Source organism: Shewanella sp. GD04112 (genome assembly GCF_029835735.1).
Taxonomy (GTDB): Bacteria; Pseudomonadota; Gammaproteobacteria; order Enterobacterales; family Shewanellaceae; genus Shewanella.
In genome coordinates this window covers 3572558-3630228 of sequence record NZ_JAOEAL010000001.1, presented here as the reverse complement: position 1 = coordinate 3630228, position 57671 = coordinate 3572558, and the positions used below count along the sequence as shown (strand labels likewise).

Sequence of the window (57671 nt, the reverse complement as noted above, 5' to 3'; positions counted from 1 at the left end):
CGATTAAAACCTAATTCATCGGCCACCTTAGCGTATTGTAGGCTGTCGCGCAGCGTGTCTCCGATGCTGGCGCCATGGCGAACCGGGGCGAGCTCTAAGAGTGAAAAGGGAATATCCGCTAGGGGAGATTTAGTCACAGCCTGCGATGGGGCGGCAGATGTTGAAGTCGATGATGTAGCCATAAATGAAGCGCCTCTTTGCGTGAGTCAGCTCTGTGGCAACGCCTTTATTTGTCTCCCACGGATGATGTGGGCGCTAAAGCGATTGCTCTGTCAGTGCAGATGGAGTCTTACCCTAGGATATGGTGACGTATCCATGATAAACAAGCTCAAGGCTTGAACTTAACACCGTCCTAAAATTGGAACCGAACATCTTAGTTTTGCAAATAGGGGTGAAAGCCTTATCCCAAGCCAATGCATGAAAAATCAGCACAGAAAGTTCAGATTGTTTGGTGATGAGCAGTAACCTAAAGGTATAAAAAAACTGCCGCAAGCGGGGCTTGTCGGCAGTTTTTATCGCTCACATATCACTTATGTGAATGAAGGATTATTGCTCGGCTTTCACATCACGTAGTGATGCCGCCGCGTTATCTTCAATGCTGTTATGGGCGTGATGACTTTCTGTCAAACGGCGCATTAGCGGTAATACGGCTAAGGCGATAAAAGTACAGACCACGGCCGCAATACCTAATTTATTGAATAGATTGGTATAGACGGGCAGAGTTTGCAGTGGATCGACTAAGTCCTGTGGCACGCTGGCAAAGTTAGCCACAACGCCGCCCAAGTACTGGGAAATCCCCGATGCCACGAAATACGCGCCCATCATAAAGCCGCCCATACGAGCCGGTACGTAGCGGGCGATCATGGCTAAACCAAGACCACTGACCAGTAATTCACCCAAAGAGTAAGAAGCGTAACCCCAAATCATTACCCAAGAAGAGGTTTTACCCTCAACGGCAAATTGACCTGCAAATCCGTAGATAAAGAAGCCAATCGCGACAACCGCAAAACCTAAGGCAAACTTAGCGGCAATCGAAAAGTCTTTATTATTACGACCTGCCCATGAATAACTCCAAGCCAAAACAGGGCTTAACACCATGATCCAGATTGGGTTCAGTGCTTGGAACTGTGCAGGAGACCAAGTCCATAAATGGGTACCAAAGACTTGGAAATCCCAATCGACGTTACGCAGCGCAAACAGGGCCAGAGAGGTCGACATTTGTTGATAGAAGATAAAGAAGAATACGGTCTGCACTGTGAGGATTAGCGCTGCGATAAGGCCGGCCCGCTCACTTGGCTCACTGGTACGAATTAAGTGGAAGAAAATCCCTAATACCGCCACACCCGCGGCATACACGAATACTCGGGCAACATCTTCATATTCAAGAATAATGGCTGAAGCAACAACGGAAAGCGCCGCTAATACTAAAACAATAGCCAAGTTCTTCTTGTTGACTGGGCGGGTATCAGGCTCTGAGCCATAGTTGGCGAGGCTCTTGTGCATCAGGGCATAGTTGCCTAAGCCGACGATTAAGCCCACACAGCACACGGCAAAGGCGGCATGCCAGCCAAATTCGTTACCGTATTGCGCGTTAACATAATCCTTAATCCAAGGCGTTAACAGCATAGAGAAGGTCGAACCTACGTTTACCGCCATGTAGTAGATGGTGAAGGCGCTATCGATTTTAGAATCGTCACCTTCGTAAATCTTACGGACTAAGTTACCCGCATTGGGTTTAAATAGGCCGTTACCGACCACAATCACCCCAAGTGCTGAGAACATAAACCAAGTGTTTTCGGTCGGCACTGTCATCAATGCATAACCTACCGACAAAATCCCCGCACCGAGCAGCATAGTGCGTTTGGTACCGAGAATTTTATCCCCAACCCAACCACCGATGGCCGGCGACACGTAAATCAGTGCCGCACAGGCACTCCAAACTAAGTTTGCTCGGGAGTCATCAAAGCCAAGACGCTGCACCATAAAGTACACGATCAGCGCCTGCATGCCGTAATAACCAAAACGTTCCCATAATTCGATAAGTGACACAGTCATAAACGAATGTGTCTTGCTTACCTGATTGGTACCAAGAGTCATAAAGCTTGCTTCCGTTATTGTTGTTTTGTGTTAGAGGCCAAGAGTATAAGGCGATAGTCTGTGCAAACCAATGCCACAACGCTACAGAATAGACTTTGTTACAAATGAAATGGTCATTTTTAATCTGGAATTAATTTTTGTAAAAAAATAGTGCTCAACTCGCGGCGCTTATTGTGAGTTGAGTCATGTCAGAGCATGTTGTTTCACGATAAATATCAAACTCTCAGCTAACCGAAATAATTCTACGATTTGCCGAAAAGGAGTCAGTTAAAAGTTTTACTTACGCTTAACAATTCACTATCTTAAAGGCTGGTAATCTCGTGACTGAGTGCTATTTTTTAAACTGAGAAGCAAAAATAAAAATGAACTAGATCAAAATAATTAGGCTCTTGACCTTCTATCTTTTGGAGTTTACTCGATGAAGCATTTGTCCATCAGTACTAAGTTGTTGTGGATCACTTCCGCCTTATTCCTCTCAATTGTCGCCATTCTCTCCATCAGCCTCTGGTGGACCCTTTCGGACCAAAACACAGAGCTGTCTAATCAGGTACAAGAGACACTACAAACGGAAACCCGTGACAAACTCGAAGCCCGTGCGGGCGAATATGGCGAGATGGTGGCGGGCTTTATCAATGAAGCCTATCGGATCCCGTTTTCCTTTTCCGGCATGTTGGAGAGCACGGCGGAAGATCTGCCATTAAAGCGTGACCGTTTAGAGCTGGCCGTGGCGGCGGTATTAAAGAAAAACAACCAGATATCCTCCATGTATGCGCAGTTTGAGCCTAATGGTTACGACGGACTCGACAGCGAATTTTTAAATGTTGAGGTTAGCCACAGCGTCGCATCATCGGGGGCATTGGAGGTGTATTACACTCGCAACGATGATGGTACGGTCGAACATCATCAAGTTGATGATTCAGCTGAGAAATATGTGACGACCTTAAACGAGTTTGGGATCCGAGAAGCCGAATGGTACCTCTGTGCCAAGGAAACCCTAAAACCTTGTTTAATGGAGCCTTATCTCTATGAGATCAGCCCTGGTAATACGGCTTTGATGACATCTTTAACCGTCCCAGTGGTGAAACATAAACAGTTCATCGGGGTGGTGGGCGTCGATGTGAACTTGCCGGTGTTTCAAGCGCTGATTGATAAGCTCTCCAAGAGTCTCTATGGCGGTCAAGCTAAAGTGACCCTACTCAGTACCCGTGGTTTAGTGGTCGCCGCGAGCCATTACAGCAAAAAAGCGCGTCCTCTGAGCGAATCTATTGACCCTAAACTTGCTTCACAGATAGTCGCGTTACATAAAAATGGCGGTTATATGGCAAGCGATGATGAGATTATCGTGGCCTATCCGATAAAAATCCCACTGGCGAAAGCGGAATGGTCATTGGCCATCGAAGTCCCTAAAGCCCAAGCCTTTAAGAGCTCCATTGAGTTGAACGACAAAATGGATGAAATGGCCACATCCCTTGGCAGCATCTTGTTGATGGTCGGTTTAGCCGTGTCCATTCTCGCCGTGGTTACCATCAGCATAGTGATCCGCAGCATTATTGCGCCGCTGAGGATGATCCAAGGCCGTGTGGAACACTTGGCCAGTGCCGATGGTGATTTAACCCAATCCATTGTGGTCGATGCCCATGCAGAACTGATTGCACTGGGTAAAGGCTTTAACTCCTTTATCCATAAGTTGAAAGACTTGATCAGCGAGTTAAAAACGCTCGCGGGACGCACTCAGGAGGAAAGTCTCTCCTCGGCGCAAATTGCGGAGTTGACCCGCGATAGTGTCCATCGCCAGTATGGCGAAATCGAGAGCGTGGTAACCGCGGTCAATGAGATGAGTGCCACGGCGCTTGAAGTGGCGAAAGCCTCTGAACAAACGGCTGCGGAAACTGAAGCCATGTCCCGTAATGTACGTCTCAGCGAAGAGAGCCTGACTAAGGCCATGGAATACGTAACCACAATGTCGCAGGAGTCGATGCAGGCGAAAGTGGCCGTGAGCAAAGTGGCTGAAAGTAGCACTAATATCAGCCGTATTCTCGAGGTGATTAGTTCAATTGCCGCGCAAACCAACTTGCTGGCGTTGAACGCTGCAATTGAGGCGGCGCGGGCCGGTGAACAAGGACGGGGTTTTGCCGTAGTGGCCGATGAGGTGAGGGCGCTTGCTTCTAAAACCCAAAGTTCGACCGATGATATCAGCGTATTAATCGATGCCCTGCAGCAAGAAGTAAATAGTGCCTCAGGTATTATCGATAAAGGTGCTGAGCGTGCGCAAATGGCCGTGTCGCAAACCGAGCAAGCGCTCACCTCGCTTAACTCTATGGTCAGTCAAATAGAGGAAATCTCTTCTCAGGTGACGCATATTGCCGCTGCAGCGGAGGAGCAAAGCGCGGTAACTGAAGAAGTTAACCGTAATATCACAGGGATTTCCGATTCGGCCTCGGAGCTGGCGCGCCTTGCGGGTGAAGCGCAGCAAAGCAGTGTGGTCCTCGCCGAACTGGTGAAACAGCAGCATCAACAATTAGGTAAGTTAAAGACCTAAATCGAGTATCCTTGCACAGCTTGCACAAGGGAAAGTCACCAAGGCGCTTAAGTGAATTTCACTCAGCGCCTTTGTTTTTGGTCTTATTTTAGCAATAGCCTAAAAGGGCAAATCGAAATCACGTTTGAATGGTTATTGGAAATGAAGTGGGTGGGGATGAGTGAATATCGACAGATGACAGACACAAAAAAGCCCATTATCAAATGGGCTTTTTTGTTGAATTGGGTGGTGGCCCCTCACGGACTTGAACCGTGGACCTAACGATTATGAGTCGTGTGCTCTAACCAACTGAGCTAAGGGGCCGACTAAAGGCAATCGTCATTACCTAAAGCGAGTGGCAGTATACTAAGCTTGTTTGCGCTTGTCACCCGTGTTTTTTGATGAAATTCACCGAATTGATTCAAGTGGTTATCTGTTAATCAACTGTGGTTTTTGCTTCTGGACTTCATATCGTCTGAATGGAGAAGTAATTTTTAACCATCTGATTTTGAAAGAGAGCTTAGCAATAGCTATTCAGGGGGAATTTTAGGGGATGTTAATGGGGGCAATAAAAAGCCCCGCTAGGCGGGGCTTAGAATCGATGCTTCGCTTTACTATTCGTCTAAGAACGACTTTAAGATTTCCGAACGTGAAGGGTGGCGCAGTTTACGCAGGGCTTTCGCCTCGATTTGACGGATACGCTCACGGGTTACGTCAAATTGTTTACCCACTTCTTCCAACGTGTGGTCGGTATTCATGTCGATACCAAAACGCATACGCAGTACTTTCGCTTCACGGGCCGTTAAGCCTGCTAATACCTCATGGGTGGCGCTCTTCAGGCTTTCGCTGGTGGCGCTGTCCAGTGGTAATTCGAGGGTGGTATCCTCGATAAAATCACCTAAATGCGAATCTTCATCGTCACCGATAGGGGTTTCCATGGAGATAGGTTCTTTAGCGATTTTCAGTACCTTACGGATCTTATCTTCCGGCATCATCATACGCTCTGCCAGTTCTTCAGGTGAGGGCTCACGACCCATTTCCTGCAGCATTTGACGAGAGATACGGTTCAGCTTGTTGATGGTTTCGATCATATGTACTGGAATACGGATCGTACGGGCTTGGTCCGCGATTGAGCGGGTGATTGCCTGACGGATCCACCAAGTTGCATAGGTCGAGAACTTGTAACCACGACGGTATTCGAACTTATCAACGGCCTTCATCAGACCGATGTTACCTTCTTGGATAAGATCCAAGAATTGCAGACCACGGTTGGTGTATTTCTTCGCGATAGAAATTACCAGACGTAAGTTTGCCTCAACCATTTCTTTCTTCGCACGGCGAGCCTTGGCTTCACCGATTGACATACGACGGTTGATGTCTTTAATGGCGGCAATCACTAAGCCGGTTTCTTCTTCGATGGCGGCCAGCTTGCTACGGCAACGCTGTACGTCTTCTTCAACCATTCTTAAGCCTTCGGCATAAGGCTTGTTTGAGTTCTTTTCTGCATCGAACCAATCGAGATTGGTTTCGTTACCAGTGAAGAATTTAACAAAGTTCTTCTTCGGCATTTTGGCCTGTTCGACACAGAGCTTCATCAGTAGACGCTCTTGAACGCGTACGCGGTCCATCATAGAGCGCATGCTTTTCACTAAGCGGTCGAATTGCTTAGGTACGAGGCGGAACTCTTTGAAAATTTCGCCGATTTCAAACAGTGCTTGAATCGATTCTGGGTGTTCACGACCTTTGGCATCGATGATCTTAAGCGCGTTTTCGTAGGCGGTTCTTAATTGGCTAAAGCGTTCACGCGCTTCTTCAGGATCGGGACCCTTGTTGCCATCATCATCGCCTTCGCCATCACCGTCTTCGTCTTCGTCGTCTTCATCGTCATCTTCATCATCGAGATCTTCTTCCGATAATTCAGAACCGATATGAGTCGCGGTTGGACCTAAGTCTTCTTCGTCCGGGTTAACAAATCCAGAGATAATATCAGACAGGCGCAGTTCGTCGGCTTCGTACTGGTCGTACTGCTCAAGGATCATGGCGATCGCTTGTGGGTATTCGGCGACAGAGCTTTGAACTGTGTTGATGCCTTCTTCGATGCGTTTGGCGATAACGATTTCGCCTTCACGGGTCAGCAGTTCAACGGTACCCATTTCGCGCATGTACATACGCACTGGGTCTGTGGTGCGGCCTAGCTCACTTTCTACTGTGGCAAGGGCGGCTGCGGCTTCTTCCGCTGCATCTTCGTCTGTGTTGTCTTCCGACATCATCATGTCATCGGCATCTGGTGCTTCTTCGAACACCCGAATACCCATGTCATTTATCATCTGGATAATATCTTCGATCTGGTCAGAATCGACCATGTCTGCAGGTAAGTGATCGTTCACTTCTGCATAGGTTAAGTAACCTTGCTCTTTACCTTTGGCAAGCAACAGCTTGAGTTGCGACTGCGGAGTATGATCCATAGATATCATCCAAGTTGGGAAACTGTTACAACGACGGACAGTTAGCCTGTGCTAAGTGCCGCGCAAATCGTCAATTATAGCCATGTGCACTTACCTGTGCTAGTCACTGGGATACTGATTGAGGACATTTTTGCCTCAGTTTAGTCCTTTCATGACTGAGATCAGCTTCTGCAGCTGGATCTTCTCTTCCTTAGTATGGGTCTGTTTTAGACTCAATTCCTGATATCGTTGCTCAATATATTGATTGTTCAACCAAACCAGGGTCTGTTTAAACTTTTCGAGCAGGTTTTCATCCGCCACTTGATGGTCCCATTGGGCTAATTTATGCAGCGTCCCGCTGTGGGGGCTGTCTCTGAATTGCTCAAGTAGTTGTGCGCTGTTTAACCTATGCTCTCGTGTTAATTCCAACAGCAATGGCAGCAAGTCGATGCCTGGCATTTGCAGATGGTTTAATGCCGGTTGTGGGGATAATCCCACGCCCAGCTCGGGATGCTGTACTAACAAGGCGATGGCAAGTCGCAATGGCGTACCGCGTCCTTTGAGTCCCGTTGATGCTGTGGGCTTAGTTTGTTTGACACTAAAACCCAGTTTTTTCTTCATATCGTCTGAGCTGTTCATGCCTAACTTGTGAGCTAAGTTCTCAAGCAGTAGGTTTTGCAGCACAGTATCTTGAATTTTTTCAATTAGGCCAAAGGCTTGTTTGGCTAAGTTACCTTTATCGGTACCAAATTTTGTCGCTAATGTATCAAACAAAAATTCGGGCAGCGTGATGGCACTTTCCATCATTTGCTCGAAGGCGTCTTTACCAATCTTACGAACCATTGAATCCGGATCTTCAGATTGGGGTAAAAACATAAAACGCACTTTGTCCCCAGGTTTGAGTAGGGGTAAAGCGGTTTCTAAGGCGCGCCAGGCGGCCTCATTACCGGCTCTATCGCCGTCATAACAACAAATCACTTCCTTAGCACTACGCAGCAACAATTGGAATTGTTCAGCCGTCGTCGAGGTGCCAAGGGAGGCGACCGCGTAATCCACGCCATATTGGGCGAGGGCAACCACATCCATATAGCCTTCGACAATCAGTACTTTATCGGGATCGCGATGACGTTGTTTTAGCTCGTATAGGCCGTAGAGTTCATTGCCCTTATGAAATATGGGCGTTTCTGGCGAATTCAAGTACTTGGGGGTGCCATCTCCCAATACTCTGCCACCAAATCCAATCACACGACCACGGCGGTCGCGAATAGGAAACATCAGGCGGTCACGGAATCTGTCGTATCTTTTACCGCTATCATTACTGATTAGCATGCCTGCGGTCAGGAGTTTATCCTGTGCATCTTGACTGTGTCGGTAGCGGCTTAATAAGCCATCCCAACCGTCGGGCGCAAAACCAATCCCAAAATGCTCAACAATATCATCGGATAATCCGCGATAGGCGAGGTAGTCGATGACTTTTTGCTTGTCTTGGTGTTGTCTTAACTGAGTTTGAAAAAAGCGGCTCGCTTCTTCCATTAATTGGTATAGATCACGGCTTAGGCCATCGTCTTGGCGTTTACCCGTGCCTTGTTCCCTTGGGACTTCTAAGCCCAGTTGTCCGGCAAGATCTTCTATGGCATCGACAAAGTCGAGTCTGTCGTACTCCATCACAAAATCGATGGCGTTGCCGTGGGCACCGCAGCCAAAACAATGATAAAACTGTTTATCGCGGCTAACGGTAAACGAAGGTGATTTTTCGCTATGAAAAGGACAACAGGCCGAGTAGTTTTTACCCGCCTTTTTCAAGGGCACCTTGCGGTCGATAAGTTCGACAATGTCGGTGCGAGCGATTAGCTCATTGATAAAATCACGAGGTATTGCCATTGAGTGCTTAAAATCTCGCCTTGCGCGAATTTAAACAAACAAGCCGCGCATAGGCACGGCTTGTTCATACATTGAAACGCTAATTATTGCAATTTTGCACGGATCATAGCGCCGATAGCGCCCATGTCTGCACGTCCTTGAACTTTAGGTTTTAATGCTCCCATTACTTTGCCCATATCCGCCATGGAGGATGCGCCTATTTCAGCAATAGCGGCATCGATGAACGCGGCAATTTCCGCCTCAGAGAGGGGAGTCGGCAGGAAAGTTTCAATAACTTGAATCTCTTCTGCTTCTGCTGCGGCCAACTCGCTACGACCCGCTGCTTCATATTGAGCAATCGAATCGCGACGTTGTTTCACCATTTTGGTTAAGACAGCTATAACCTGCTCATCATTCAGGCTTTCGCGGGTATCCACTTCAATCTGTTTGATGGCTGCAAGTGCCATACGAATAGTACTCAATCTCGCCTTCTCTTTGGCGATCATGGCCTGTTTCATATGGTCTTTTAGCTGATCAATTAGGCTCATAAGAGATTAGTATAAACGTACGCGACGTGCGTTTTCGCGAGAAAGCTTTTTAGCTAAACGTTTAACTGCAGCTGCTTTAGCGCGCTTACGTGCAGTAGTTGGCTTCTCGTAGAATTCACGAGCACGCACGTCAGCTAAAATACCAGCTTTTTCACAAGAGCGCTTGAAACGACGCAGAGCTACGTCGAATGGTTCGTTTTCACGTACTTTAATAATTGGCATACGCCATCACCCCTTAGGTGTAGGTTGTGTGGTTCAATTGCTTGAACCAAGTGTATTTAAAATGGTGCGGAATTTTATACCGAGACAACTAGGCTTGTAAAGCCCTAATCCTGTGTGGCGGGTTTGGCCACAGGAATATGATGATCGGCGGCTGGAGTAATTGCCATCATACAGGTAGAATTAGCGCCCTTTGGTAATTTGGATATGAGGCACCATGCGGGTTCTAGGTATTGAGACATCTTGTGACGAGACAGGTATTGCCGTCTATGACGATAAGCTAGGGTTACTTTCCCATGCTTTATATAGTCAGGTTAAGTTGCATGCGGATTATGGTGGGGTTGTGCCTGAACTGGCTTCCCGCGACCATGTGCGCAAAATTGTCCCGCTGATCCGCCAAGCGCTGAAAAATGCCAATACCGAAATTGCCGATTTAGATGGGATTGCCTACACCAAAGGCCCAGGCCTTATTGGTGCTTTATTAGTGGGCGCTTGTGTTGGCCGCTCACTTGCCTTTGCTTGGAACAAACCCGCCATCGGTGTGCACCATATGGAAGGGCATCTGTTGGCGCCAATGCTGGAAGACGATGCGCCAGAGTTTCCCTTTGTGGCACTGTTAGTGTCTGGTGGCCACTCCATGTTAGTAAAGGTCGATGGTATCGGCCTTTATGAAGTCTTAGGTGAGTCGGTGGATGACGCCGCTGGTGAAGCCTTCGATAAAACCGCTAAGTTAATGGGGCTGGATTATCCCGGTGGTCCACGGCTTGCGAAACTGGCCGCTAAAGGTGAGCCAGCAGGTTATCAATTTCCTCGGCCAATGACCGACAGACCCGGACTCGATTTTAGTTTCTCAGGGCTTAAAACCTTTACCGCCAATACCATTGCCGCTGAGCCCGATGATGAGCAAACCCGCGCGAACATCGCCCGCGCCTTTGAAGAAGCGGTCGTCGATACGCTCGCGATTAAATGTCGCCGCGCGTTAAAACAAACCGGCTATAACCGTTTAGTGATAGCCGGTGGTGTGAGCGCCAACACGCGCTTACGGGAAACCTTGGCCGAGATGATGACCTCTATCGGTGGCCGAGTTTATTATCCACGTGGTGAATTCTGTACTGACAATGGTGCCATGATTGCCTTTGCTGGCCTGCAGCGTTTAAAGGCGGGGCAACAGGAAGACTTAGCGGTCAAAGGGCAACCGAGATGGCCGCTCGATACCTTACCGCCAGTTGCGTAGGTTATCGCGAGCCAAATAAGAACAATAAAAAAACAGCGCATAATGCGCTGTTTTTTTTATGGTTCTCTTGGATTGGTCACTCGCATATTGTTTCTCGAATGAGCTATCAAGTCATTTCTCGGCGTGAGTATTTTTAGTATAGCTATGGTGTTGAGTAACTAGAGTGTTACATAACTAAGGTGCTTTAGGACGCTTTTTACGTGACACCTTAGACTCTTCACCTTTCAGTAACCGCTGAATATTTTCTTTATGGCGGATGATAATCAGGGTTGAGAGCATAGCGACGGGGATCGTAAATCTGTCATCCAGCCACCAAGTATAAAGTGGTGCCAGTAGGGCGGTGATAATAGCAGCGAGGGAAGAGTAGCGGCTGATCAGGACTAAGACGACCCAAGATGCCATCAAGCAGATGGCCAAGTCATCACCAATCGGCGCCATGGCACCAAAAGCGGTCGCCACACCTTTGCCACCTTTAAAACCAAAAAATATCGGATAGATATGGCCAAGACAGGCGGCGATTGCGATCAAACCGAGGGAAATGGCATCGATTCCCATTAAATAGGCAAGATAGGTGGGTAAGGCGCCCTTAAGCATATCGAAAAATAACACCATGGCAGCCGAGCTTGCGCCGCCAATGCGCAGCACGTTGGTGGCTCCGGGGTTGCCTGAGCCTTGCGATCTGGGGTCGGGTAGGCCTCTCATCCTACACACTAGCACAGCACTTGAGACAGAACCGGCTAAATAGGCGGCCACAATCATCAAAAGTGTCAGTGTTAATTGACTCACATTGGTTTCCTTACACGTCTTAAGGTATTATCGCGCCACAATTAAACAGCCTCTTGGCAAGCATTCAGTCATAAGCGATAGCGATAACGCGACTTATCAAGTTGCGATAGTTTCTGAACGAACAAATCCATTTGGGCGTTATCCTACTTCGGATTGGTCCGAGTAGAAAGTAAATTAGTCGTTCCATCGAACGGCGGATTATACAGACTCTATCGCGTTTAGCTTATCAGACCTCATTGGCATGAGTTAGTAGGAATTAGTATGGATAAAGTGCTTATTCGACAATTACGTATTGATACTGTGATTGGCGTCTATGAATGGGAAAAGAAAATCCAGCAGAGCCTGTTTTTGGATCTCGACATGGCTTGGGACAATAAGGCCGCGGCGGCAACTGACGACTATCAATACGCGCTCTGCTATGAAACGGTGTCAAACCGCCTGACTCAGCTCGTCACCGAAAAGCCCATCGAGTTAATCGAAACCGTGGCCGAACGAGTGGCCGAATGTGTGCTCAATGAGTTTAAGGTCAATTGGGTGAAAGTCGTGGTGATGAAACCCGGCGCCGTGCCTTCGGCCTCTGCCGTTGGGGTTGAGATTGAACGCTCACGCTAATTGGTTCTCTAGATTCGGGTTTTAGCTTAGTTAGGCAGACGGTTCGGACATGGGTATGGCACGTATATACATTAGTTTAGGCAGTAATATAGAACCTTCTCGCTATCTGAAGGCGGGCTTGCAGTCATTACGAGAGCACTTTGGTCCACTGCAGCTTTCTTCTATGTATGAGAGTGAAGCCGTAGGGTTTGATGGCACTAACTTTTTAAATATGGTGGCCTGTGCACAAACGAGCCTGAATATTGCTGAGGTAGTTGCGCAGTTTAAGCAAATCGAGCAAAATCACGGCCGGTTGGTGGGGGCCAAAAAGTTTAGTCCAAGAACCTTAGATATTGACCTATTGCTTTACGATGATGTCGTTTGTCAGATCCCTGTGGTACTGCCCCGCGCCGAAATTGTCACTAATGCTTTTGTGCTTTGGCCTTTAGCGGAAATCGCCCCCGATTTGGTTCACCCATTGCAGCAGAAAACCTATGCCGTAATGTGGGATGAATATGATAAAGCGTCGCAAAAGCTGTGGCCAGTAGCCTTTGAATGGCCTCATGGGCTCACTTTTTAATTGATTGATAGGATTGTCATGGATACGTTTCAGGTAATTATTTTAGCGTTAATTCAAGGATTAACAGAGTTCCTCCCCATTTCTAGTTCGGCGCACCTTATCCTACCCGCACAGCTTTTAGGCTGGGAAGACCAAGGCTTATCCTTCGACGTTGCCGTGAACACGGGTTCATTATTCGCCGTGGTGATTTATTTTCGCAATGAACTCTGGGCCATGTTCAAGGCCTGGATTGCTAGCATGGTGAAAGGTCAGCATTCCGATGACAGTAAGTTAGCCTGGTGGATCATTCTTGCCACTTTACCTGCAGTGTTTTTTGGCTTTATGGCCAAAGACTTTATCGAAACCCATCTGCGCAGCGCTGGTGTTATCGCCGTGACGACTGTGGTCTTTGGTTTACTGCTTTGGTGGGCGGATAAGATGTCACGCCGTGACTTAACGGTTTATCAAACGGGTTGGCGCAAGGCGCTATTAATTGGTTTTGCTCAGGCGCTAGCGTTAATTCCTGGTACTTCACGCTCGGGCGCGACGATGACTGCCGCGCTGATGTTAGGTCTTAGCCGTGATGCCGCAGCGCGTTTCTCGTTTTTGATGTCTGTGCCTGTCAGTTTGGGCGCGGCTATTCTAGTGGGTAAAGATTTGGCTGAAAGCCCGCTTCCCATTGATTATCAAGCACTGACACTTGGCACTGTGATTTCATTTGTAGCCGCTTATCTGTGTATTCACTATTTCTTAAAAATCATCAGCCGTATGGGTATGACGCCATTTGTGATTTACCGCCTCATCCTCGGTGCTGTGTTATGTGGATTTATCTTCCTATAATACAGAGGCGTCATGGCTAAAAATCGGGTCTAGTACCCGATTTTTGTGTTTTTAGGCGCGGATTTTCGTTAACGGAGTAAGTTATGGGCCTTCAATTTCAATGTCCTACCTGTGGTTCGGCACTGATGCAGCATCAGGCATCCCAAGGTTTTTACTGTGCGAACAAGCACCATTTTGATAAAAGCGAAGCGGGTTATTGGATTTTTACTAAACCAGCACGGCAAAAGCCAACTGGCGACTCTCGTCAGCAAGTGCGGGCAAAGCGCTTCTTGCTTGAGTCGGGGATTTTTTCACCTTTAGTTGAAAAAATGGCGGCGATCATCGCCCCTCATCTGAAAGCGGATGATTGCCTATTGGACTATGAGTGCGCTGACGGCTTCTATTTGCGAGCTTTAGCTTCTGTACTACCTAAACTCACAAACGAGCTAAACGTCCAGTACAGTGGCGTAGCGGACGCAGAAAATACTATTTTTGCTGCGGCCAAAGCGCAAACCCCTGCCGCGCTGTGCTTAAGCACCTCAAAAGTGCTGCCTTTTGCCGACAATTGCATTGACCTTATTACCGTGGTCGATAAGCCGTTGAAGGGGAAGGAATGCGTTCGAGTCCTTAAAGACCAGGGCTTGATGTTACTGGTGATCCCGGGGGCGCGGCATTTGTGGCAAATTAGGGAGTGTATTTATCCGGAACTGACTGAAAAAATGCCCCAAATTAACTTACCTTCGGGTTTAATTGTCAAAGAACAGCAGCAATTGCAATTTAGTTTGTCCGTTACGGGTGAACAAGCGCTGGTCTTGCTGGATATGACACCCTATGCGTGGCGAGCCTCTGAACAAGTTAAACACCTTATTCGGACGAAAGCCTTCGATACGCTGGAAATTGATTTTGTTTTGGTCTTAGCGCAAAAGTCTTTAATTGAGTCCTAATAGGCCAAAACACCTAATTGAATAGGATGTTTTTTAATCTATTCATTGGTTTAGGGAATGCGTTTCTGGGTGCTTGAATAGGGTGAATTGCGCAAGTCTATGATACTAATCGAGCTTTTTATGTTGTTTTAATGTAAATGCGAAACGGCGTCCCTTAAACTTTATCTTTATTACACTTTTGTCTCTCACAATTATTACCCGTTTATTGCCTTTGTTTCCCTAATGGCCTCAGTTTGTCGCGTTGCAGTTTCTTTAAAATGCCGACGATAACACTGGGGCAAAAATAAAGTTTTAAGCAAAAAGATTCGTGGAGATTAAGAAAACTTAAAATCTCAGTTTATGGATGAGATTAAAAATCAAATCCACTTAAAACAAATGAGCGATGAACTTCGGTTTTGGACTGGCATTGCCGTTAAGCCGAATGAGTTTTAAAGAGATGATGAGTGTAAAGGGCTAAAGAGCCGAGAAAGTGTAGGTTTAAATTGGAGATGACTTTTAAAGATAAGATGGGTGCTTGGATTAACTAAGGCCATAAAAAAAGGCTTGGATGGATGTGCTATTCGCTTTCATCTTTCTCAAGCCTTTTATGCTAACCTGCTGAATTACAGGTTAATTACTTATCATTACTTCTTGTAACGAGAAGCAACGTTGTCTAGACGGTCGTTAGCGCGCTTAGCTTCTGCTTGTGCGTCCATAGCTGCTGCTTTAGCATCTTTAACGTCTGCAGACAGTTTGCTTTGCTCTGATTTCAGAGAGCTAACATCAGCTGACAATTGATCAACTTTGTTGCCCAGAGTTGCAACGCTTTCTTCCAGAGCAGTAGTGTTTGCACAACCACCTAGTAGGGCAGTCATTGCTAAACCAGCAATCATCAGTACTTTTTTGTTCATTGTAAAAAATCCCTTAAAATAGGTTGGATTTGAATGTTTCGTCACTTTGGAATCGAAACTGCCTAATTATGACATAGCTATTTTAATTTGCTACGAATATTAATGCGTTTAACCACTATAGACATATAAATTTTTTTTAAAAGCGTTTTTTCGCGGTTATATCGGCCTTTTTCATCGAAAAATGGCACTGTATTTACCAGAAAGTGTGGTCGCATTTACAAAAATATTACAATTTTATGGCGTTTGTTTGGCTTGGGATTGCTGCCAGTTGAGTTTCACTCGCTCAACAACCTCTATCCGCTTCGAATTGAGCGCCTGTTTTATCTGTACACCTTGAAAACCTGCCGCAATAATAGCCTTCACATCGACCGTATTGGCGGCTAAAAAACAAGCAGAAAGATAATCGCCTTGTGGATAGGCGTGATGCTCGAATCCGGTTCGGCCACGCATATCGGCGAGACAGGCTAATAGAAGTTGCTCCAGCCGTTCTGGTTTACGCCAAAAATCGGCTTTATCGAAGAGTTTGATGATAGTTTCGCTCCTTAACTCAAAAGCTTGGTGCACATTCTGATGTTGGTCGCTCACCAAGAGCGCCAGATCGCGATACTCGTTGGGGATCCGCAAGCGTTCACACAGACTTTTAATGACGGGTAAGCCTTTTTGTCCATGACCATGGTGTTTAGGCCAATGCTCTTTAGGGCTTAATGCTTTACCCAAGTCATGCACTAGGGCGGCAAAACGCACGGCTTTTTCCTCTGTCAGAGCGGTGGCTTGAGCTAACACCAACATAGTGTGCAAACCCGTATCTATCTCTGGGTGCCATTTTTCAGGTTGTGGCACACCAAAAAGCGCCTCAATCTCAGGGAAAAGAATATTCAAGGCGCCACATTGGCGTAGCACCTCGAAAAAGACTTCTGGGTGAGGGCTGCCAAGACTCTTATCGACTTCTTGCCAGACGCGCTCTGGGGTAAGGGCGGTTAACTCCTCGGTTTGGCTCATGTGCTGCATTAATGCCATGGTTTCATCGGCAATCTCGAAACCTAAGTCATGAAAACGTGCGGCAAAGCGGGCAACCCTTAATACTCGCAGCGGATCTTCGGCAAAGGCGACCGACACATGTCGCAGCTTACGCGCGTTGATATCGGCGATGCCATGGTAAGGATCGTACAAGTTACCCGCCTCATCTTGGGCGATGGCATTAATGGTTAAATCGCGTCTCAGCAGGTCTTGCTCTAGGGTGACATCCGGACTGGCGTAACAGCTGAAACCGCCATAGCCGAGGCCGACTTTGCGCTCTGTGCGTGCTAATGCATATTCTTGTTGGGTTTTAGGGTGCAAAAAGACTGGGAAGTCTTTACCTACCTGGCGATAACCTAACTGCTGCATTTGCTCCGGAGTCGCGCCGACAACCATAAAATCTTTATCTTTTATAGGGAGATTGAGCAGGCTGTCTCGTACAGCTCCGCCCACTAAATAAATTTTCACAGGAATATTTTAGCTAGTGTGTCATAAAGCTAGCTTAACATGATGAGGCGATGGCGAGTCGAATTTGGGTGCAGATATTTATTGGGATGTCACATCCATGTTGCGGATGTTTTGACAATATCATTGGGACGTTTTAACGTGGGGCGTTATTTTTAGCTTAGGATGATTGGTGGTATGTACAAGGCCTTTTATGGACTCAGTGATAACCCTTTTTCGATTGCACCCAATCCCCATTATTTATTTTTGAGTGACAGGCACAGAGAGGCCTTAGCCCATTTGACCTATGGACTGGGTGAAACTGGGGGCTTTGTGTTGTTGACGGGGGAGGTCGGCACGGGGAAGACGACAGTATCTCGTTGTTTACTTGGGCAATTGCCTGATAATACCGACACTGCATTTATTTTAAATCCTTCGCTGACGGAGCTGGAGTTACTCGCCACGCTCTGTGATGAATTGAAGATTAGCTATGGTGAAAACCCAACCCTTAAACAACTCACTGACCATCTGAGTCGTTTTTTACTGGCTAATCATGAGAAAGGCCGCAATACCGTACTCATCATCGATGAGGCACAGCATCTGCGTGCCGAAGTATTAGAGCAATTAAGGCTGCTCACCAATCTCGAGACCGACACCAAAAAACTGCTGCAGGTGATCTTAATTGGTCAGCCAGAGCTGCAATTGCTGCTTAAACGTCAAGAGCTTAGACAGTTAGCCCAGCGTATTACTGCCCGTTATCATCTATTGCCTCTGAATGAAGATGAAATCGCACTCTATGTGTTGCACCGTTTACAGGTGGCAGGTCGTTTCGAACCGCTTTTTACTCGCAAAGCAATTAAAGTGCTGCACAAATACAGTGGCGGTATTCCGCGGTTAATTAACTTATTGTGTGAACGTGCCTTGATGGCGGGTTACGCACAATCTAAGGTGCCAATAGATCACCATATGGTGAGACAAGCGGCGGCTGAAGTATTAGGCGAAGAAGAACCACAACAAAATAAACTCTTGTGGCCGAGCGCTATTGCGGCGGCATTGGTTGTGGCTTTCGGCGTGTCTTATTGGTTATTTACCGAAAGTCCAGCGGTTGCCAATGTGGCCAATTCGCCTGTGACACAAGTGAGCCAAACGACACCTGCCGCAACTCAAGCAGCAACTCAAGCTAATAGTATTCAGCCGGAGCAAACACTGGCTGCAACCCAGAGTGCGACAGTGGCTAGCGAGCCGCAAACGCTTGCGGCGCCGGATCCGAGTGTGCGGGTGTTGCAGGAGGCCATCAAACAAAGCCGCAGTATCGATACCGCCTTTGCAGGCCTCTTTAATGTGTGGGGGAAAGTCCCCTTTAAAGGCCTAACCGCGTGCCAGTCGGCGCTGGAGCAGGGGCTTTCCTGCTATCAACAGCAGGGCAATTGGATGTCGCTCACACGGCTCAATTATCCCGCGGTTGTGTATTTAGTGGATGATAACCAACAAGATTTTTATGGCGCTGTGGTAGCCGTTGATGCTGATCAGCTATTGATGCAGTTGGGCGAGCAGCAGCTTTGGGTCGATAGAGCCTGGTTCAATCAACATTTTAGTGGCACCTTTGAAATTCTCTGGCAGGCGCCTAACTTGCCTATGCTGGAAATCAGTCAGAAGTCGAGTCCTGGGCAATTACAATGGCTTGAAAACGCCCTTGCCCATGTGGCTAACCGACCTTCGCGCCGGGTGTCTCAATTCGATCTGAAATTAGAGAACGATCTGAAAGCTTTCCAAAGCCAACATGGTTTAAAGGCCGACGGGATTGCAGGTAATCAAACCTTAGTGAGACTGAATTTGTATTTAAGTGAGCAGGGACCGCGCCTTACCGATAATGGAGCGCAGAGTTAATGTCCATTTTACTCGATGCGGTAACCCGTAATAAGCAGCAACAAACTTCACCCTTACCCGATGCGGTATTAACGCCGAGGGCAAGTTATCCTACGGCGCGTAAATCTGCATTCCCCGTGGCCAAATTATCCTTGCTCGCCGTTGCGGTGGCGCTTGGTGTAGGTGTGGCGTGGGGTGTGGCGAATTGGCAACAGCAAAATGCGATGTCGATAGTAAATGCGGCGCCTAGCAGTATCAATCCAAGCATGGCTGATAGAAAGGCTGAATACACGCCACAGACAGCCTCCACCGTGCAGCCATCTGCCGAAGGTGTTCGCGCCTCATCAGGTGCAGTTACTAGCGCTGCGCTGCAAACTGTTGGATCAGAGCAAACCTATGCTGAATCGTCAGGGTTTCGATTAGCGGGTAAAGTGGCACTGCCAAGGGAGCAGGTATTAAATGAAGCGCCTGCAAACGTTCAGCCTTATCTGAGCTCTAACATAAGTTCAACTCAGGCTGCCACTGCATCCGCTTCTGCGAGTGCGGATCCTAGCTATGATGACTATCTGGCGACGTCTGCCGCCTTAGATGAAACGACCCGAACGCAGCAATCCTCTGCCGAAAACGTTGCGCCACAGGATACGAGCGAATCAGAGCCTATTATGTTGGGCGCTAATGCGAATCGTCAGGGCTTAGCGACACTCGAGGCACTGCGTGAGCAAGTCAATGCGGCGGCGGCCGATGTGGGCTTAGAGACGGCGCAGAGCCGCAAAGAGGATGAGTTAGTCGCGAATTTTCAGGATGCGCTCAAGGATGTGGAATATGTGAAAGCGGCTAAGACGCCGGTAACTGAGCCCAAGCTTGATCCTATACCTAAGGTCGAAAACGACGATATTCCTAAATATGGGCAACTGCCTGCAGGGTTACAGCTACAAGTGCCTGAATTTAATATTGTTGCCCACGTTTATTCGACGGATGCGAGTCAGCGTTGGTTGAATGTCGATGGTGCAGAGTTACAGGAAGGCGACCAGATTGGGGGCAAGTTAAAGATTATTGCGATTCGTCCGCGGGATGTGGTGCTCGAAATCCAAGGCAAGCAGTTTAGGGTGCCAGCGATTTAACTTGTTATATTACAAACAAAAAAGGCGCCGATGGGCGCCTTTTTTATCGCTTAAAATCAAAACTTAAGCGAAGAAGTTGTAAGCCAAGAATAAGGTCAGGGCGTAACCCACGCTATAGCATAGGAACAGGGCTGGCACATATTTCAGGTAGCTTACGAAAGTCAGCTCTTTTACTTTGCTCATGGCGACGATACCCGCAGCCGAACCAATCACTAACAACGAACCACCCACGCCCACACTGTAGGTTAAGCCTAACCATTCAGGGGTGTTGAGCACTGGCTCTGCTTTAAGCAGCGCAGCCGTCAATGGCACGTTATCGATAAGGGCTGAACCCATACCTGTAACGAAGTTAGAGATGTTTGGATTAAACAGGCTGTAAGCTTCGGTCAGCATATCTAAGGTGCCGATTTCTTTAAGCATACCAACCAGCAGTAAAATCCCTAGGAAGAACAACAGAGTGTCGTATTCGACTTGACGAATATATTCGAGGATCTTGATTTCTTCTTTATCACTGCGGGTGGTGTGGCCGATAAGGAACATAATCGACAGACCAGTTAGGAAGGTCAGTACCGGTGGAATACCGAAGAGAATGTTCAGCAGCATGGTCATCAGAATCGTGCAGAAGAACACTAAGGCAATTAGCAGATCCACGGTTTGATAGCTGTGCTTAATCGGGGTGGTGGACACCACGCCTTCTGCCTTCAATGAGAACAGCGTCGCCAGTAAAATCACACTCACGGCAGATGGGATAAACAGCATCAACAGTTCGGAGATGTGTACGTGGCCGCCTAAGAAGATCATCAGGGTGGTAACGTCACCGGTGATCAGAGCCACACCGCCAGAGTTCACGGCGAAAATAATCAACACCGCCATTCTGCGGCGCATTTGCTTTTCGAGCTTAAAGGTTGTTAATAAGCCTAAAGACACTAAGGTCGCGGTGACGTTATCACAGAAAGCCGACAGGATAAGTGCGAATAAGGCCACTTGGATCATTAACAAGCGTACAGAAACCTTCTGCGGGAATAGCTTCTGCACCATAATTTGGATCATACCTTTGGCGTTTAGATAGGCCACAAAGGTCATTGTCGACATCAAAAACAGCCACAGGGTGGCAATTTCGAGCAAGTTTTCATTGAGTTGATGGGCAACCAATTTCTCATGGTTGGCGTCTCCGGCAGCCATAAACAGTGCTACCCAGGAAATACAGCCAAAGAATAAGGTGGTTTTTGCTTTATTGAGGTGGGTGACTTCTTCGAAAATAATACTGAGCAATGCGAGCACCGCCAGTATGATCAGAAAGGTATATAACATAACTGCAATTCCAACTGCTGTTTTAATGTCGTGGCAAGCCAAAGGCGAGCTATTGAATGGCATTATCAAGGCTAAATTAAGCTTGCCGTGTTAATGCGTGCGGATCAGAACATAATGGGGTGAATAACGCAACTGTTAGCTGTAACTCGGTTTTGCGTCATTTTGTGATATTGGTCTCAGTGAAAATGGTTAGATTTTAGCGTTAAACACTATTTAGTTTTTAATGTGTAGTTTTTTATCTTGTTTAGTTGAGATTGCCAAAGGACTGTAAAGTAAGATCTACGATTAAAGTCTAAGCAGTTATTTTGTCGATCCCGCAATTAATTTTTCTTTATGAAGGAAATATTGCACGAAAATGCAGTCACAGAGGCGAAGGATCGGATTTTGTGCTGTTTACGGTGCTGAGTGCGGGATTCTTTAACTGTGTCACAAAAATGACCAAGTCAAAATATTGACTGGATAGAAAGTGAGCTGTATCTTGTGCCACTTTAGTAGTTAAGACACTGGATGTTGTATCTTAAGGATAACGCAAAATGACATTTGTGCTCCGCAGTCTGATGTTATTAGGCTCATTAGTGTGGTTAACATATAGTGGCAAGCAGCTGATCGCATTAGGAATATTACATAATCCTAGCCTGATGGTTGACCATATCACTTTGACTTTACAGGTCTTAGTCGCGGCGGTGGTATTTAAATCCGCTTTAGGCTCGAAACGATCCGATAGCTATTGATGGAGTCAAGGCTCACGCAATAGCCTGTTCAAACGCCAAGCAATAAAAAGGGACGCAAATGCGTCCCTTAGTGTTTTAAGCTCTCGCTTACATTGCCGCTTTCATACGACCTAATACGCGGTCCGCCGCTTCTAGCGTGAGGCGCAGTTCTTCTTCGCCATGGGCCATCGACAGGAAGCCTGCTTCATAGGCGCTCGGTGCTAAGTAAACCCCTTCATCTAACATGCCGTGATAGAAAGTGCGGAAGTGTTCAATATTGCACTTAGTCACTTGATCGAAGCGCGTGATCTGCTCTTGCTCTGTAAAGAAGAAGCCGAACATGCCACCGACATAGTTGATGGCCATTGGAATACCGTGTTTGTCGGCCGCAGCTTTAAAGCCTTCGGCGATACGTTTGGTTTTCGCGCTTAGTGCTTCGTACAGACCTTCTTCACACAGGGCTTCCATTTGTGCGAGACCCGCTGACATCGCAATTGGGTTACCTGACAGGGTACCGGCTTGGTACACAGGACCCGTTGGAGCGATAAACTGCATTACTTCTTTACGACCGCCAAATGCACCCACAGGCATGCCGCCGCCGATGACTTTACCCAGTGTGGTTAAGTCAGGAGTAACGCCATAGTGGCCTTGAGCACCGCTTCTTGATACACGGAAACCAGTCATCACTTCGTCGATGATGAGCAGCGCACCAAACTCATCACACATAGCACGCAGACCTTCGAGGAAGCCTGGGATAGGTGGGATACAGTTCATGTTGCCTGCGACAGGCTCGATGATGATACAAGAGATTTCAGTCGGATATTGCTCGAACAGGCTACGAACTGAATCGAGATCGTTATACACAGCGGTTAAGGTGTGCTTTGCGAAATCTTCAGGAATACCTGGAGAGCTTGGTTGGCCTAAGGTCAAAGCACCAGAACCTGCTTTAACTAATAGGCAGTCTGCGTGACCGTGGTAGCAGCCTTCAAACTTTAAGATCTTGTCACGATTGGTAAAACCGCGAGCTAAACGAATCGCACTCATGGTGGCTTCAGTGCCTGAACTCACCATACGTACTTGTTCTATAGAAGGTACCATGGCGATGACTTTCTCAGCCATTTGTACTTCAAGCTCGGTTGGTGCACCGAAAGATAAGCCGTTTTCAACAGCTGCTAATACGGCTTCACGGATCTTCGGATGGTTGTGGCCTAAAATCATCGGGCCCCAAGAGCCTACATAGTCGATATAAGCTTTACCATCGGCATCGTAAATATAAGCGCCATCAGCTTTTTCAATAAACAGCGGCGAACCACCTACACCGTTAAATGCACGAACCGGAGAGTTAACACCGCCGGGGATGGTTTTTTTAGCCTGTTCAAATAGCGCTTCGGAACGGGTCATGTTAAGTCCTTAAAGTAAGTAGCCGATTAGCGATCGGCTTTACGTGAATACCAATTAACGGGACACTCATATTTTTCGAGTTGCGAGTCAACCCCGAGTGTCAATGCAAACAGTGCCATACGAATTAGCAGTCCATTGTCCGCCTGTCTGAAGATAGCGAGATTAGGATGGCTGTTCAAATCATTATCTAACTCATTAGCTTGCGCACGCGAATCCCGTGGCAGCGGGTGCATGATCACAGTGTTAGATTTGCAATGTTGGGTGTAAATACTGCGATTTAAACGGAATTTTCCGCGGTATTTGTTCGCTTCTTCCTGGGATGGGAAGCGCTCTTCTTGAATGCGGGTCAGATAAAGAATGTCGGCTTTATCTAAGTGGCCTTCAAGCTGGTCTGTTATTTTGATGCTATGGCCAGCATTTTCAATGTCGGAGATCACATAGTCAGGCATTGCTAATTCAGTTGGCGAAATCAGTGTGAAGCTGATGTTCTTATACATGCACAACAGGCGCGACAGGGAATGCACGGTACGACCAAATTTTAAGTCGCCGACCATGGCGATATGCATGCCATCGATACCGCGGCCAGCATGGCCTAACTCTTTTTGGATGGTGAACAAATCGAGCAGGGCTTGAGTCGGATGCTCGTTCGAACCATCACCACCGTTGATTACAGGCACGCGGCTACCTTCAGCAAACTCTTTCACCGAATAAGAGTCGGGGTGGCGCATCGCAATCACATCGGAATAGGTCGAGAGTACACGTGCGGTATCGTACAGTGACTCGCCCTTAGATAAGGACGAAGAGGCCATGCCTGTGGTTTCACGCACATGGCCGCCGAGTAAGTTAAAGGCACAGCCAAAACTCACGCGGGTACGGGTACTAGGCTCGAAAAACAGGTTACCTAAAATGGCGCCTTCGAGCACCTTAGTGCGCTTCTCACGAAGTGCATAGGGCATCATACGATGGGCAACATTAAAAATAGTTTGGATTGAATCAAGATCTAACTGGTTTACGGAGAGGATATGAGATCCTTCGAACTGGTTCATCAGCCTGTTTTCCAATTGCTAGGGGGCGTTAAAGTGCAATGTCGCGCTTTGTGCCCTGGTGTATATGTAGGGTGGCTGAGGCGCGATTGTAACAGATGCACAGGGGCAGCGAAATAGTCGCTGCGCCCTCGTATAGATTTTTTAGGCAGCTAATACAGGATTTTGTGAATCAAAGCCCATCTTCGCAGGGATTAGACTTGGCCGGAGCGAATTTCTTGCTGTAGGTTCGACCAACTGACCACCCCCACCACATTGTCTGGGGTATCTTGATAGATAAACACCTCACCGCTGCGTTTGGGCGACAACAAGTTATACACCTCATCGAGGGTTTTAGTGTCACTCAACCCCTGCATCGGATGGCGCGAGAGGGTGATGTTGTCATCGTAGGATTGCATCTCGAGGCTGAGCATTTCGATCACCCCATCGGCGTTACGCACTAACACAGGGCGACCTTCGGCGCGTTTTAACACTTCGAGCAGCAGCTCGTCGTTGTTGTTGACGATAACAAAACGCTTATCCATCAGGGCGCGCACGCCTTTTTTCTGTAGCGCCAAATTCACTGGGGCGACTTTATAACCTAGACCCATAATCTCTAGCTGCTTGAAGAAAATAGAGTTGGTTTTAAACCCTTGATAGGCAATCAAGAAGGCGGGAATGGTCACAAACATTGCCGGCAGAATGATACTGGCATCGTTGGTCATCTCAAGCAGCGCCACCAGGGCGGCGAGCGGCGCACTGAGGCAAACGCCCATCATCGCCGTCATGCCGATAACCGTATAGAGGCCAACGTAAGGCGCAATCGAAGGGAATAGAATGGCGCTAACTAAGGCTAAGATTGCACCTATTAAGGCGCCGATACCATAGAGTGGACCAATCAAACCACCTGGGATCCCAAGTCCGATTGCCGCTATGGTGGCGATAATCTTGGCCGCCAGCAGGGCGATTAACAGCAATAAACTGGGGTGCTCGCTAATGGCTTCACTGATGGCCAAATCCCCAGTGCCGAGGGCTTGGGGCAAGATTAAGCCAATCAGCGTAGTGATACTGCCCGCCAGTAATAATCGATAAATCAGTGGCCAGTTTTGCCCAGTGGCGGTGACTTTAAGGAGTGCGTAATTGAAGAAGGCTGCGGCGCAGCCCAGTGCAATGCCGCCCAAGGCTAAAATGGGATAGTGGTCTAATGGAATATGGATTACTTGAATACGATCAAACTCGTGCACATTACCAAAAACCAGCTGGCTGGAAACCGCCCCACAAATGGCGGACAGCATTATGGGGAAGAAGTAATGCACCTTGTACTCGCGCACTATCACTTCGAGTACAAATATTACTGCCGCTAGCGGGGCGTTAAAGGTTGCGGCTATCCCTGCGGCAATCCCGCTGGCGCACATAATCCGCACGCTATTATCGGGAAGATTAAATTTTTCGGCTAAAACACTGGCACTCACGGCGCCGAGGTGAATGGCAGGGCCTTCGCGCCCTACCGAGAAATTAGTACCTAAGGCAAACAGCGCCTGAAAAAATTGTCCCGCAGCAGATTGCAGTGGAATTTTGCCATAGTGCAATTTAACCCTATGTAATACATAGGCAATCCCCATGCGCTTGTAACGTTTGGAGCCGAGTTTGGCGACAATCCAGATCAACAAGGCGCCAAAAAGTGGCAACAGGGCTCGCCAGTCGGCGATGTTACCCGTAGAATCCAGCGTCTCGATTTGGGTGTAATGGTTCGCCCACAGGAGCAAGAGTCGAAACAACAGGATCACGCAGGAGGCGAAGATGGCGAATAGCAAGGCCAGTAAGCACAACTGCGCACTGATCTTGGCTTGGGATAAATGATCACGCAGCTCGTTAGTTAAATACTTTTTAGCTGTGCTGATGGCGTCTTGAATCGCGGCTTTATTTATCGTTAATTGCACTGCATTGGCCTGAGTTGTATTGTATCGAACTCGTTCTTGAGTTGATTGTATTTTATATAAGGGGCTGTTACCTAATGCCAAATTATCATCGTTGGCTAGATCGGCTGCAAGTCATGGATCTAAAGTATCGTCCATCGACCAAGTATTTATTGTCCTTAGTCTTAGTGGCATTTCTGTTAGGCGCTTGGGTAAGCTTTATTGTGCTCAACAGTGATGAGCCTGTCGTAAAGCATATTGGCGGCGGTAAACTGCAACGTGTCACCGCGGAACTTGAGGCGCAAACCCAGGAACTTGCGACACGTAATTTAGAATTATCTGTCGAGCGTGAAGCCAATGCGCAAATGCAGGATATGTTTGCGCAGCAGATGAAAAAACAAAAAGAGTTAGAGCGCGAATTAGCCTTTTATCGCAGTATCATGTCGCCGGATGACAATGCCGAAGGGGTGGCTATTCACGGTTTAGAAATGACGCCGGGCGCCTTAGCGGATGAATACAATTTAAAACTGATTTTAACTCAGCTGCAAAAACGTAAGCAGGCGATTCAAGGTCGTACCGAAATCACCCTCATTGGGGTGCAAGACGGAAAATCCGTTGAGTTAAGTGTGAACAAACTCACGGGTTCTAAGCTCGAGTTTGATTTTCGCTATTTTCAGGTCATAGATACCAAAGTGAGTGTGCCTGCAGGGTTTAATGTGGTGCAGGTCAAAGTCAAAGTGGTGGTGCCTTCGAGCCGCTGGACCAAAAATTCGCAGACAGAGCATGTCTATAGTGTCCCTGAGTTATTACAGGGTGAAAAAGAACCGCGGGTAATACTTGAACAAAATAGTCAGGTAACGGATAATTTGCCCCAGAAAACTGATGTAAGAGGTAGTAATGACTGATCAAGCTGATGCAGCAATGCCTATCAAATTTACCGATGCGGCAGCCGCTAAGGTAAAGGGCTTGTTGGAAGAAGAGCAAAATCCTGCACTTAAACTGCGTGTGTACGTGACGGGTGGTGGTTGTTCTGGATTTCAGTACGGCTTTACCTTTGATGAAAAGGTCAACGAAGGCGACTTCACCGTTGAGAAGCAAGGCGTCCAATTGGTCGTCGATCCCATGAGCTTACAATACCTCGTTGGCGGTGAAGTGGATTACACTTCTGGCCTCGAAGGTTCGCGTTTCTTTGTGAAGAACCCGAATGCGACAACGACTTGTGGTTGTGGTGCAAGTTTCTCCGTTTAAGTTTGTTCTACGCATGTAGTGAACTGATATAGAAGATAAAAAAGCCGTCGAGATGACGGCTTTTTTGTTGGTCTTTCCACTGTTGCAAGTATTGGAAAAGCAAGGCGTAATCGCCTTGCTTTGGAGTTAATTCATAATATTCAGATTAAGCTTGGGTTTAAACCAAGCTTTCACTTTCTTATCGAATGCCACCCACACCTGCAATAAAGATAAAACGATCAACACGATAAAAATCACGTAATCGGGCAGCTTTTCTTGCCACTCGCCAAGGTGCACAGTGGTTGGCCCAGCCACGAGATTGTCAGGATCATAAAGGATCACAGGTAACATGCTGACTAGCGCCAACTGCACTAAGGTGTAACCCCTTAACATAATCAGCCCAGCTTTTTGGCGACCGATAATCCCGAGCACCATCAATAGGGTTAACAGGCAGAAAAGCACCCCTTGTTTGGCAATTAAGCCGCTTACAGATGCTGCAACATAGAGTAGCAGCAAGGCAATTAAGCGTTTAGGTAAACGGGCTTTTGCCAAGGGCGGCGTAGCCTGAGTTGCCAAAGAGGATTCTTGCTCGCTCAGCGACATTGCAGTTTGCCCTTATTGATTAGTGGCTTTGTTTAGTGACTAAACGTTGATCTAATTCATAGGGTGGAATGACCACTCCTAAGTCATCCTGTACTGGGAATACGGCAACAAACAGATCGTCGTCTTCCATGCCAGGAACCCATCTTTCATGCCATTCATCATAGGGAATCGCTAAGGTTTGGCAGTCACTCCAGTCATCGACGGCCCAAGATTCAGCCGCTTCTTCGGTTGGCCACATTGGGATGCAATCTTCATCTTCAGTGGTCAGCATGACGCAACCATCTTGGTCCTGTAGCGTCCATAACACTTTGTGTTGTTTAACTTGTTCAACGAGGTAATCGTAACGACCTTCTGGAGTCATGCCAGCGGCTTCTGCAAAGGTTTTAACAGTCTTGCTCATGAAAATATCTCTTATGCGTGAATAGGGCGAAGCCTGTTGTGCTACTCATGTATAGCGTCAGCACAGCAAAACTCACCAGTTGGCAAGATGGTAACATTAGAGCGGGGTTTGAAAAAGCACAACAGCGCCGCGAGGGCGCTGTTGCTAGCGGGGGAATTACTTAGCAGCGTTGAAATAACGGTAAATCACGCCGGCGAGAATGGCACCAAGGATAGGAGCGACCCAAAAAATCCACAGTTGCGAAACGGCCCAATCGCCGACAAACAGCGCAGGGCCTGTACTGCGTGCCGGATTGACCGAGGTGTTTGACACGGGAATACTGATCAAGTGGATAAGAGTTAAACACAGACCAATCGCAATGGGCGCAAAGCCTTTAGGTGCTCGCTCATCGGTCGCCCCTAAAATCACCAATAGAAAGAACAAGGTCATCATGATTTCGCAGATCAACACCGACATCATGCTGTAACCGCCGGGCGAATGTTCGCCAAAGCCGTTAGAAGCAAAGCCCGCCGCGAGACTAAAACCTTCTTGCCCTGAGGCGATTGCGTACAATACGCCAGCACCGACAATACCGCCCGCCACTTGGGCAATGATATAAGGTAGCAGTTCCGATGCCGGAAAACGTCCGCCAGCCCAGAGTCCAAAGGATACGGCGGGGTTTAAGTGGCAACCTGAAATATGACCAATGGCGAACGCCATCGTCAGAACCGTTAAACCAAAGGCTAACGCCACCCCAAGTAAGCCTATCCCAACTTCTGGAAAGGCCGCCGCCAGCACTGCGCTGCCGCAGCCGCCGAGAACGAGCCACAGAGTGCCCAAAAATTCTGCCGCCATTTTTTGTGACATATTCATTGATTGATTTCCTATTCAGTCGATTTATGCCGATATACGCTTCGCGTTCTTTGCATAAACCTTTGTTTATCTTGCTGGTTAAGTCGAGCTAGATAAATAACCATTCCCTTAATTGATATGTTTGCGCGCCCAGAGTGTGCAGGCTTTGTACGGCCCTGACAGTGAGTCTGTTGTGTATTTACTGCTTAGTTAACAATCACTTTAGCGAGTTTAGATGACACAACTGTGATCAAGCATAGATGGATTTTTACATTGTGCATTTTTGATACGTGGCTTAATGCGCCAATGAGCGGGTTATTTTGGGTACATTCGTCATTTTTGTTGGTTATTTACCAAGGCCGTATTGATGAAAATCAGTTGGTATGGGGGATTTTTTTGCGATGTTTTTTGAGGATTCAATAGTCGGTTTATTCTCTTTTTATGCAGCTAATATTCTGAAAATAAAAGAATAGATATTTAATAGATATAAAACGGGCAAAGAAACGAGTGGCATATCGTTGCCGCCCTTCACTCTGCAAAGTACAACGTTTTGGTTGCTGAAATGTTAATTGTGTTTTCTTGCTGTTGCTGGTTGGCAAGCCTACGGGTTTGACGATACATCGCAGCGATAAATGCACTTTTGGCGAGAACAAGTAACAGCTCCAAATAACAACAAGAATGGCTTGCGCTGTAAAAGTGAAGGTGGGAAGGATGAAGAAGAAATTATTGACCTTGGCAATCCAAGCTTCGATGTTTGGCATTGCTCCTTCGGTAGCATGGGCTGCCGATACGATTGAAGTGAATGCGGTGAATGAAAGCGCTAATCGGGTTGAAGTCGAGGTAGCGGATAAACAAGAAAGCATCGAAAAAGTGACAGTCACGGGCTCGCGGATTAAGCGTGACAGCTTTTCACTTAGCACTCCACTGCAGGGCTTAGATGCGAAAGATATCGCCGATAGCGGTATTGGATCATTGGCTGATATTCTAGTTGACCAAATTCCTGCATTAGCAGAAGGCGTTAGCAGTACAAATAGCCAATCGAGCGTGCAAAATACGGGTCTTTCAACCATTGATTTACGTAACCTAGGTACAGACCGCACTCTAACCTTGATCGATGGACGCCGCGTAGTATCAAACAGTTATAGCGGTAACTATGTCAGCTTAAGCACCATTCCTGCCGCTATGGTCGATAAGGTCGAAATCATTACCGGCGGGGCGTCGGCTGTTTATGGTTCCGATGCGATTGCAGGGGTGGTGAACATTATCACTCAACAGAACAAGACGGGCTTTGAGATTAACGCCCGTGGCGGCGAAACCACCGAAGGTGGTGGTCGTGAAACCACTGTCGATGTAGGTTATGGCACTGATTTTAATGGCGATAAAGGTTATATCTTCGCCAGTGCGACTTATGATAAACAACATGGCTTATTTGCGACCGACAGGGAAAGAGCTCTGTATGAGTCAAGTTTTGCCTACGATGAAAAGCAAATGTGTAATGCCATGAACACTGTCGATGGCGACCAGTGTATGCGCGATATTACCCGAGACGATTGGCGCGAACGCAGTAATGACATCGTCGGTGGCCGCTTTAAATCAAACTCTTGGTGGTACGATGGCACTGAGCTTAAAACCGATTTTAAAGAAGAGCGTGATGGTTATAACGGTTACACCACAGGTTTATTAAAGGTCCCTGAGGATACCTTGGCCGCGGCGGTCAAAATGAACTATGACCTGAGTGATGATGTGCGCGCGAATGTGCAAGTACAGTTTAGCCGCAATAACGCGTTTCGTCGTACCGATGCCGAAGGCCAAGACTATAACGACACTGAACTCTATATCGACCCTGTAACGGGTCTTCCCGGTACTATTGCTGCGGGCAGTATTTCACCAAACAATCCTTATGTGCCAGCCGAAATTGCTGCAACAGCAGGCAAGAGCATCACTTGGGATCGTCGCTTCCAAGAAGTTGGGCCCGTTGAGAGCGATAACGAGCGTACTACTTTGCGTACTTGGGCGGGATTGCAGGGCAACTTATTTGAAACTTGGACCTGGGATGCCTCACTGGGTTACGGTAAGTTTGAACAGCGTCAGCGCCGCAGCAATGAGATCAGTATTCGTCGTCTGCAATATGCTCTGGATGCTGAATACGCCGCCGATGGTGTGACTATCCAATGTGCCAGTGAAGAGGCAAGGGCCGAGGGCTGTGTTCCCGTCAATATCTTTGGTGAAGGTTCAATCAGTAAGGAAGGGGCGGACTATATCCGTGCCAATCCTTATATCAACACGGATATTACACAATTTAATGCTCTAGGATTTATCTCAGGTGAATTGTTTGAATTGCCCGCGGGTGGCGTGCAATCGGCATTCGGGGTCGAATATCGCCGTGATACTCAAGCCGTCGATACCGATAAAGCGATGCGTGGCGATGCGATAACGTTTAACGATGTGCCGCCCTTTGAAGGGGATGTGACCGTATGGGAAGCCTTTGGTGAAGCGAATCTTCCTTTGTTAAGGGATGAGGCTTTTGCTAATAGGCTCGACCTAGACTTGTCATTACGTCTTGCCGATTACAGCCAGAAAAACATCGACTTAATGTCGAGCTATCGTGCGGGTATCCTGTGGGAGCCGATTGCCAACTATGCCCTACGTGCTAACTACTCTCGTTCGCAACGTGCGCCGAATATTACTGAACTGATTTCTCCACCCCGTGGAGATTACGACAGTATTCGCGATATTTGTGATGGGGTAACAGCAACCTCTACAGGGGCGGGACATGATAGTTGTCGCCAAGACCCTGGTATTGCAGCCGCAATTGCGACTAACGGTATCTTTGAAGATGCGGGCGGTTCTAAATATTCGCCGAACGCCGGTAATGAAAACCTCACCGAGGAAACCGCGGATACCTATACCTTAGGCTTTACCATGGCGCCAGCCTTCCTCGAAGGCTTTAATCTGGCGGTCGATTATTACGATATCAAAGTTACCGATGCCATTGGTTCACTAAACAACGAGGATATTCTGGCCGAATGTTATAACTCGAGTAATCCCTATGGCGCCGATAACGAGTACTGTCAGGTCATCAGCCGCGATACTGAAGGGCAAATCACCCAGGTTATCCAACAGGAACAGAACCTAAATGACATTGTCACCCGTGGTGTTGATATCGCCATGGCCTACGAGTGGCAATTAGACGGTTACGGTGAACTCAGCTTAAAAACGAATTGGACCCATGTGTTGGAATTTAGCACTAGCTACTACGGCGCCGATGGTTTAGTTGAAGATGACTACGTGGGTGAGCTTGCCAGCGGGATTTTTGAGGACAGAGGTGCAATCTCATTAACCTGGAGCAATGATGATTGGCGTGTACGTTGGAGCGCTAAGTATAAGAGTGCCATGGTCGATAGCCACGATAGAGTTGAAGAGTGGAACGTGCTGAAAGCCGAAAACCAAGCCAAACTCGATGCTGGCGATGCCACTGCGGTAGCCAATCCAGAAACGCCCGCATTCTTATTCTACAGCTCGTATATCACCCACGATTTGTCGGTGTCTTACACTATGGACGTGAGTCAGGCTGAATTACGTTTATACGGCGGTGTGCGTAATATTTTCGACAATCAGGGTCCTTGGGTGGCCGATACTGGTGATTTAGTCGAAACGGGTAATGGTAACTACAGCAGCGCCTATGGCGGTGGTGTTGGTCGCTATGCCTACCTAGGTGCAGAGCTTAAGTTCTAATATCGTTTAACTGATACTAATCACTTAAGTTTGTTCAACCGCATGTGGCTCCCTGCATGCGGTTTTTTATTGCCAATATCCGCAAGATATTGACATCAATAGGTTAGTCACACTCATCAAGCCTTAAGCCTTCAATGGGATAGATTGACACAGACCTTTGATACTTCTTCTGTCGAGAAGCGCTTAACGTTAACTCTTTCAGCCAGAGCTTGAATGAGTGCTGACTTGAAGTAAGTCGGCTAACGCGGAATAGTAAAAAGGCCAAAAAGGCAAAGCTTCGGTGCATACCTGAGGGGAGATACTCGCTTAAATACTGAATAAACACAGCATTTAAGGATAAGTGATAGCAGTAACTTGTTAAGCGATTGGCGGCTTATTATGCCGCCAATCATCTGATGGTGTGTTTTTGTGGAATGCTAAGCGCTGACTTCGCTCTTTGGCTTACAGGTTAGTGGATAGGCAGATTTGCCTTTAAGAACTGGCTTTGTTCCCAGAGCAAGTGTTCTAAGGATTCCTTAGCCGCATAACCGTGTCCTTCAAAGGGCAGGATAACTAATCTTGCTTTACCGCCAAGGCCTTGAATGGCATCAAATAGTCGCTCCGATTGCAGCGGGAAAGTGCCTGAATTTTGATCCATCTCTCCGTGAACTAATAGCAAGGGCGATTTGATGTTATCGGCATAATTAAATGGTGACATTTGTTGATAAATATCATTGGCTTGCCAGTAGTAACGCTCCTCATTTTGAAAGCCAAAAGGCGTTAGACTGCGATTATAGGCACCGCTACGGGCAATGCCTGCATAGAATAAATCCGTATGGGCGAGCAAGTTCGCCACCATAAAGGCCCCGTAGGAGTGTCCACCCACGGCGATTTGTTTGCGATCGGCAATGCCTAAATCGACCAAGGTATCGACAGCCGCCTGCGCGTTGGCAACGAGTTGCTCGCGAAAGCTGTCATTGGGTTCTTTATCCCCTTGAGCGATGATGGGCATAGAGACTTTATCAAACACCGCAAAGCCTTCGGCGACTAATGGGACCGGGCCCCTTGGACTGATGCTGGGATATTGGTTGGCGCTAAAGCTGATTTGGCCCGCGACATCGGGATCGTTAAATTCGCGCGGATAAGCCCACATCAACACGGGTAAGGTGCCTTGCTCCTTGGTGTAATTAGCGGGTAAGTAGAGAGTGCCTGACAGGGGCACGCCATCGGCTCTTTTGTAGGTGATCAGCTGCTTCTGCATCCCCCGATACGCACTCAGTTCATCGGCCTGTTGGTAGAGCACACGTTCTTTGGCGCCATCGATTAAGACGAGGCTTGGGGCTTCAGTCGGGCTTTCACGGTTGATAATCAGTTGTAAGGGCTCAAGATTGAGCACATAGCGCACCGACTCTAATTGGTTGGTTGCAGATTGCCATAACAGTGAGGATTCCCCGGTAGCGAGTGAGGTGCGTTTTAAAAATGGCTTATCCCCCTGAGGCGATGCCCCTTGGCCGTAGTGAATAACCCCTGCGGTTTGTGCCTGCTGCACGCGGATCACTTGCCCTTTGCCTTGGGTATATTCTCTAGGGAATTTTCCAAGCTCTTGATATTTATCGCGCAGATTACGCTCGTTCAAGGTATACAACGAACTTTCCCCAAGGTGGGTATCTAGGCGACTCAGTCGCAGTAACTGTGCTTTGCTATTACGCTGGCTCACTAAGGCGATGTTATTTTCCGCCCAGTCGATATCGATGATCCGCCAAGGGGTTTTGGCGATGAGTTTGGCCTTTTGGGTAAAGGGGGCATCGAGTTGCCATAGGCTATCCCGTAGCGGCGCCTCTTGCTGGCTATCACCCTGATCTAAAGCCTCGGTAAAGGCTAAGGTTGCGCCTTGCCCTTGAACCCAATGGAACATGCGAGGGCCGGGTAAAACTGAGTCTCTTCCTTGGGGCTTAGATTCTCCACTCTGGCTTTGGTGCAGTTGCGTAATACGTTGACCATCAAGATTATAAATCTCTGTTAAGGTTGGAAAATCATAATACTTTACTTGGGTTGAGAAGGGCGTAGTGAGCTGATGGGTTAAGATATACTGACCATCTGGCGACAGCGAAAAATCCTCAAAAATGCCCGGCGCGGCGATATTTGTCAGCTTGCCATCCATATCCACAAGGGCCAGTTGACTGGTCGTCAGTTGGCTAAAGCGTTGTTTGTCAGCGCTGGTTTTCAATAAGTCTTGATAGGTGCGCTGCGGGCTTTGTTTGCCCGAGGTTTCCTTGGTTTTCGGTGCGTAAACGGTAGGGGCCATGCTCGCGTTGGCATTTGAGGCTATGACAAAGCGAGCGAGCAGGTTGTTATTGTTAGCCCATTGATAATCAAGGTTAATCGTGCCATTTAATCGGTTGTCTGACAGGCGCTTGTGGCGGTCTTGAGCGATGTCGTAAACATATAAGTAACCACCCTCAGGTGTTAGGCTGACATAGGACAAATAGCGGCTGTTGGGTGAGAATTGCACTTCGGTGATATCGTGGCCACCGGGCAAGCTTATCAGCCGCTGTCGATTATCCTGAATATTAATCAGCCTGAGTTGGTGGTAGCGCTGGGTTATACGGCTCGGTAAATATTGCTCGGCGGCGATACGTAATCCAGCCAACTTCTGCTCTGGCTGGGCAAGCGTGGCAATGCTCGGCGCTGCAATTGGGCTGAGTAATGCCAGCCACTGATGATTGTTTGAGAGTCGAGTCGTGAGATCCGCGTTATGCGCAATGGTTTGTTGCAGTGCGGGGGAAGGTTTCTGGTAGTCCTGCGCTAAGGTGTTGGGGATAAAAATCAGGCATAGCATAGTCCAGATGCCGGTCAAGGTTAAGCGAAGCATACTTGGGTTCCTAGCAAAGTAAATTACCCCTGCTGAGATGAGTTAACCGCAGGAGTAAGGCTTTGACTCTTATGTTGTTATTGGTCAATCAGTTGTAAGTAATCTGTTGCTGTATCGCAATCTATCCCGGCTCGTTTCTATATTGTTTAAATCTCTATTTTAGATTTTTAATTAGCTAATATTTTGAATTTTATATAGTTAGTTTAAAACATTGGATTGCTATCTTTGTTAAGTCTTAGGTAGTATTTAGCCACACGATGTACTCATTACCCTAACCATAAAAAGACAAATAGCGAAGGTGTGAGAAAAATGAAGGATAAGAGTAAGTTGGGTTTTTACTTGGGGAATTGTCGTATTGACCCTTCCGATAACTCAATTTTATTTCAAACGCAGGGGGATGAAACCTCCTCACATGAATCCGCTAAAGTGTCGCTTCAACCTAAGTTTATTGAAGTGCTTAGCTATCTTGCCCTGCGTTATCCTCATGTGGTTACCCGCGATGAGTTGATTACTCAAGTGTGGGAAGGTAATGCCTACGTCGGCACTAAGGCGCTCACGAATGCCATTTGGCATTTACGGCAGCAATTATCGCCTCTAGACGTGGAGGGTGGCGTGATTGAGACAGTGCGTAAGGCTGGTTATCGCTTGTTGTTACCGCCTATCTACGATCAACTCGACGATACTGAAGAAGATTTACGGCAGACCACTGAGACTAAATTGCAACATGCCAATCAGCGTCTGCGTTTAATGGCGATGGTGCTGGGGGCCGTGGCTGTTGTCAGTAGTTTATTTATTGGTATGCATTTATATCAAGATAAACAGCGGATGACGGATACCCAAATGACGGTGCTGACTCGAGATCCGGGTTCGGAGCGTTATCCAAGGTTATCCCACGATAGGCGTTGGCTTGTGTATGGTGCGAGTCGTCCTGGGGTGACATCTAGTCTGTATCTTAAAGATTTTAAACGTGAAGATGTTCCCGCCCGTCAGTTAACCCCTTCAACATCGGTTGAGCTGCGTGCTGTGTGGAGCTTAGATGATACCAAGCTGTTTTTTGCCTCCCGCAGCCACGCGACGGGAAAGTGCACTATTACTCAATTGACTTTAGCGACAAATGAGATGCTAGCCCTAGCGCCCTGTAGCACGGATATGGCGGCGATAGATATTTCCCACGATGGTCAATATCTTGCTTATATCTCCTCCCACGAGGCGGATAAAGTGGGGGGGATTTACCGCTTATCTTTGGCAAAAGCGGACGCTACGGCTGAAAGATTATCCTGCGAAAGCCAGTGTAATTACGAAGATAGAGATTTAGCCTTTAGCCCCGATGGTAAATGGCTCGCGATAGCGAGGCGCTTTAGTAATATCTCTGAGGATATTTTTATTCGCGACTTAGCCAATGCCAATGAAAAACGCTTAACCCAAGGACTAGAAGATATTCGCGGCTTGAGCTGGACGCCCAACAGTCAGGCGTTAGTGTTTGCCACGGAAGACTCTGGTAGTCGCAATGGTTTTACTATCGATATCGAAACGGCCCATATTCGGCCACTCGATGTGGAAGGTATGAGTTATCCGAGTAGCGTATCCGATGAGGGCGAGTTGGTTTATCACCAGTATCGTCGGCAATTCCAAATGGCGTATTTTTCCCTCGGGGATAAAGTGCCGGGCAGTTTGTTTCCGCTGCTGTATTCCGGTATTAGCCATCGTAATCCCCATTATTCACCTGAGGCGGGGCGAATCGTGTTTGTCTCTAGCGATACTGGCTATAACGAGATTTGGACCTCGGATATCAAGGGGCAAAAACTAGAGCAACACACTCAGCTTAAGTCGCGTGTCGCTTACCCGCGTTGGTCACCCGACGGTTCTAAAATTGCCTTTATCGCCCCCGATGATCGCAATGAAGGCAATCGCATTTTTATTTTAGATTTAACCAATAAGAACATTACCGCCTTAGCCTCGAGTTATCACAACCATGGTCGCCCCAGCTGGAATTGGCAGGGTACTGCGGTATTCGCATCGACCAGCGACGGTATCACCGAGTTTTATTTAGATAACAGTGCGCCCAAGGTGATAAGCCCTCTGAGTATGGCGGTGGGATTTGCCAAGTCGGCAACTGAATTGGTGTTTAGCCGTTATGGAGTGAATGGGCTCTGGTTGATTAATCTCGCGCAGCCTGAAGAGGTAACACAGCTCATTTCCAGCAAAGTGTTTCGATCTGGTAATAATTGGGCAATGACGGCGGACGGGGTGTATTTCAAATCCAGTAATGGCAATGAGCAGAGATTAAATTACTGGGAGGCGAGCAGCCAGCAAGTCACGCCACTCCTCAGGGTGCCCCGCTCGAGCCTAAGCGGGTTTGGCTCCATGACTTATATTCCAGAGTCAAACCGCTTAGTGATGACGCTCGATGGTTTCCCACAGCGGGATATCATACTGCTTAAACACAAACTACTTCAGTAGGTTTGAGTTTTACTTAGCGCTAAAGCGTCCACCTAATACGGCTTCGCGGGAAGCGCCTGTCACCGCTGGCAGGTTGGCGGGCAAACCTAAATGGTGGCGCATTGCGAGCCACGCAAAGGCGATGCCTTCGGCCCATTTAGGGTCGACGCCCAGTGCAGAGGTGGTATCTATGTGATAATCCGGCAGTAGCGCCGCTAAGCGCTGCATTAACTCGGTATTAAAGGCGCCGCCACCGCAGACAAATAACTCTCCCACTGGGGCGAGTTTAAGGATATCGCGGGCGATGCTGTGGCAGGTTAAATCGAGTAAAGTCGATTGAATATCCTCTTCATCCAATTGATTAAACTCTGATAATTGCTGCTCTAACCAAGCCTGATTAAACAATTCGCGCCCCGTGCTCTTGGGATAGGCGAGGGAGAAATAAGGGTGCGACAGCAACTGCGCCAGTAGCTGTGGGTCGGTGTTGCCCGAAGCGGCCCATTCACCGTCTTTGTCATAGGGCTCATTTTTCACTTGCTGGATCCAGGCATCAATCAGCGTATTGCCTGGCCCAGTATCGAAGCCTAAGACCTCTTCACGATTCCCGGTCAGATAGGTGATATTGGCAATGCCGCCAATATTGAGGATCACGCGCTTTTTACCGACTTGAGCAAAGGTTTGCTGGTGGAAGGCGGGTACTAAGGGCGCGCCTTGGCCACCTAAGGCAATGTCTTTACGACGAAAATCGGCAATCACATCGATGCCCGTCTCGGTTGCTATGGTGTTGGGATCGCCAATTTGTAGGGTAAAACCCACCTCAAGGTTTGGCATGTGGCGCACGGTTTGGCCATGGCTACCAATGGCAATGATGTCTTCTTTGGCTATCTGGGCTTTGGCGAGCAAGTTGTTGACTGCGAGGGCAAATAATTTACCGACACTGCGGTCAAGGCGACCAAGGCGGTTGATTTCATCATTGCCGGGCAGGCATAAACGCTGCAATCCCTTAAGCAAATGGCTCGGGATCGCCTCGGTATGCGTTGCGATAAGCTGCGGCTGCTCGCCCGCAAAGTCGACTAACACCGCATCGACGCCGTCCATACTGGTGCCAGACATCAGTCCAATATAATAAGCCTTGTTCATGTAGAGGATCCGTCCGTCGTTATTGCATCGCCAATTGGGTTTGCTTGTTCTGTGAAATGCTGGCCATCAACTGTTTGCTGAGCGCATCGAATTGTGGCTTTTCTTTACGGGCAATCGATTCGGCCTTAGGTAAATCAACCGTTCTTGGATTACGGTGTACGCCATTGACGATAAATTCATAGTGTAAGTGAGCGCCTGTGACGCGTCCTGTCTTACCTAAGGTGCCGATAATTTGCCCCTGCTTAACGCTGGCCCCTTTACTGACGTTGCGTTTGGTCAAATGCAAATACTTAGTCGTGTAGGTATCGTTGTGCTTAATGAACACATAGTTACCGTTAAATTGATTGTAGCCGGATTCGACAACTCGGCCATTTCCCGCCGCCTTAATGGGGGTGCCGATGGCGGCAACATAATCAACGCCGCGGTGAGCCTTAACTTGCCCCGTAACTGGGTGTAGGCGTTTCGGGTTGAAGTTTGAGCTGACGTATTTAAAGTCAACCGGTGAGCGCAGGAAGGCCTTACGCATGCTAGTGCCGTTTTCGGAGTAATAGTTGCCGTCGGTATAGCGAATGGCGGTGTAGCGCTCATCTTGGTTGATAAACTCGGCGGCGAGGATATTGCCGTTACGTAAAAACTCGCCTTCGGCATACTCCTGCTCGTAGATAATGGCGAAGCTGTCGCCCTCACGTAAATCCAAGGCAAAGTCGATATCCCAGCCAAACACGGTCGAGAGCTGCATAATTTGGTTCGCGTTTAAACCCGCATCGACGGCGGCATTCCAGAAGTTACTCTTGATTTTCGCACTGGTGAATTGGGTGCGGATTTCAATGTCTTTTTCTGAGATTTTCTCGGAATACTTATCCTGATCCTTTGTGATCACTAAGGTCGATACCGCATCGACACGGTAGCGCACTTCGGTTAAATCGCCCTTGGCATCCTTCGAAATCACAATTTCTTCGCCGGGGATGATTTTTAACAGATTCTGTTTGGCGAGTGGCAACTGGGTAATTTCGTACACATCTTTGCTGGTGAGTCCCGCACGCTCAAAAACTGCGGCTAAGGTATCGCCATTTTTCACATTAAAATGCTCAACGTCCCTGTGGTGGGCACTCTCTAAGGTTTCGCTGGCGGGCACATTGCCTGCGGCTAAGGCGTCGGCCGAAGATAACGGCGTGGCGTTGGTGGATGCATCTTGCGATTGGCCCTCAACCCCTTCTGGACGCTCTGGTGAGCGAAAGGCTAAGGGAACATCGTAACGGGTATTGACTTGAGCTTGGTCTGCGACACCTTGAGTTTGTCTTGAAGCTTGCGCTTCTTCAGAGGGAAAGAGCAGGGTTATCGTAGTGATAACAGAAAGAATGCTGAGGAGAATTTGATGCTTTTTAGGCAACAATTTAAATAACGTTATAACCTTTCCCATGTGACGCCGATACCGATTACCTAAGGCTTGAATAATCCCGTTAGTGTACACACTTTCAATTGTGGTGGCTAACAAGTAACATAAGTCTCCTCATTTTATGATCATGGCCTTAGGAGTCCCCGCCGAGATGGCTGATTTAGACCAAGTATTAGCAGAAATTAGACGTGGTACCGATGAGATCCTACTCGAATCGGATCTGCTGGAAAAACTCAAAGAAGGACGTCCACTTCGTATCAAGTTAGGCGCTGATCCTACCGCACCGGATATCCATCTTGGACACACAGTAATTTTAAATAAATTAAGATTATTCCAAGAGTTAGGTCATGAAGTCATTTTCTTAATTGGTGACTTTACCGGTATGGTGGGTGATCCAAGTGGTAAAAACAGCACGCGTCCACCACTCACCCGTGAGCAAGTATTAGCCAACGCCGAGACCTACAAAGAGCAGGTCTATAAAATTTTGGATCCTGCCAAAACCCGTATCGAGTTCAACTCGAGCTGGTTAGAGCCATTAGGCGCAGCGGGGATGATCCGTTTAGCCTCGCAGCAAACCGTCGCCCGTATGATGGAACGTGATGACTTTAAGAAGCGCTATGCTTCGGGTCAGTCGATCGCTATCCACGAATTTATGTACCCACTCTTACAGGGTTATGACTCAGTAGCCCTGAAGGCCGACGTTGAATTAGGCGGAACCGACCAAAAGTTCAACCTGTTGATGGGCCGTGAGTTACAGAAAGCCGAAGGCCAAAAGCCACAAGCCGTGATCATGATGCCACTGCTTGAAGGTTTAGACGGCGTGAAGAAAATGTCTAAATCGGCGCACAACTACATTGGTGTGAGTGAGCCCGCCAATGAAATGTTTGGCAAGATCATGTCGATTTCTGACGAATTAATGTGGCGTTACTTTGAGCTGCTGTCATTCCGTCCTTTGGCCGAGATTGAACAGTTCAAACAAGATATTGCCAACGGTGCTAACCCCCGTGATACTAAGATTGCGCTTGCGAAGGAAATCATCGCGCGCTTCCACGACCAAGCGGCGGCCGAGAGTGCCCATCAAGCCTTTATCGACCGTTTCCAAAAGGGCGCTATCCCAGATGATATCCCAGAGGTTGAATTAGCGGCGGGTGAAGGTTTAGCGATTGCTAACTTACTTAAAGATGCCGACTTAGTGGGTTCGACTTCCGATGCGATGCGTATGATCAAGCAAGGCGCGGTGAAGATGGACGGTGAGAAGGTTGATGATAGCCGCATGACCTTAAGCGCTGGCACGGTTGCCGTATTCCAAGTCGGTAAGCGTAAGTTCGCGAAAGTGACTCTGGTTTAAGCCGAATCGGATGTCACCATGTGCTACAGGCAGTGAGCTTAAACGGTTAATAAGTACTTACCAAGCAGTAAAAAGAGCGCCTAAGGGCGCTCTTTTTATATCTGCATTTTATCTCGATAGCTTAAGAGACTGTGCTTAAGGTGCTGTGCTTGCCTCATGCTCGCCGATATTGCATCTGTCGGTACCGAAATGCTGACCATCGCGACACTTCCACGCCAACTGGGCGGAATCCACTTGCCAGCGCTGGGCACTTTTCTTAAGCGACAGAATTAATAGCATTTGTGGGTGCTGCTGCGACAACTCGCTCACTTGATAGGTAAACACGCCATTTTTGGTGGGCTGAGTGCGGACAAGGGTAAACTTTTTACCTGCATATTGGCTGCTGATGGCGGTGGGATCTTCGCTCCAGGCTTGATGTTGCTCCTGGGCGGCCCGCAGTTGCTGGTTGAAATGGCTTACGGGTTGCACCGCGTAGGACACAATAATGGGCTGCTGCGCCTGTGCGTGGGGCGCGAGCATTAGGCCATTCAGGGCGAGTAGGGCAATCAGTCCAAACAACTTCATACAAACCTCATTGAAACGAAACGACCGGTAGGCATTGGATACCGCACCTCAGTCGTATTGACTCATTGCAGGTTTCGACTCGTTTTGAGGGCTCAAGTTTCAACAAAAGCTAAATTTTGTGACTACTGCATCGCTAATTGGTCTGACATGGTCTGGTAATCAATCAGATCCACATGCTCTGTGACCCTGTGATTACGCATATCGAGCTTAAGACTGGTGACCCCAGGAATGGCGACATCAATAATTTTTCCGGGTTTGCCAAATTGCTCGCCGGGGCCCTTAAAGTGATAGTTACCAATCATCACCACGAGGGAGCCTGCGTTATACATATGCTCGATATTGAAATCATATTCGAGCACACCCTCGTGGGCGCGCTCGAGGAAGTCGATAATAAACCGCCCACCCGTGTATTTACGATTGGCGGTTTTATCGAAGAAGACGGTATCACGGTTATAGAATTTGCCGAGTGTTTGATAGTCGTGCTCGGTTAGCGCGTTCATGTATTTTACGGCTAACTGCTGTTCTGCTGGCATTTCCCCTGAGTTAGCGTGTACAGACGCAGGAAACAAGGCCGGAACCCAAATAAGACAGACTAAAAGACACAATATTCGCAAACTATTCCCTCTTGGTTTTGAGATCAAAGGCGGGTAACGACAAATGCCATTTGATGGCGCATAGGCGAATGATTAAGGCACTGGTCATGGCTAAAAATAGTGCCGTTTTTTCGCCCATCCCGTAGGCAAGGCTTACGGTATAACCTATGCCGCCAACAATCGACGCAGTGGCATAGATTTCTGTGCGTAACACCATAGGGATTTGTCTGCACAGTAAGTCTCGAATAATGCCTCCTCCAACGCCCGTGATCAAGCCCATCACGACGGCAATCATGCCACTGAGTCCCATATTGAGGGCTTTTTCGGCACCAATCACAGTGAACAGGGCCAAACCTAAGGCATCGGCGACCGGCAGCGTATATTGCGGCATCTTGCGTGGACGGCGCACCAACAGCAAACAAGCTAGGACTGTGGCGAGTATGACAATGATGTAGTTAGGGTCGCGGATCCAAAACACGGGCGTAGCGCCAATCAGCGCATCGCGAATACTGCCGCCGCCGACCGCAGTCACCGAGGCCAGCACGATAACGCCAAAGGGGTCCATACGGTGACGACCTGCGGCTAAAGCGCCAGAAAGGGCAAATACCGCCGTGCCACATAAATCGAAGAAGTAAATCCAGTGGCTCATTTACTCATCTCTTTGATGTGGATGTTTAGCGCGTCCACAGAGATACGAATTTCTATCACAGACAAAATCAGTGAATAGAGCAGCAGTAGTAAGCTGGCACCGAAGATCACCGAGCCCGTCTTATTAAAACCGATATAGATGAAAATCATACAGAGCACACACAGGGCAAAGCTGGATACGCCGGCCTCCTGCATGCGGCGAATAATCCGGATCCGTTGGCTTAAGTTTTTAATCTGATCCTTATGCACGGGTTTATCACCGTTACTGAGCTGACGTATCAGTGCTGCCAATGCAAAGAAACGGTTGGTATAGGCCAGTAATAGCAGTGAGATTGCCGGAAATAACAAGGCGGGAGTTGTTAATGAAACATGCATGTTTTCGAACAAGATAGTCAGCCTTTAACCCAATGTTAAGATTAAAGGCATCATATCACAGGGTTTGTAGCCAGCGTAAACCCGCCCAAATGATAGGAAGTAAGGTAATAAAGCTAAACCAGATAGCACAGGCCCGCGATGTGAGTTTTACCGCGGGGGCAATCATCTCTTGGTGCGGCTGTGGCCCATGGGCAATCTTAGCCACATCAATGCGTTGCCCCGAAAACTTCTGTGGTCCACCCAATTCAATGCGTAAAATGTTTGCCACTAAGGACACGCTCATCACATAACCCCGCAGGGCTGGATGATTTTTAGAGGTGCGAAACAGCATTGCTAAAGCCTTGGAGCCGCCCTGAATCGCAATCGACAGACTCCATAACCAAGCAGGGATCGCCAGCAGTGCCGTAGAAATAACGTGCACCGAACTGCAAAAGTGTTGGTACTTAGGTTGAATGGGCGGCCAACTGAGTTCGAGCTGTTTAATCATTCTCACCGCCAGCACCATAGGGGCGCCTGCGATCGCAAAGAAGAAGATGGTCGATGCCGTGCCGTAAATCGGCGCGGTAGCGAGCTTTTCTATCGTGGCCTTGGTTAAACCGACTTCCGACAGACTATCCGTATCACGGACAATCCACGGCTGTAATAGCTTTTTTGCGCTGGCATTATCCTCGCGCTTTAATGCTTTAGCTATTTCGTCGGCGACTTGGCTAAAGCCTGCATCCGTCAAACACAGATACAGAACTAAAAACTCAAAGAACCAAGGGAAGGCGGCAAGTTCGAGTAAAAAAGTGATAATCGCCCAGAAGGGAAACACCAGCAGCAACATGGCTAAAAAGCCAGCGGTCGCCTGTTGACTGGGCGCGCGCCCGGGGCGATTGACTTTGGCGGCGAGCTGTTTGGCTAAGTGACTAAACCAAATCAGTGGCTGCATTTCCCTTGGCAATGGCGCTAAACGCGCCAACAGTAAAGCAAAGAAAAGTACCAAGAAGCCCTCAAACAAAGCGCCATCAATTTCGACAAGTTGTTGATAAAAAGAACTGTGCATCAGGTACTTTCCGCAATCATGCTTTAGTCAATTACTTTACTGAGTTTGGATCTAATTGCTCAAGCAGCAACATCACCATTAGTGCCGAATGGTAACCTGCCTTCACAATGTAAGAATCAAAATCGACCGGTGAGTCGTTGTTGGCGTTGTCAGAGAGCGAGCGGATCACCACGAATGGCACGCCGAACTGATGGCAAACTTGGGCAATTGCAGCGCCTTCCATCTCACAGGCCGCCATGGTTGGGAAGTGCTCTAACATGGTCTTGGTGCGAACAGGGTCGCAAATAAAGCTATCGCCAGTACAGATTAAGCCTTCAATCGCTTTCACTTCGCCTAATTGTGCGATGGCCTTATTAGCCGCTTCGACTAAGTATGGCGCCGGAATAAACGCTGCGGGTTGCTGCGCCATTTGGCCAATTTCGTAACCAAATGCGGTGACATCCACATCGTGGTGGCGCACTTCGGATGAAATCACGATATCGCCAATCGACAGTGAATCGACAAAACCACCCGCAGAACCTGTGTTGATTACCGCATCGGGGGCGTATTTCTCAATCAGCAGCGTGGTGGCAATACTAGCGGCGACTTTACCAATACCAGAGCGCGTCACTACAACGTCTTTGCCCGCTAAGGTGCCAGCGATAAATTCAATACCTGCAATCGTTTGCGAAGAGGCGTTTGTCATAGCCGCAATAAGATGGGCAACTTCTGGCTCCATAGCGCCAATAATACCAATTTTCATGGGAGACCCTTTTGATTCTACTGAATGTGTGATGCCACTAAAGAGTGGGATAACAGAATGGCGGCTAATATACCACAGTTATGCTTTGACGTTATTGTGGGATTGCGATTGCTTGATTGGGGTGGGATAAAACGCGCGGAAGGTAAAAAAATGCGCACCCTAAGGTGCGCCAAAATTCACAAGCAAATGGTGGACTCGTGGGTACGAGTCCGAGACTCACAGGTACAGCGGTACAACAAAAAACAATTAATCTAAGTAGTTAAGAATACCTTGCGCGGCATCACGTCCTTCAGCAATAGCGGTCACAACCAGATCCGAGCCACGGACCATATCCCCGCCAGCAAATACCTTTGGATTGGTGGTTTGGAATGGGTTATCGGCCTGTTTACTGGCTTTTACTCGGCCCCATTGGTCGAGTTCAATGCCGTAATCGGCAAACCAAGGCGCTGGGCTAGGTTGGAAACCGAAGGCGATAATCACCGCATCGGCGTCGAGTAACTGCTCGCTGCCTTCAATTGCTTCAGCACGTTGACGGCCACTCGCATCGGCTTTACCCATTTGGGTTTCAACGCATTCCACACCCACCACTTTGCCATCCTGGGTTTTAATCGCCACGGGTTGACGGTTAAACAGGAAGTTCACTCCCTCTTCACGGGCGTTTTGCACTTCGCGGCGTGAACCCGGCATGTTGGCTTCATCACGGCGATAGGCACAAATCACACTGCTGGCACCTTGGCGCACGGCGGTGCGAACACAGTCCATGGCGGTATCACCACCACCGAGTACCACCACGCGTTTACCAGCAAGGTTAAGGTAAGGCGTATCAGGGCTTGTGCTGCCCATCAGGTGATGGGTATTACCAATCAAGTAGGGTAGAGCTTGGTACACGCCTTGGGCATCTTCGCCCTCAAGGCCCGCTTTCATAGCGGTGTAGGTACCCATGCCGAGGAAGACAGCATCGTATTCCTCAAGCAGTTGGTTAAAGCCAACATCCTTACCCACAGTGACGCCCAGTTTGAACTCGATGCCCATGCCTTCTAACACAGTGCGGCGAGTTGCCATCACGGCTTTATCCAGTTTAAAGGCGGGAATACCGTAGGTCAGCAGGCCACCAATCTGGGGATACTTATCAAACACCACAGCCTTAACCCCATTACGGGCAAGAATATCGGCACAGCCTAAACCAGCTGGGCCTGCGCCCACAATCGCGACCTTTTCCTTGCGCGGCGTGACCTTGCTCATATCCGGACGCCAGCCTTGGGCGATGGCGGTATCGGTAATGTATTTCTCCACATTACCGATAGTCACGGCACCAAAGTCGGCGTTTAGGGTACAAGCGCCTTCACAGAGTCTGTCCTGTGGGCAGACGCGGCCGCAGATCTCGGGCAGGGTATTGGTCTCATGGACTAAATCCGCTGCTTCCATAATTCGGCCCTGTTGCGCCAGTTTCAGCCAATTGGGAATATAGTTGTGCAGCGGACATTTCCACTCACAATAAGGGTTACCGCAATCGAGGCAACGGTCCGCCTGTTCAGTCACCTGAGCTTGAGCAAAGGGCTGATAAATCTCAATAAACTGAGTCGAACGCTTTGCTGCAGGGTGTTTAGTTGGGTCTTTGCGACCCACTTCAATAAATTGAAAATCGTTACTCATCTGCTATTACCCCGCTTTAACTGCTAGTTCCGGGCTCGATTGCTCTAATTTGAGCAGATCTGCAACGGCGATATTTTTCGGTTTCACTAAAACAAAGCAATCTAACCAGTTGGCAAAGTCGCTTAAGATCATCTTCGCGTGCTCACTGCCAGTCTCGGCCACATGCTCTTCAATCAAGCCTTTCAAATGCTGTTGATGGATAGGTGATTCGAGTTTTTGGGTATCGACAAGCTCGTTATTCACGCGGCGGTTAAAACGGCCAAATTGGTCGAAGACATAGGCAAAACCGCCCGTCATCCCTGCGCCGAAGTTGACCCCGGTTTTGCCGAGCACAACAACGATACCGCTGGTCATGTATTCGCAGCCGTTATCGCCTAAGCCTTCAACTACGGCAATGGCGCCAGAGTTACGTACCGCAAAGCGTTCACCCGCTTGACCCGCAGCGAAGAAGCGTCCACCCGTCGCGCCATACAGACAAGTGTTACCGACAATCGCGCTGCGCTCGCTCTGGAATGGACTCCCTAGCGGTGGATAAATCACAATCTTGCCGCCCGACATGCCTTTACCGACGTAGTCGTTGGCATCACCGCAGAGCTTGAGTTCAAGGCCTGGGCTGTTCCATACCCCAAAACTTTGGCCGGCACTGCCATTAAAGCTGAGTTTAATCGGTGCCTTAGTGCCTTTAACGCCAAGGGTGGTCGCGATATAGCCCGACAGGCGTGCGCCCACTGAGCGGTCGGTGTTGTTGATACTGTAAGCGGCATCGAAACACTCGCCCTTATCGACCGCACTCTGACACTCGTTGAGCAGATGTTGGTTGAGTAAGCCTAAATCCGCTGGTGGATTGGTTTCCTGCCAAGTGCGCGAGGTGCTGGCTCTGACCTTAGGCTGATACAGGATCGGCGCTAAATCGAGTCCGCGTTGTTTATCGGTCTGGCCTTCCAAGGTATGTAGCCACTCACTGCGGCCCACTAAATCTTCGAACTTGCTGACCCCTAGCGTTGCCATCCACTCGCGTACTTCCTCGGCGACAAACTCAAAGTAAGTCATCACTCGCTCTGGTAAGCCGTGGTAGTGGTTATCGCGCAGTTTCTTGTCCTGAGTTGCGACACCAGTAGCGCAGTTGTTCAGGTGGCAAATACGCAGGTACTTACAACCTAAGGCAATCATAGGCACAGTCCCGAAGCCAAAGCTCTCGGCGCCGAGTAAGGCTGCCTTGATGACGTCGGTTCCGGTTTTTAGGCCGCCATCGACCTGCAAGCGGATCTTATGGCGTAGGCCATTTTCCACCAGAGATTGATGCACTTCGGCAAGGCCGAGTTCCCATGGGCTGCCGGCGTATTTCACCGAAGTGATAGGGCTTGCGCCCGTGCCACCATCGTAGCCAGAAATAGTGATCATATCGGCGTAGGCTTTTGCTACACCTGTGGCGATAGTACCGACACCTGGCTCAGACACTAACTTCACGGAGATCAGTGCCTTGGTATTGATTTGTTTTAAATCGAAAATCAGCTGGGCTAAGTCTTCGATAGAGTAAATATCATGGTGCGGTGGTGGTGAAATCAAGGTTACACCTGGGCGCGCGTGGCGCAGTCCTGCAATTTCCACACTCACCTTATGGCCTGGCAGTTGTCCGCCTTCACCGGGTTTTGCGCCCTGTGCGACTTTAATCTGCAACACATCGGCATTGACTAGGTAATGGGCGGTTACGCCAAAACGTGCCGAGGCAATTTGCTTAATCGCCGAGTTACGCTCGGTGTTAAAGCGACGCGCATCCTCACCACCTTCGCCCGAGTTGGAGCGGCCGCCTAAGCGATTCATGGCGATGGCTAATGCCTCATGGGCCTCGGGGCTTAGGGCGCCAATACTCATGGCCGCACTGTCAAAGCGTGGGAATAAGTGGCTGGCTGCTTCAACTTTATCCAGTTCAATTGCAGCTTGGTCAGCTTTAATGCCAATCAAATCCCTTAGGGTGGCAACTGGGCGGTTATCGACTAATTCGGCGAATTTCTTATAGGTCGCAAAATTCTTGTCGATTAAGGACGCCTGCAGCGTGTTGACCACATCTGGGTTGAAGCAGTGGTACTCACCGCCATCCACGTATTTGAGTAAACCGCCTTGTGGCAGTGGCACATGGGCGCGGTAAGCGGCTTTATGCAGCAGCGCTTGATCTTGAGCGATATCCTCAAAGCTGGCGCCTTCGATACGGCTTACTACTCCTTTAAAGCAGAGTTCAATTACATCGCTGGCAATACCAATGGCCTCAAACTGTTGGCTACAACGGTAGGAGCCGACGGTGCTGATCCCCATTTTCGACATGATCTTACGTAGGCCTTTCTCGATGCCGTAGCGGAAGTTCAGCATCAACGCCGTGGTATCGGTCAATTGATGGCGTTTCGCCAGATCTGAGATTGATTCATACACTAGATACGGATAAATCGCCGTAGCACCAAAGCCGAGTAGCACTGCAAAGTGGTGCGGATCCCGCGCCGATGCGGTCTCAACAATGATGTTGGTATCGCAGCGTAGGCTCTTGCTCACCAGCATTTGTTGTACTGCGCCAACTGCCATGGCCGCCGGGATCACCTGCGCCGATTTATCAATCGCGCGGTCGGATAAAATCAGCAGCGTGGTGCCACTGCGAGCTAAACGCTCGGCTTCCGAGGTGATGCGGCGGATAGCGTGCTCTAAGCCTTCCTTCGGATCGTAGTTTAAGTCGACGATATTGGCGCGATAGTAAGTGCTATCTAATCCGAGTAATTGGTTGAAATCACTGAATAATAATATCGGTGAGTTGAACATCACTCGATAGGCATGACCAGTGGTTTCGTTGAAGAGGTTTTGCTCGCGGCCGATACAGGTCGCCAGAGACATCACGTGCTTTTCACGCAGCGGATCGATAGGCGGGTTAGTGACTTGAGCGAATTTCTGTCGGAAATAGTCATAGAGCGAGCGTGACTTTTTCGACAATACGGCCATTGGCGTATCGTCGCCCATGGAACCTGTCGCTTCTTCGCCTTGTTTTGCCAGCACCCAAATCACTTGTTCAAGCTCTTCGCGGGTGTAACCAAATTGCTTTTGGTATTGCAGTAGTTGCTCAGGGCTTAATTCGCTGGCGCCATGTTGCTCCGTTGCCAACTGCTCTGCTGGGATCAGAGTACGGCTGTTTTTCGCCATCCACTCTTTATAGGGGTGGCGACGCTTAAGGTCATTATCGATTTCGAATGATTGGTACAGACGACCATTGAGTGTATCTAACACTAACAGCTCACCCGGGCCGACGCGGCCTTTCTCAATCACTTCATCGGCGGCATAGTCCCAAATGCCCACTTCGGAGGCGAGGGTGAGGATACGATCTTTAGTGATCACATAACGAGATGGGCGCAGACCGTTACGATCCACTGCGCAAGCGGCGTGGCGACCGTTGGTCATTACGATACCCGCTGGGCCATCCCAAGGTTCCATATGCATGGAGTTAAAGTCATAGAAGGCTTTTAGCTCATCATCCATCTCTGGGTTACTCTGCCATGCTGGCGGAATAAGCAAACGCATGGCGCGGTATAGGTCCATACCGCCTGAGAGCAGCATCTCGAGCATATTGTCGAGGGAGGATGAATCGGAGCCCGTTTCATTCACAAAAGGTGCCGCCTGTTGTAAGTCGGGCAGCAATGGTGAATTAAACTTGTAGGCACGTGCACGGGCCCATTGGCGGTTACCGGTAATAGTGTTGATCTCGCCGTTATGGGCAAGATATCTAAAGGGCTGAGCGAGTGGCCATTTAGGTGAAGTATTAGTTGAAAAGCGTTGATGGAATAAACAAATAGAGCTCTTCAAACGGATGTCGGCAAGGTCGGGATAGAATGCGGGCAAGTCGGCTGGCATCATCAAGCCTTTGTAGACTATGACTTGACCTGAAAGACTCGCGACATAAAAGTCTTTATCGTCAGTAATTTGTTGCTCTAAACGGCGGCGAGCCATGTAGAGGCGACGCTCAAGATCTTTCTCACGCCAGCCAATCGGGGCGTTGATCAGGACTTGATAGATTTGCGGCAGGCTCGATTTACCAATCTCACCCAATACTTCAGGATTGACGGGGACTTTACGCCAGCCTGCAATGCTTAAGGTTTCACGCTCGAGTTCGCGTTCGAGAATAAACTTGGCTTGGTCGGCCAGTTCTTCATCTTGGCTTAAAAACAACATGCCCACGGCGAATTTGCGGCTCAGGTGCCAGTCATTTTCCGCGGCAATGGCTTCAAAGAATTGCAATGGTAGCTGCATTAATAAACCACAGCCGTCCCCAGTTCGACCGTCAGAGGCGATACCGCCACGGTGTTTCATGCGATCGAGGCCATGGATGGCGGTGCGCACGATACGATGGCTGGCTTCGCCATCCATTTGTGCAATCAAGCCAAAACCACAATTGTCCCGCTCAAAACTGGGATGATATAAGCTCATACAAAAACCTCCCTTGACCTCAACGAAATTACTACTCGGGGAGAAATGTAAAGACTTTCTATAGATATGCACCCGAACCACCCAAATTATCCTGACATTAACCAAAGGTCAAACCAAAAATTTGCATAAAATATGGGTATTCATTCATGTTTTATACACAAAATACAATTACTTGACGTTAACGTTAACTGACTAAAGTGCTGTATAACATTATGAATAAAAAGAATTTTAAAAAATGAAAAACGATAGAGTTACTAAAATGTAACATTGAAATCGATTGTTTTTGATTTAGAAATAGTGATTTTTATTGCAAATACAGTGGTTGTATAAAAATATAAAATAAATGAATTGTTATTCTTTTTGCTTGTGAGTGAAATCACGGAGTGTAAAGACACTGTGAGCAATGACTCAGGTTTTAAGCTTTGCCGCTGTGAATCTAACCGGAGTTTGATTTACCACCAAGAAAACGATGCTCGCTTTGTTTATCATGAGTTTTTCCATCTAAACACTCGTCTTTATCTCTTCTCTTTTGTGATTTTATCTTGGTTATTTTTAATGAAACGACATGAAATTTGGCAGGCGAGCTAATGGGGCTCGATGCATACGTAAACACATTCGGTGCCGTGTGTAAGGCTAAATACGGCGAGCGCTTACGCAAGCTGACTATCGATGCCAAATTCACTTGCCCTAACCGCGATGGCACCCTAGGACGGGGTGGTTGCACCTTTTGTAATGTGGCCTCCTTTAGCTATCAGCAGGCGGAAACGCTCAGCATTAGTGAGCAATTAGAGCAGGGGAAAGCCCGTTATAAAGAGGCGAAACCTAAGCTGAATGCGGATAAGTTTATCGCGTATTTTCAGGCCTATACGAGCACCTATGATGAGTATCAGGTGTTGATGGCCAAATACGATGAAGCGGTCAAAGACAGTGAGATTGTGGGCCTGTGTGTTGGCACTCGTCCCGACTGTGTGACAGATAATGTGCTAGATTTATTAGCGAGTTATCAGCAAAAGGGGGTCGATGTCTGGCTGGAACTTGGGTTACAAACCGCCAATGATAGCACCTTGCATAAGATTAACCGTGGGCACGATTTTGCCTGTTATTGCGATACGGTTGCACGGGCCAGAAGCCGAGGCCTAAAAGTCTGTACTCACCTTATCTTAGGCTTACCCGGTGAAACTCACCTCGATTATATGGCGACACTGCAGGCGGTGCTGGCGCAGGGCGTCGATGGCTTAAAGCTACATCCATTACATGTCGTCGAGGGCAGTACGATGGCAAAGGCTTGGCGCGCAGGACGCTTGCCATTGCTCAGTCTCGAAGAGTATGCGGCTTGTGCGGGCGAGCTGGTTCGGCATACACCGAAAGAAGTGATTTTTCATCGGGTGACCGCCTATGCGAAAAAACCGATACTACTCGCGCCCAATTGGTGCGGTTATCGTTGGAATGGTTTAGTGGCAATTGTTGAGGATCTTGCGCGTAAGGGTGGACAAGGCGCGGCATTAGCGCGACCATAATGACCATATCGCTTGAAGGGATTCAGTTTAAACCGATTTATCGCTGAGAGTGTTTTAAATAGTTGATTTTTTGTTAAATAAACCGTGATTTGACCACAAATGCTGCTATAAGTTGCACTGACAATTTTAGTGGGTATCATGTCATAAACGTGTTTTAAGCATTGGACTACTTAAGGGAGGCCTAGATGGCCACAGTTGAATTAGAAACAATCCTAGATCTCAATACGTTAGAACAGTATTGCAGTGCGATTGGTGCCGGAACTCTGTTAAAGAGTGTGGTCTTGTTTGAGCAATTAATGCCTGAGTATGTAGGGAATCTAGTCAAGGCTAACGAAGCTGCCGATAAGGACACTTTATGCGCCGAAGCTCATAAGTTTAAAGGTGCGGCGGGCTCAGTGGGTTTAAAACGTATTCAGCAAATTGCCCAGTTACTCCAACATGGCGAAGAAGCACGTTGGGAAGCAGAACATGGAACCTGGGTCGCGCAAATTGTTGAATTTGCAAGTGCCGATCTCCAGCAGTTAAAGCAATTCCTGCAGGCTAAAGCTTAGTCTGTACTATGGAGGTGCAGCTGCAGGTTGCACCTCAATAACCTCTGTTCCAGTCTTTATCCCCTCCGTTTGTTCTCAGTAAGCACTCTCTTACGTTTTCCTTTGATTGAAAATCGATTTTGCTCACAGTATTGAGCAATTCAGCCGCGTTTTAGTTGATAACTTATGCTAGAGTTGATTAAATTTATTAATTCATAACCTTAGTGGCAATCGATTAAATGAAAAATTTACCTAGCCTCAAGAATTTATTCTATTTGGTGAATCTTCACCAAGAGCAGAATTTTAACCGCGCCGCTAAGGTGTGTTTTGTCAGTCAATCAACGCTGTCGAGCGGGATCCAGAATCTTGAAGAACAGCTCGGCCATCAATTGATAGAACGTGATCATAAATCCTTTATGTTCACCGCTATCGGTGAAGAAGTGGTGCAGCGTTCCCGCAAAATCCTGACAGATGTGGATGATTTAGTCGAATTGGTGAAAAACCAGGGCGAACCTATGACTGGGGATATCCGCTTAGGTTGTATCCCAACCATTGCGCCATTTCTATTAAGCCGCGTGGTTAAGCAATGTCAGCAAGCTTATCCGGCGATGAGTTTGTTACTCAAAGAGGATACTACTGAGCGTTTGCTCGATGCCTTAGGCAAAGGGGAGTTGGATTTACTGATCCTTGCTTTGCCTGTGGATACCAGTGGTTACCACAGCATGAAAGTTGGGATAGACCCCTTTAAGATGGTGATCCATAAAGACTTAGTGGGTGGCATTCATCAACCTATCGATTATCAGACCTTGCCCGATGAGAGTATCTTCCTGCTGCAAAGTGAACACTGTATTACAGGGCATGCGATTACCGCTTGTCAGTTAGGTGATAGCGCTAAGGTGAATCCCTTTGCCGCAACCAGTCTACACACTTTAGTGCAAATGGTGGATAGCAAGCTGGGCACAACCTTCTTACCGCAAATGGCGATCGATGCTGGCATCTTAAATGATACCGATCTGGTGGTGATGACTCCGCCAGGTGAAGCGCCTTACCGCGATATCGGCTTAGTTTGGCGACAAACAACCAGCCGGATTTTGACCTTCCGTACCTTAGGTTTGCTTATTCAAAAGCTGTTAACCAAAGAAATGGAATAAACGCTGTAAGTTAAGTTAAAGCTAGGATATTAGAGAGGGGAAACACCAAACACTTCAATCGAGTGTTGTTTCCCCTTTAATTTGACTGGACCCAAATTGGTTAAGCGGTATTCGCTATTGGGATTGTCGAGTCGGCCCGCGAGCGCACCAGAGATCAACATGCGTTGCCCCAGTGGATTACACTGATCTTGAAGTCTGGCTAAGGTATTTAGCACATCACTAAAGAAGCTAATTTCTTGTTTTTGCACACCAACCACAGCAGCAACCACTTGTCCACAGTGCGCCGCCGCCTTAAATTTGGGCACAAAGCCATAGTGCTCTTCAAAGTAACGTCGCTGCCAATTTAGCTGCTGGCTAAATTCAAAATAGATATTCATGCAGCGGTCGTGTACCACGCCTTCTTCTAAGGGCCAGTGGATCAATACGGCATCGCCCATATAACGGTAAATTTCGGCTTCGTTATTGGTTACAGTATCCGACAGCAGGCTAAAGCTGTCTTGAATCAGACGGCTAAAACGGTAATCCCCGAGGGATTCGGCGTGGGTTGTCGATGCAACCATATCTAAATAAAGGAATAAACGCTGCTCGTATCGTGGTTTATGGTATTTACCTAAACCAATGTTGAGCAGAATACGCGGCCCAACCAAGAGTGCCATTTGTTCGACAAAGGCTAAGCTGACCCGTACGACCACTAAATAGACGATGAGCGCTTGGAAGGATGGACTATAGAGAATATGCGCCGTGAGCATTTGTCTTAGGGTCGACATATGATTTTCAATGGCCCACATATTCAAGAACTGGGTCATATAGGCTAAGGTCGTCGCCCCGAGTAGCAGGAACAAACCTTTAAAAATCACTGAAAAAACATAGGGAAGACGATTGATGGCGCTGAAGTCGGCGATCAGGTTCGACATCCAATGTAGGCTGCCAAAAATGATGCCCATGTAGACGGCAAGCGTCGCGAGATCGGCCGAACCGACAGCCCATTGTGGTAACTCCGGCGACTGTGCATATCGGAAAAACACGAACGCAGCCATGGCTATCGCCCAAGCTAATATCGCAAAAAGAAGTTTTTTCGCTTGTCTACGTGCTCTCACAACGGGTTTTGTATCCGAATACGACCATATATTTCAGGATGCCGTAGTTTATAGAAAATCATCACTAGAGTGCCAGTGATATTTGTGATCTGGATCAATCCAACGCTATATAGCTACGAAAATTTAACCAAATACCTTATTTAATAGCATGGCGGTAAAAGCGGTCTTTAAATAGAAGCCCCGTGGATTGGTCATTTTAAGGCTACCGTCCTCGGCAATGCTCTGTGTCAGCGCCTTACTGTTGGCGGCTTTAGGGCGCAGTTGCAACACTTCGCCATGCCTTGCGGTGAGTTTTTCCACTTTACCTAAGGCGATAAGTTCCATTATCTCCTCCCAATCCTGTTGCAGTAATCTTTGCTCTTGGAGATCGGGTTCCCACAATATGGGGGTGCCCACTCTACGATCTCCCACAGGAATATGCCGCTCACCCTCAACGGGTACCCAGAGTACACGCTGCAACTTGTGACACACTAAGCTGTCCTGCCAGGTTAAGCCTTCGATATTGGTTAGCGGCGCCACACACACATAGGTGGTTTCCAGTGGTTTGCCTTTGCTATCGATGGGAATGGTTTTTAGCTCAACACCGAGGTGGAGAAAATCCTGCTCGGGTTTTGAGCCGGCCGTCGCACCTAACTCCATTTCAATGAGTTGTCCGACCCAGCCCTTATCTCGCTTCAGATCCTTAGGGACCGCAATCCCGCGGTGAGCAGCAATTTGCGCCAAAGAGATGCCGGCCATCATATTGGCACGTTCGAGCAGTTCGCTCAGATTTTGAGGGGGGATTATCGGTTTCATAAGGCGAATTTTACTGGAAAATAGGTGCTTAGCAACAGAGGTTAAAAATTAAGCACTCGAAAAAGGATAAGATTGTACTCACAGATAAATCTGTAAGTGCATGATTTTAATGTTAGTTGTCGGTTTGCATTCTAATGCCTGTGAAAGTGTTCAAAGTTACTCTCGGTTTTCCCTTGCGTTTCTCACATATTTATCCACAGATATTATGGATAACTCACA

Annotated in this window: 46 protein-coding genes and 1 tRNA gene (1 of these 47 cut by a window edge); 17 read left to right on the top strand and 30 right to left on the bottom strand. The window is 48.1% G+C overall.

Annotation, left to right across the window (positions count from 1 at the left end; all coding sequences use genetic code 11):
- Both N7386_RS16025 and N7386_RS16020 read right to left on the bottom strand, forming a co-directional pair.
- Positions 1-182: the start of an LLM class flavin-dependent oxidoreductase gene (locus N7386_RS16025; protein ID WP_279769655.1), read on the bottom strand. Its footprint begins 868 nt before the window's first position; the window shows 182 of its 1050 coding nt (coding positions 1-182); its start codon is at positions 180-182; the stop codon falls past the left edge of the window.
- Between the two features lie 364 nt (positions 183-546).
- Positions 547-2097, bottom strand: coding sequence for an oligopeptide:H+ symporter (locus N7386_RS16020; RefSeq protein ID WP_011717927.1), 1551 nt, complete (start codon positions 2095-2097; stop codon positions 547-549).
- A 418-nt stretch (positions 2098-2515) separates the two neighbouring features.
- Between N7386_RS16020 and N7386_RS16015 the strand changes: the two genes are divergently transcribed.
- A complete protein-coding gene (locus tag N7386_RS16015) occupies positions 2516-4636 on the top strand; it encodes a methyl-accepting chemotaxis protein (protein WP_279769653.1) in 2121 nt (706 codons plus the stop codon).
- A 226-nt stretch (positions 4637-4862) separates the two neighbouring features.
- Here the strand turns inward: N7386_RS16015 and N7386_RS16010 are convergent.
- From N7386_RS16010 to rpsU, 5 genes are all read right to left on the bottom strand, one after another.
- A tRNA-Ile gene (locus N7386_RS16010) sits at positions 4863-4939 on the bottom strand.
- A gap of 290 nt (positions 4940-5229) precedes the next feature.
- Positions 5230-7080, bottom strand: coding sequence for an RNA polymerase sigma factor RpoD (gene rpoD, locus N7386_RS16005; RefSeq protein WP_086903108.1), 1851 nt, complete (start codon positions 7078-7080; stop codon positions 5230-5232).
- Positions 7081-7215: 135 nt separating this feature from the next.
- Positions 7216-8940, bottom strand: coding sequence for a DNA primase (gene dnaG, locus N7386_RS16000; RefSeq protein ID WP_011626923.1), 1725 nt, complete (start codon positions 8938-8940; stop codon positions 7216-7218).
- An 83-nt stretch (positions 8941-9023) separates the two neighbouring features.
- Positions 9024-9467 carry a GatB/YqeY domain-containing protein gene (locus tag N7386_RS15995; protein ID WP_279769649.1) on the bottom strand — a complete coding sequence of 148 codons (444 nt, stop codon included), beginning with the start codon at positions 9465-9467 and terminating at the stop codon, positions 9024-9026.
- Between the two features lie 6 nt (positions 9468-9473).
- Positions 9474-9689, bottom strand: a complete 216-nt coding sequence (gene rpsU / locus N7386_RS15990; protein WP_006080725.1) for a 30S ribosomal protein S21 — start codon at positions 9687-9689, stop codon at positions 9474-9476.
- 214 nt (positions 9690-9903) lie between these two features.
- On the opposite strand from rpsU, the gene tsaD reads away from it, so the two are divergent.
- Positions 9904-10920: a tRNA (adenosine(37)-N6)-threonylcarbamoyltransferase complex transferase subunit TsaD gene (gene tsaD / locus N7386_RS15985; RefSeq protein ID WP_011623654.1), complete on the top strand. Its 1017-nt coding sequence runs from the start codon at positions 9904-9906 to the stop codon at positions 10918-10920.
- A 174-nt stretch (positions 10921-11094) separates the two neighbouring features.
- Here the strand turns inward: tsaD and plsY are convergent, their stop codons facing one another.
- Positions 11095-11706, bottom strand: a complete 612-nt coding sequence (gene plsY, locus N7386_RS15980) for a glycerol-3-phosphate 1-O-acyltransferase PlsY (protein ID WP_011626921.1) — start codon at positions 11704-11706, stop codon at positions 11095-11097.
- 261 nt (positions 11707-11967) lie between these two features.
- On the opposite strand from plsY, the gene folB reads away from it, so the two are divergent.
- From folB to N7386_RS15960, 4 genes are all read left to right on the top strand, one after another.
- Entirely contained in the window at positions 11968-12318 is a 351-nt protein-coding gene (folB, locus tag N7386_RS15975; RefSeq protein ID WP_126511720.1) for a dihydroneopterin aldolase, read from the top strand.
- A 55-nt stretch (positions 12319-12373) separates the two neighbouring features.
- Positions 12374-12877 (top strand): 2-amino-4-hydroxy-6-hydroxymethyldihydropteridine diphosphokinase, encoded by a 504-nt coding sequence (gene folK / locus N7386_RS15970; RefSeq protein ID WP_279769646.1) that lies wholly within the window; start codon positions 12374-12376, stop codon positions 12875-12877.
- A gap of 18 nt (positions 12878-12895) precedes the next feature.
- The gene (locus tag N7386_RS15965) at positions 12896-13696 is read left to right on the top strand and encodes an undecaprenyl-diphosphate phosphatase (protein WP_011717919.1); all 801 of its coding nucleotides are present in this window, start codon (positions 12896-12898) and stop codon (positions 13694-13696) included.
- Positions 13697-13779: 83 nt separating this feature from the next.
- Positions 13780-14619: a putative RNA methyltransferase gene (locus N7386_RS15960; protein WP_279769644.1), complete on the top strand. Its 840-nt coding sequence runs from the start codon at positions 13780-13782 to the stop codon at positions 14617-14619.
- A 623-nt stretch (positions 14620-15242) separates the two neighbouring features.
- Here the strand turns inward: N7386_RS15960 and N7386_RS15955 are convergent.
- A complete protein-coding gene (locus N7386_RS15955; protein WP_011623648.1) occupies positions 15243-15509 on the bottom strand; it encodes an Lpp/OprI family alanine-zipper lipoprotein in 267 nt (88 codons plus the stop codon).
- Between the two features lie 234 nt (positions 15510-15743).
- Positions 15744-16994, bottom strand: coding sequence for a multifunctional CCA addition/repair protein (locus N7386_RS15950; RefSeq protein WP_279769643.1), 1251 nt, complete (start codon positions 16992-16994; stop codon positions 15744-15746).
- Between the two features lie 174 nt (positions 16995-17168).
- On the opposite strand from N7386_RS15950, the gene N7386_RS15945 reads away from it, so the two are divergent.
- A complete protein-coding gene (locus tag N7386_RS15945; protein WP_279769641.1) occupies positions 17169-18857 on the top strand; it encodes an AAA family ATPase in 1689 nt (562 codons plus the stop codon).
- Entirely contained in the window at positions 18857-19957 is a 1101-nt protein-coding gene (locus tag N7386_RS15940) for a general secretion pathway protein GspB (RefSeq protein WP_279769639.1), read from the top strand. The genes N7386_RS15945 and N7386_RS15940 overlap by 1 nt, the downstream gene beginning before the upstream one ends.
- Before the next feature lie 63 nt (positions 19958-20020).
- On the opposite strand, the gene nhaD is transcribed toward N7386_RS15940, so the two are convergent.
- Positions 20021-21268 (bottom strand): sodium:proton antiporter NhaD, encoded by a 1248-nt coding sequence (gene nhaD, locus N7386_RS15935; protein ID WP_041412728.1) that lies wholly within the window; start codon positions 21266-21268, stop codon positions 20021-20023.
- Between the two features lie 533 nt (positions 21269-21801).
- Here nhaD and N7386_RS15930 point away from each other — a divergent pair.
- The gene (locus N7386_RS15930) at positions 21802-21999 is read left to right on the top strand and encodes a hypothetical protein (RefSeq protein ID WP_011717913.1); all 198 of its coding nucleotides are present in this window, start codon (positions 21802-21804) and stop codon (positions 21997-21999) included.
- 87 nt (positions 22000-22086) lie between these two features.
- Here the strand turns inward: N7386_RS15930 and hemL are convergent, their stop codons facing one another.
- From hemL to N7386_RS15915, 3 genes are all read right to left on the bottom strand, one after another.
- On the bottom strand, positions 22087-23379 hold the full coding sequence (hemL, locus tag N7386_RS15925; RefSeq protein WP_279769636.1) for a glutamate-1-semialdehyde 2,1-aminomutase: 1293 nt from the start codon (positions 23377-23379) through the stop codon (positions 22087-22089).
- Between the two features lie 26 nt (positions 23380-23405).
- Positions 23406-24425, bottom strand: coding sequence for an aspartate carbamoyltransferase (locus N7386_RS15920; protein ID WP_011717911.1), 1020 nt, complete (start codon positions 24423-24425; stop codon positions 23406-23408).
- Between the two features lie 191 nt (positions 24426-24616).
- The gene (locus tag N7386_RS15915; protein ID WP_279769635.1) at positions 24617-26341 is read right to left on the bottom strand and encodes a chloride channel protein; all 1725 of its coding nucleotides are present in this window, start codon (positions 26339-26341) and stop codon (positions 24617-24619) included.
- Positions 26342-26415: 74 nt separating this feature from the next.
- On the opposite strand from N7386_RS15915, the gene N7386_RS15910 reads away from it, so the two are divergent.
- Both N7386_RS15910 and erpA read left to right on the top strand, forming a co-directional pair.
- Positions 26416-27222: a DUF6776 family protein gene (locus N7386_RS15910; RefSeq protein WP_279769633.1), complete on the top strand. Its 807-nt coding sequence runs from the start codon at positions 26416-26418 to the stop codon at positions 27220-27222.
- Positions 27215-27565 carry an iron-sulfur cluster insertion protein ErpA gene (erpA, locus tag N7386_RS15905; RefSeq protein WP_011623639.1) on the top strand — a complete coding sequence of 117 codons (351 nt, stop codon included), beginning with the start codon at positions 27215-27217 and terminating at the stop codon, positions 27563-27565. Before N7386_RS15910 ends, erpA begins: the two co-directional genes overlap by 8 nt.
- A gap of 126 nt (positions 27566-27691) precedes the next feature.
- Here erpA and N7386_RS15900 read toward each other — a convergent pair whose 3' ends face one another.
- The 3 genes from N7386_RS15900 to aqpZ form a co-directional block, all read right to left on the bottom strand.
- The gene (locus N7386_RS15900; protein ID WP_011626910.1) at positions 27692-28147 is read right to left on the bottom strand and encodes a hypothetical protein; all 456 of its coding nucleotides are present in this window, start codon (positions 28145-28147) and stop codon (positions 27692-27694) included.
- A 19-nt stretch (positions 28148-28166) separates the two neighbouring features.
- Complete coding sequence (locus N7386_RS15895) at positions 28167-28547, bottom strand: DUF2750 domain-containing protein (RefSeq protein ID WP_279769631.1); 381 nt, start codon at positions 28545-28547, stop codon at positions 28167-28169.
- A gap of 156 nt (positions 28548-28703) precedes the next feature.
- The gene (gene aqpZ, locus N7386_RS15890) at positions 28704-29399 is read right to left on the bottom strand and encodes an aquaporin Z (RefSeq protein WP_279769629.1); all 696 of its coding nucleotides are present in this window, start codon (positions 29397-29399) and stop codon (positions 28704-28706) included.
- A 690-nt stretch (positions 29400-30089) separates the two neighbouring features.
- Between aqpZ and N7386_RS15885 the strand changes: the two genes are divergently transcribed.
- Positions 30090-33113 carry a TonB-dependent receptor gene (locus N7386_RS15885; protein ID WP_279769628.1) on the top strand — a complete coding sequence of 1008 codons (3024 nt, stop codon included), beginning with the start codon at positions 30090-30092 and terminating at the stop codon, positions 33111-33113.
- A gap of 448 nt (positions 33114-33561) precedes the next feature.
- On the opposite strand, the gene N7386_RS15880 is transcribed toward N7386_RS15885, so the two are convergent.
- Positions 33562-35964, bottom strand: a complete 2403-nt coding sequence (locus tag N7386_RS15880; protein ID WP_279769627.1) for a prolyl oligopeptidase family serine peptidase — start codon at positions 35962-35964, stop codon at positions 33562-33564.
- A 309-nt stretch (positions 35965-36273) separates the two neighbouring features.
- Between N7386_RS15880 and N7386_RS15875 the strand changes: the two genes are divergently transcribed.
- Positions 36274-38424, top strand: coding sequence for a winged helix-turn-helix domain-containing protein (locus tag N7386_RS15875; RefSeq protein ID WP_279769625.1), 2151 nt, complete (start codon positions 36274-36276; stop codon positions 38422-38424).
- A gap of 9 nt (positions 38425-38433) precedes the next feature.
- On the opposite strand, the gene N7386_RS15870 is transcribed toward N7386_RS15875, so the two are convergent.
- Together N7386_RS15870 and N7386_RS15865 are read right to left on the bottom strand one after the other, a co-directional pair.
- The gene (locus N7386_RS15870; protein WP_279769623.1) at positions 38434-39543 is read right to left on the bottom strand and encodes an anhydro-N-acetylmuramic acid kinase; all 1110 of its coding nucleotides are present in this window, start codon (positions 39541-39543) and stop codon (positions 38434-38436) included.
- Between the two features lie 19 nt (positions 39544-39562).
- Positions 39563-40963 carry a peptidoglycan DD-metalloendopeptidase family protein gene (locus N7386_RS15865; protein WP_011717902.1) on the bottom strand — a complete coding sequence of 467 codons (1401 nt, stop codon included), beginning with the start codon at positions 40961-40963 and terminating at the stop codon, positions 39563-39565.
- A gap of 127 nt (positions 40964-41090) precedes the next feature.
- Between N7386_RS15865 and tyrS the strand changes: the two genes are divergently transcribed.
- Positions 41091-42287: a tyrosine--tRNA ligase gene (tyrS, locus tag N7386_RS15860; RefSeq protein ID WP_011626902.1), complete on the top strand. Its 1197-nt coding sequence runs from the start codon at positions 41091-41093 to the stop codon at positions 42285-42287.
- Positions 42288-42422: 135 nt separating this feature from the next.
- Here the strand turns inward: tyrS and N7386_RS15855 are convergent, their stop codons facing one another.
- The 8 genes from N7386_RS15855 to gltB all read right to left on the bottom strand — a co-directional run bounded on the left by N7386_RS15855 (position 42423) and on the right by gltB (position 52362).
- Positions 42423-42851: a hypothetical protein gene (locus tag N7386_RS15855; protein WP_011717900.1), complete on the bottom strand. Its 429-nt coding sequence runs from the start codon at positions 42849-42851 to the stop codon at positions 42423-42425.
- Positions 42852-42973: 122 nt separating this feature from the next.
- A complete protein-coding gene (locus N7386_RS15850; protein WP_011717899.1) occupies positions 42974-43465 on the bottom strand; it encodes a nuclear transport factor 2 family protein in 492 nt (163 codons plus the stop codon).
- Between the two features lies 1 nt (position 43466).
- Positions 43467-44093 carry a trimeric intracellular cation channel family protein gene (locus N7386_RS15845; protein WP_011717898.1) on the bottom strand — a complete coding sequence of 209 codons (627 nt, stop codon included), beginning with the start codon at positions 44091-44093 and terminating at the stop codon, positions 43467-43469.
- Positions 44090-44467 carry a DUF2721 domain-containing protein gene (locus N7386_RS15840; RefSeq protein ID WP_011623626.1) on the bottom strand — a complete coding sequence of 126 codons (378 nt, stop codon included), beginning with the start codon at positions 44465-44467 and terminating at the stop codon, positions 44090-44092. Before N7386_RS15840 ends, N7386_RS15845 begins: the two co-directional genes overlap by 4 nt.
- 55 nt (positions 44468-44522) lie before the next feature.
- Positions 44523-45512, bottom strand: a complete 990-nt coding sequence (locus N7386_RS15835; protein ID WP_279769619.1) for a cobalamin biosynthesis protein — start codon at positions 45510-45512, stop codon at positions 44523-44525.
- A gap of 31 nt (positions 45513-45543) precedes the next feature.
- Positions 45544-46254, bottom strand: a complete 711-nt coding sequence (locus N7386_RS15830; RefSeq protein ID WP_037427597.1) for a 5'-methylthioadenosine/adenosylhomocysteine nucleosidase — start codon at positions 46252-46254, stop codon at positions 45544-45546.
- Between the two features lie 246 nt (positions 46255-46500).
- On the bottom strand, positions 46501-47907 hold the full coding sequence (locus N7386_RS15825) for an FAD-dependent oxidoreductase (RefSeq protein ID WP_279769617.1): 1407 nt from the start codon (positions 47905-47907) through the stop codon (positions 46501-46503).
- A 6-nt stretch (positions 47908-47913) separates the two neighbouring features.
- The gene (gltB, locus tag N7386_RS15820) at positions 47914-52362 is read right to left on the bottom strand and encodes a glutamate synthase large subunit (protein WP_279769615.1); all 4449 of its coding nucleotides are present in this window, start codon (positions 52360-52362) and stop codon (positions 47914-47916) included.
- Between the two features lie 587 nt (positions 52363-52949).
- Here gltB and N7386_RS15815 point away from each other — a divergent pair.
- From N7386_RS15815 to oxyR, 3 genes are all read left to right on the top strand, one after another.
- Positions 52950-53879: a TIGR01212 family radical SAM protein gene (locus N7386_RS15815; protein WP_279769613.1), complete on the top strand. Its 930-nt coding sequence runs from the start codon at positions 52950-52952 to the stop codon at positions 53877-53879.
- A gap of 185 nt (positions 53880-54064) precedes the next feature.
- Positions 54065-54430, top strand: a complete 366-nt coding sequence (locus N7386_RS15810; RefSeq protein ID WP_011717892.1) for an Hpt domain-containing protein — start codon at positions 54065-54067, stop codon at positions 54428-54430.
- 218 nt (positions 54431-54648) lie between these two features.
- On the top strand, positions 54649-55560 hold the full coding sequence (oxyR, locus tag N7386_RS15805) for a hydrogen peroxide-inducible genes transcriptional activator OxyR (protein WP_086903133.1): 912 nt from the start codon (positions 54649-54651) through the stop codon (positions 55558-55560).
- Positions 55561-55589: 29 nt separating this feature from the next.
- Here the strand turns inward: oxyR and N7386_RS15800 are convergent, their stop codons facing one another.
- Positions 55590-56657 (bottom strand): adenylate/guanylate cyclase domain-containing protein, encoded by a 1068-nt coding sequence (locus N7386_RS15800; RefSeq protein WP_041412723.1) that lies wholly within the window; start codon positions 56655-56657, stop codon positions 55590-55592.
- Between the two features lie 123 nt (positions 56658-56780).
- A complete protein-coding gene (gene mutH, locus N7386_RS15795; protein WP_011717889.1) occupies positions 56781-57452 on the bottom strand; it encodes a DNA mismatch repair endonuclease MutH in 672 nt (223 codons plus the stop codon).
- Positions 57453-57671 lie beyond the last annotated feature (219 nt).

Excerpts from the sequence above, each read along its gene's own strand:
- N7386_RS16020 (WP_011717927.1), bottom strand. The coding sequence starts at position 2,097 with ATGACTCTTGGTACCAATCAGGTAAGCAAGACACATTCGTTTATGACT.
- N7386_RS16015 (WP_279769653.1), top strand. The coding sequence starts at position 2,516 with ATGAAGCATTTGTCCATCAGTACTAAGTTGTTGTGGATCACTTCCGCC.
- rpoD (WP_086903108.1), bottom strand. The coding sequence starts at position 7,080 with ATGGATCATACTCCGCAGTCGCAACTCAAGCTGTTGCTTGCCAAAGGT.
- dnaG (WP_011626923.1), bottom strand. The coding sequence starts at position 8,940 with ATGGCAATACCTCGTGATTTTATCAATGAGCTAATCGCTCGCACCGAC.
- N7386_RS15995 (WP_279769649.1), bottom strand. The coding sequence starts at position 9,467 with ATGAGCCTAATTGATCAGCTAAAAGACCATATGAAACAGGCCATGATC.
- rpsU (WP_006080725.1), bottom strand. The coding sequence starts at position 9,689 with ATGCCAATTATTAAAGTACGTGAAAACGAACCATTCGACGTAGCTCTG.
- tsaD (WP_011623654.1), top strand. The coding sequence starts at position 9,904 with ATGCGGGTTCTAGGTATTGAGACATCTTGTGACGAGACAGGTATTGCC.
- folB (WP_126511720.1), top strand. The coding sequence starts at position 11,968 with ATGGATAAAGTGCTTATTCGACAATTACGTATTGATACTGTGATTGGC.
- folK (WP_279769646.1), top strand. The coding sequence starts at position 12,374 with ATGGCACGTATATACATTAGTTTAGGCAGTAATATAGAACCTTCTCGC.
- N7386_RS15965 (WP_011717919.1), top strand. The coding sequence starts at position 12,896 with ATGGATACGTTTCAGGTAATTATTTTAGCGTTAATTCAAGGATTAACA.
- N7386_RS15960 (WP_279769644.1), top strand. The coding sequence starts at position 13,780 with ATGGGCCTTCAATTTCAATGTCCTACCTGTGGTTCGGCACTGATGCAG.
- N7386_RS15955 (WP_011623648.1), bottom strand. The coding sequence starts at position 15,509 with ATGAACAAAAAAGTACTGATGATTGCTGGTTTAGCAATGACTGCCCTA.
- N7386_RS15945 (WP_279769641.1), top strand. The coding sequence starts at position 17,169 with ATGTACAAGGCCTTTTATGGACTCAGTGATAACCCTTTTTCGATTGCA.
- N7386_RS15940 (WP_279769639.1), top strand. The coding sequence starts at position 18,857 with ATGTCCATTTTACTCGATGCGGTAACCCGTAATAAGCAGCAACAAACT.
- nhaD (WP_041412728.1), bottom strand. The coding sequence starts at position 21,268 with ATGTTATATACCTTTCTGATCATACTGGCGGTGCTCGCATTGCTCAGT.
- N7386_RS15930 (WP_011717913.1), top strand. The coding sequence starts at position 21,802 with ATGACATTTGTGCTCCGCAGTCTGATGTTATTAGGCTCATTAGTGTGG.
- hemL (WP_279769636.1), bottom strand. The coding sequence starts at position 23,379 with ATGACCCGTTCCGAAGCGCTATTTGAACAGGCTAAAAAAACCATCCCC.
- N7386_RS15920 (WP_011717911.1), bottom strand. The coding sequence starts at position 24,425 with ATGAACCAGTTCGAAGGATCTCATATCCTCTCCGTAAACCAGTTAGAT.
- N7386_RS15910 (WP_279769633.1), top strand. The coding sequence starts at position 26,416 with ATGCCAAATTATCATCGTTGGCTAGATCGGCTGCAAGTCATGGATCTA.
- erpA (WP_011623639.1), top strand. The coding sequence starts at position 27,215 with ATGACTGATCAAGCTGATGCAGCAATGCCTATCAAATTTACCGATGCG.
- N7386_RS15900 (WP_011626910.1), bottom strand. The coding sequence starts at position 28,147 with ATGTCGCTGAGCGAGCAAGAATCCTCTTTGGCAACTCAGGCTACGCCG.
- N7386_RS15895 (WP_279769631.1), bottom strand. The coding sequence starts at position 28,547 with ATGAGCAAGACTGTTAAAACCTTTGCAGAAGCCGCTGGCATGACTCCA.
- aqpZ (WP_279769629.1), bottom strand. The coding sequence starts at position 29,399 with ATGAATATGTCACAAAAAATGGCGGCAGAATTTTTGGGCACTCTGTGG.
- N7386_RS15885 (WP_279769628.1), top strand. The coding sequence starts at position 30,090 with ATGAAGAAGAAATTATTGACCTTGGCAATCCAAGCTTCGATGTTTGGC.
- N7386_RS15880 (WP_279769627.1), bottom strand. The coding sequence starts at position 35,964 with ATGCTTCGCTTAACCTTGACCGGCATCTGGACTATGCTATGCCTGATT.
- N7386_RS15875 (WP_279769625.1), top strand. The coding sequence starts at position 36,274 with ATGAAGGATAAGAGTAAGTTGGGTTTTTACTTGGGGAATTGTCGTATT.
- N7386_RS15870 (WP_279769623.1), bottom strand. The coding sequence starts at position 39,543 with ATGAACAAGGCTTATTATATTGGACTGATGTCTGGCACCAGTATGGAC.
- N7386_RS15865 (WP_011717902.1), bottom strand. The coding sequence starts at position 40,963 with ATGGGAAAGGTTATAACGTTATTTAAATTGTTGCCTAAAAAGCATCAA.
- tyrS (WP_011626902.1), top strand. The coding sequence starts at position 41,091 with ATGGCTGATTTAGACCAAGTATTAGCAGAAATTAGACGTGGTACCGAT.
- N7386_RS15855 (WP_011717900.1), bottom strand. The coding sequence starts at position 42,851 with ATGAAGTTGTTTGGACTGATTGCCCTACTCGCCCTGAATGGCCTAATG.
- N7386_RS15845 (WP_011717898.1), bottom strand. The coding sequence starts at position 44,093 with ATGAGCCACTGGATTTACTTCTTCGATTTATGTGGCACGGCGGTATTT.
- N7386_RS15840 (WP_011623626.1), bottom strand. The coding sequence starts at position 44,467 with ATGCATGTTTCATTAACAACTCCCGCCTTGTTATTTCCGGCAATCTCA.
- N7386_RS15835 (WP_279769619.1), bottom strand. The coding sequence starts at position 45,512 with ATGCACAGTTCTTTTTATCAACAACTTGTCGAAATTGATGGCGCTTTG.
- N7386_RS15830 (WP_037427597.1), bottom strand. The coding sequence starts at position 46,254 with ATGAAAATTGGTATTATTGGCGCTATGGAGCCAGAAGTTGCCCATCTT.
- N7386_RS15825 (WP_279769617.1), bottom strand. The coding sequence starts at position 47,907 with ATGAGTAACGATTTTCAATTTATTGAAGTGGGTCGCAAAGACCCAACT.
- gltB (WP_279769615.1), bottom strand. The coding sequence starts at position 52,362 with ATGAGCTTATATCATCCCAGTTTTGAGCGGGACAATTGTGGTTTTGGC.
- N7386_RS15815 (WP_279769613.1), top strand. The coding sequence starts at position 52,950 with ATGGGGCTCGATGCATACGTAAACACATTCGGTGCCGTGTGTAAGGCT.
- N7386_RS15810 (WP_011717892.1), top strand. The coding sequence starts at position 54,065 with ATGGCCACAGTTGAATTAGAAACAATCCTAGATCTCAATACGTTAGAA.
- oxyR (WP_086903133.1), top strand. The coding sequence starts at position 54,649 with ATGAAAAATTTACCTAGCCTCAAGAATTTATTCTATTTGGTGAATCTT.
- mutH (WP_011717889.1), bottom strand. The coding sequence starts at position 57,452 with ATGAAACCGATAATCCCCCCTCAAAATCTGAGCGAACTGCTCGAACGT.